Source organism: Frankia sp. RB5 (genome assembly GCF_059816245.1).
In genome coordinates, this window is sequence record NZ_JCBATA010000014.1 from 55,493 (window position 1) to 113,163 (window position 57,671).

General features: G+C 73.1%; 43 protein-coding genes, 1 tRNA gene and 2 riboswitches (1 of these 46 cut by a window edge). Of the genes, 21 read left to right on the forward strand and 23 right to left on the reverse strand.

Features of this window, described 5'->3' with window-relative positions; translation table 11 throughout:
• Positions 1-417 carry the 3' portion of an ATP-binding protein gene (locus AC6EXY_RS09605; protein ID WP_101833580.1) on the forward strand. It extends 462 nt beyond the left edge of the window, so only the last 417 of its 879 coding nucleotides appear in the window; its start codon lies beyond the left edge, outside the window; the stop codon is at positions 415-417.
• Here the strand turns inward: AC6EXY_RS09605 and AC6EXY_RS09610 are convergent.
• Positions 398-1,840: an alanine racemase gene (locus AC6EXY_RS09610; RefSeq protein ID WP_101833579.1), complete on the reverse strand. Its 1,443-nt coding sequence runs from the start codon at positions 1,838-1,840 to the stop codon at positions 398-400. The genes AC6EXY_RS09605 and AC6EXY_RS09610 overlap by 20 nt on opposite strands.
• A gap of 227 nt (positions 1,841-2,067) precedes the next feature.
• Here AC6EXY_RS09610 and AC6EXY_RS09615 point away from each other — a divergent pair, with 227 nt between their 5' ends.
• Genes AC6EXY_RS09615 through AC6EXY_RS09640 form a run of 6 tightly spaced genes read left to right on the forward strand, consistent with a single transcriptional unit; the run spans position 2,068 to position 12,201 of the window.
• Positions 2,068-3,510: a diaminobutyrate--2-oxoglutarate transaminase family protein gene (locus AC6EXY_RS09615; RefSeq protein WP_101833578.1), complete on the forward strand. Its 1,443-nt coding sequence runs from the start codon at positions 2,068-2,070 to the stop codon at positions 3,508-3,510.
• Positions 3,507-5,084 (forward strand): pyridoxal phosphate-dependent decarboxylase family protein, encoded by a 1,578-nt coding sequence (locus tag AC6EXY_RS09620; protein ID WP_101833577.1) that lies wholly within the window; start codon positions 3,507-3,509, stop codon positions 5,082-5,084. Before AC6EXY_RS09615 ends, AC6EXY_RS09620 begins: the two co-directional genes overlap by 4 nt.
• Positions 5,081-6,982: an IucA/IucC family protein gene (locus AC6EXY_RS09625; RefSeq protein ID WP_101833576.1), complete on the forward strand. Its 1,902-nt coding sequence runs from the start codon at positions 5,081-5,083 to the stop codon at positions 6,980-6,982. The genes AC6EXY_RS09620 and AC6EXY_RS09625 overlap by 4 nt, the downstream gene beginning before the upstream one ends.
• A complete protein-coding gene (locus AC6EXY_RS09630; protein WP_101833575.1) occupies positions 6,979-8,535 on the forward strand; it encodes a lysine N(6)-hydroxylase/L-ornithine N(5)-oxygenase family protein in 1,557 nt (518 codons plus the stop codon). Before AC6EXY_RS09625 ends, AC6EXY_RS09630 begins: the two co-directional genes overlap by 4 nt.
• Positions 8,532-10,661 carry an IucA/IucC family protein gene (locus AC6EXY_RS09635; protein WP_499817003.1) on the forward strand — a complete coding sequence of 710 codons (2,130 nt, stop codon included), beginning with the start codon at positions 8,532-8,534 and terminating at the stop codon, positions 10,659-10,661. Before AC6EXY_RS09630 ends, AC6EXY_RS09635 begins: the two co-directional genes overlap by 4 nt.
• A 25-nt stretch (positions 10,662-10,686) precedes the next feature.
• Positions 10,687-12,201: a glutamine synthetase family protein gene (locus AC6EXY_RS09640; RefSeq protein WP_499817029.1), complete on the forward strand. Its 1,515-nt coding sequence runs from the start codon at positions 10,687-10,689 to the stop codon at positions 12,199-12,201.
• A 28-nt stretch (positions 12,202-12,229) separates the two neighbouring features.
• On the opposite strand, the gene AC6EXY_RS09645 is transcribed toward AC6EXY_RS09640, so the two are convergent.
• Positions 12,230-14,641 (reverse strand): MMPL family transporter, encoded by a 2,412-nt coding sequence (locus tag AC6EXY_RS09645; RefSeq protein ID WP_101833573.1) that lies wholly within the window; start codon positions 14,639-14,641, stop codon positions 12,230-12,232.
• 117 nt (positions 14,642-14,758) lie between these two features.
• Between AC6EXY_RS09645 and AC6EXY_RS09650 the strand changes: the two genes are divergently transcribed.
• Positions 14,759-15,499 carry a TetR/AcrR family transcriptional regulator gene (locus AC6EXY_RS09650; RefSeq protein WP_101833572.1) on the forward strand — a complete coding sequence of 247 codons (741 nt, stop codon included), beginning with the start codon at positions 14,759-14,761 and terminating at the stop codon, positions 15,497-15,499.
• Between the two features lie 30 nt (positions 15,500-15,529).
• Here the strand turns inward: AC6EXY_RS09650 and AC6EXY_RS09655 are convergent, their stop codons facing one another.
• The 6 genes from AC6EXY_RS09655 to AC6EXY_RS09680 form a co-directional block, all read right to left on the reverse strand.
• Positions 15,530-16,600, reverse strand: a complete 1,071-nt coding sequence (locus AC6EXY_RS09655) for a glycosyltransferase family protein (protein WP_101833571.1) — start codon at positions 16,598-16,600, stop codon at positions 15,530-15,532.
• 570 nt (positions 16,601-17,170) lie between these two features.
• Complete coding sequence (locus AC6EXY_RS09660; RefSeq protein ID WP_499817004.1) at positions 17,171-19,621, reverse strand: bifunctional diguanylate cyclase/phosphohydrolase; 2,451 nt, start codon at positions 19,619-19,621, stop codon at positions 17,171-17,173.
• A gap of 598 nt (positions 19,622-20,219) precedes the next feature.
• The gene (locus AC6EXY_RS09665; protein ID WP_243407886.1) at positions 20,220-20,960 is read right to left on the reverse strand and encodes an FkbM family methyltransferase; all 741 of its coding nucleotides are present in this window, start codon (positions 20,958-20,960) and stop codon (positions 20,220-20,222) included.
• Positions 20,961-21,627: 667 nt separating this feature from the next.
• On the reverse strand, positions 21,628-24,624 hold the full coding sequence (gene gcvP, locus AC6EXY_RS09670) for an aminomethyl-transferring glycine dehydrogenase (RefSeq protein ID WP_101833584.1): 2,997 nt from the start codon (positions 24,622-24,624) through the stop codon (positions 21,628-21,630).
• Positions 24,625-24,681: 57 nt separating this feature from the next.
• Positions 24,682-24,806: riboswitch (glycine riboswitch) on the reverse strand.
• Positions 24,807-24,903, reverse strand: a riboswitch (glycine riboswitch).
• A 135-nt stretch (positions 24,904-25,038) separates the two neighbouring features.
• Positions 25,039-25,806, reverse strand: a complete 768-nt coding sequence (locus tag AC6EXY_RS09675) for a PIG-L deacetylase family protein (RefSeq protein WP_101833568.1) — start codon at positions 25,804-25,806, stop codon at positions 25,039-25,041.
• 132 nt (positions 25,807-25,938) lie between these two features.
• Entirely contained in the window at positions 25,939-26,121 is a 183-nt protein-coding gene (locus AC6EXY_RS09680; protein ID WP_101833567.1) for a hypothetical protein, read from the reverse strand.
• Positions 26,122-26,377: 256 nt separating this feature from the next.
• Between AC6EXY_RS09680 and AC6EXY_RS09685 the strand changes: the two genes are divergently transcribed.
• Complete coding sequence (locus tag AC6EXY_RS09685; protein ID WP_499817005.1) at positions 26,378-28,321, forward strand: serine/threonine-protein kinase; 1,944 nt, start codon at positions 26,378-26,380, stop codon at positions 28,319-28,321.
• Here AC6EXY_RS09685 and AC6EXY_RS09690 read toward each other — a convergent pair.
• Genes AC6EXY_RS09690 through AC6EXY_RS09700 form a run of 3 tightly spaced genes read right to left on the reverse strand, consistent with a single transcriptional unit; the run spans position 28,318 to position 33,420 of the window.
• Complete coding sequence (locus AC6EXY_RS09690) at positions 28,318-30,963, reverse strand: transglutaminase TgpA family protein (RefSeq protein ID WP_243407621.1); 2,646 nt, start codon at positions 30,961-30,963, stop codon at positions 28,318-28,320. The two genes, AC6EXY_RS09685 and AC6EXY_RS09690, sit on opposite strands and share 4 nt — an antisense overlap.
• Positions 30,960-32,414 carry a DUF58 domain-containing protein gene (locus AC6EXY_RS09695; RefSeq protein WP_499817006.1) on the reverse strand — a complete coding sequence of 485 codons (1,455 nt, stop codon included), beginning with the start codon at positions 32,412-32,414 and terminating at the stop codon, positions 30,960-30,962. The genes AC6EXY_RS09690 and AC6EXY_RS09695 overlap by 4 nt, the downstream gene beginning before the upstream one ends.
• Position 32,415: 1 nt before the next feature.
• Positions 32,416-33,420 carry an AAA family ATPase gene (locus tag AC6EXY_RS09700; RefSeq protein ID WP_499817007.1) on the reverse strand — a complete coding sequence of 335 codons (1,005 nt, stop codon included), beginning with the start codon at positions 33,418-33,420 and terminating at the stop codon, positions 32,416-32,418.
• Positions 33,421-34,345: 925 nt separating this feature from the next.
• Here AC6EXY_RS09700 and AC6EXY_RS09705 point away from each other — a divergent pair.
• Positions 34,346-35,998 (forward strand): NHL repeat-containing protein, encoded by a 1,653-nt coding sequence (locus tag AC6EXY_RS09705; RefSeq protein WP_499817008.1) that lies wholly within the window; start codon positions 34,346-34,348, stop codon positions 35,996-35,998.
• Between the two features lie 70 nt (positions 35,999-36,068).
• Here the strand turns inward: AC6EXY_RS09705 and AC6EXY_RS09710 are convergent, their stop codons facing one another.
• The gene (locus tag AC6EXY_RS09710; protein WP_499817009.1) at positions 36,069-36,560 is read right to left on the reverse strand and encodes an AMIN-like domain-containing (lipo)protein; all 492 of its coding nucleotides are present in this window, start codon (positions 36,558-36,560) and stop codon (positions 36,069-36,071) included.
• A 414-nt stretch (positions 36,561-36,974) separates the two neighbouring features.
• On the reverse strand, positions 36,975-37,838 hold the full coding sequence (locus AC6EXY_RS09715; protein ID WP_499817010.1) for an epoxide hydrolase family protein: 864 nt from the start codon (positions 37,836-37,838) through the stop codon (positions 36,975-36,977).
• Positions 37,839-37,921: 83 nt separating this feature from the next.
• Between AC6EXY_RS09715 and AC6EXY_RS09720 the strand changes: the two genes are divergently transcribed.
• The 4 genes from AC6EXY_RS09720 (at position 37,922) to AC6EXY_RS09735 (ending at position 40,108) form a co-directional block, all read left to right on the forward strand.
• Entirely contained in the window at positions 37,922-38,107 is a 186-nt protein-coding gene (locus AC6EXY_RS09720) for a hypothetical protein (protein ID WP_101832080.1), read from the forward strand.
• A 396-nt stretch (positions 38,108-38,503) separates the two neighbouring features.
• Complete coding sequence (locus AC6EXY_RS09725; RefSeq protein ID WP_499817011.1) at positions 38,504-38,935, forward strand: 5'/3'-nucleotidase SurE; 432 nt, start codon at positions 38,504-38,506, stop codon at positions 38,933-38,935.
• Positions 38,922-39,470 (forward strand): 5'/3'-nucleotidase SurE, encoded by a 549-nt coding sequence (locus AC6EXY_RS09730; RefSeq protein WP_499817030.1) that lies wholly within the window; start codon positions 38,922-38,924, stop codon positions 39,468-39,470. The genes AC6EXY_RS09725 and AC6EXY_RS09730 overlap by 14 nt, the downstream gene beginning before the upstream one ends.
• Positions 39,471-40,035: 565 nt before the next feature.
• Positions 40,036-40,108 (forward strand) — tRNA-Thr (locus AC6EXY_RS09735).
• Positions 40,109-40,420: 312 nt separating this feature from the next.
• On the opposite strand, the gene AC6EXY_RS09740 is transcribed toward AC6EXY_RS09735, so the two are convergent.
• Positions 40,421-40,705, reverse strand: coding sequence for a hypothetical protein (locus AC6EXY_RS09740; protein WP_499817012.1), 285 nt, complete (start codon positions 40,703-40,705; stop codon positions 40,421-40,423).
• A 260-nt stretch (positions 40,706-40,965) separates the two neighbouring features.
• Positions 40,966-42,558 carry a Na+/H+ antiporter gene (locus tag AC6EXY_RS09745; RefSeq protein ID WP_101832894.1) on the reverse strand — a complete coding sequence of 531 codons (1,593 nt, stop codon included), beginning with the start codon at positions 42,556-42,558 and terminating at the stop codon, positions 40,966-40,968.
• 512 nt (positions 42,559-43,070) lie between these two features.
• Between AC6EXY_RS09745 and AC6EXY_RS09750 the strand changes: the two genes are divergently transcribed.
• Together AC6EXY_RS09750 and AC6EXY_RS09755 are read left to right on the forward strand one after the other, a co-directional pair.
• Positions 43,071-44,108, forward strand: a complete 1,038-nt coding sequence (locus AC6EXY_RS09750) for a ferredoxin reductase (protein WP_499842327.1) — start codon at positions 43,071-43,073, stop codon at positions 44,106-44,108.
• 11 nt (positions 44,109-44,119) lie between these two features.
• Complete coding sequence (locus AC6EXY_RS09755; RefSeq protein ID WP_101834126.1) at positions 44,120-45,310, forward strand: fatty acid desaturase family protein; 1,191 nt, start codon at positions 44,120-44,122, stop codon at positions 45,308-45,310.
• Here AC6EXY_RS09755 and AC6EXY_RS09760 read toward each other — a convergent pair.
• The 3 genes from AC6EXY_RS09760 to AC6EXY_RS09770 form a co-directional block, all read right to left on the reverse strand.
• The gene (locus tag AC6EXY_RS09760; protein ID WP_499817014.1) at positions 45,262-45,552 is read right to left on the reverse strand and encodes a hypothetical protein; all 291 of its coding nucleotides are present in this window, start codon (positions 45,550-45,552) and stop codon (positions 45,262-45,264) included. The genes AC6EXY_RS09755 and AC6EXY_RS09760 overlap by 49 nt on opposite strands.
• Positions 45,553-45,672: 120 nt before the next feature.
• Positions 45,673-46,560: a transglutaminase-like domain-containing protein gene (locus AC6EXY_RS09765; protein WP_101834122.1), complete on the reverse strand. Its 888-nt coding sequence runs from the start codon at positions 46,558-46,560 to the stop codon at positions 45,673-45,675.
• Positions 46,557-47,117: a DUF5994 family protein gene (locus tag AC6EXY_RS09770; RefSeq protein ID WP_101834121.1), complete on the reverse strand. Its 561-nt coding sequence runs from the start codon at positions 47,115-47,117 to the stop codon at positions 46,557-46,559. The genes AC6EXY_RS09765 and AC6EXY_RS09770 overlap by 4 nt, the downstream gene beginning before the upstream one ends.
• 609 nt (positions 47,118-47,726) lie before the next feature.
• On the opposite strand from AC6EXY_RS09770, the gene AC6EXY_RS09775 reads away from it, so the two are divergent.
• Positions 47,727-48,125, forward strand: coding sequence for a hypothetical protein (locus AC6EXY_RS09775; RefSeq protein ID WP_499817015.1), 399 nt, complete (start codon positions 47,727-47,729; stop codon positions 48,123-48,125).
• A gap of 3 nt (positions 48,126-48,128) precedes the next feature.
• Here AC6EXY_RS09775 and AC6EXY_RS09780 read toward each other — a convergent pair whose 3' ends face one another.
• The gene (locus AC6EXY_RS09780; protein WP_423748149.1) at positions 48,129-48,977 is read right to left on the reverse strand and encodes an SAM-dependent methyltransferase; all 849 of its coding nucleotides are present in this window, start codon (positions 48,975-48,977) and stop codon (positions 48,129-48,131) included.
• A gap of 27 nt (positions 48,978-49,004) precedes the next feature.
• Positions 49,005-49,442 carry a mannosyltransferase YkcB-related protein gene (locus AC6EXY_RS09785; RefSeq protein WP_499817016.1) on the reverse strand — a complete coding sequence of 146 codons (438 nt, stop codon included), beginning with the start codon at positions 49,440-49,442 and terminating at the stop codon, positions 49,005-49,007.
• Positions 49,443-49,721: 279 nt separating this feature from the next.
• Between AC6EXY_RS09785 and AC6EXY_RS09790 the strand changes: the two genes are divergently transcribed.
• The 3 genes from AC6EXY_RS09790 (at position 49,722) to AC6EXY_RS09800 (ending at position 52,943) form a co-directional block, all read left to right on the forward strand.
• Positions 49,722-50,909, forward strand: a complete 1,188-nt coding sequence (locus AC6EXY_RS09790; RefSeq protein ID WP_101834118.1) for a type III polyketide synthase — start codon at positions 49,722-49,724, stop codon at positions 50,907-50,909.
• Positions 50,910-51,005: 96 nt separating this feature from the next.
• Complete coding sequence (locus tag AC6EXY_RS09795; protein WP_499817017.1) at positions 51,006-52,208, forward strand: cytochrome P450; 1,203 nt, start codon at positions 51,006-51,008, stop codon at positions 52,206-52,208.
• A gap of 183 nt (positions 52,209-52,391) precedes the next feature.
• Complete coding sequence (locus tag AC6EXY_RS09800; RefSeq protein ID WP_243407950.1) at positions 52,392-52,943, forward strand: hypothetical protein; 552 nt, start codon at positions 52,392-52,394, stop codon at positions 52,941-52,943.
• 16 nt (positions 52,944-52,959) lie between these two features.
• On the opposite strand, the gene AC6EXY_RS09805 is transcribed toward AC6EXY_RS09800, so the two are convergent.
• Positions 52,960-54,717: a protein kinase domain-containing protein gene (locus AC6EXY_RS09805; RefSeq protein WP_207770505.1), complete on the reverse strand. Its 1,758-nt coding sequence runs from the start codon at positions 54,715-54,717 to the stop codon at positions 52,960-52,962.
• A gap of 5 nt (positions 54,718-54,722) precedes the next feature.
• Positions 54,723-55,475, reverse strand: a complete 753-nt coding sequence (locus AC6EXY_RS09810) for a serine/threonine protein kinase (RefSeq protein ID WP_101834112.1) — start codon at positions 55,473-55,475, stop codon at positions 54,723-54,725.
• A 353-nt stretch (positions 55,476-55,828) separates the two neighbouring features.
• Between AC6EXY_RS09810 and AC6EXY_RS09815 the strand changes: the two genes are divergently transcribed.
• A complete protein-coding gene (locus AC6EXY_RS09815) occupies positions 55,829-56,542 on the forward strand; it encodes a M23 family metallopeptidase (protein ID WP_165818594.1) in 714 nt (237 codons plus the stop codon).
• Between the two features lie 132 nt (positions 56,543-56,674).
• Here the strand turns inward: AC6EXY_RS09815 and AC6EXY_RS09820 are convergent, their stop codons facing one another.
• Positions 56,675-57,496, reverse strand: a complete 822-nt coding sequence (locus AC6EXY_RS09820; RefSeq protein ID WP_243407949.1) for a PP2C family protein-serine/threonine phosphatase — start codon at positions 57,494-57,496, stop codon at positions 56,675-56,677.
• Positions 57,497-57,671: the final 175 nt, after the last annotated feature.

Consider the following 57,671-nt stretch of genomic DNA (forward strand, 5'->3'; position numbering starts at 1 on the left):
GACGGCGCGGTGGTGCCACGTCCGACGGATCCGCACGGTGGTCCGGATCCCCGTGGCAGGGGCGCCGAGATCGTGCCGGACCCGGCCGCGTCACCCGATGCCGGTGACGCCCAGCCCGGGGCGAGTCGAGGATCCCCCGGCCGCGGTCCCACCGGTCACGGACCCTCCGGCCGGGGTCCCAATGGCCGCGGTTCCGCCGGTCACGGCGCCGCCGGTCACGGATCGGCGAGGCCCGGGTCCGCCCGATCAGCGGGCTCCCCGGCGGACTCGTCGCCGGATGGGGAGTCCGCGCCGCCGCGGGCCGCCCTGCTGTCGTCCGCTCCCGCGCGTGACCGCCTGCCCGGCGTGGGGTCGCCGGCCGGGCGCCGAGCGGGCATGCGGGGCACGTCCAACACGATCACGACCCGGCTGTTGTGAGGCCGCCGCGCGCCGTCGGCACCGTCCGCACGGCGAGGCGGTGGGGCCGCGGATGGCCGAGGAACTCGGCGAGGGCGAACTCATAGCCGTACGCCCCGGCCATGGGAAAGACGACGACGTCCCCAGGACGCACCGGGCCTACCAAAATGTCGCGGGCGAGGGTGTCCTCCGGGGTGCACAGCTCCCCGACGACCGTGACCGGGCGGTCATCGCGCGCCACCGCGCCCTCAGGCCGGTGCTGGCCCGCGGGCGCCGGGCAAGGGACGACCGCGAAGTTGTGCACGATCTCCCAGGAGGTCGGCAGGGCGAAGTGGTGGATGCCGCCGCGCAGGACGAGGAAGTCCGTCCCGTACGAGTGCTTGACGTCGACCACCTCGGCGGCGTACCAGCCGCAGTCGGCGACGAGCAGCCGTCCGGGTTCGAAGAGCACGCGGGCCCCGGCGGGCACCGGGAGCCGGGCCAGGCCGGCACCGAAGCGTTCCAGGTCGAAGGGGCGCTCGCCGCGCCGGTCCGGCTCGAACGGCACTCCGAAGCCACCGCCCACGTCGATCACGCGCAGGTCGATCCCGGCGGCCGCGGCGGCCCGCCCGGCGAAGTCGAGGCACCATCGCACATAGTCCAGATGGGCGTCCGCGTCGAGGTTGCCGGACACGGCGTGCACATGGAATCCCACCACCCGCAGCTGGGGCAGGGCCGCGGCCACCGCGAGGACCGCCGGCACCTCCGGCTCGGGCACGCCGAACGCGCTGGGTCGCCCACCCATCTGGAGGGCACCGGCAAGCCGCACCCGGGCCGGGTTCACCCGCACCGTGACGGTGGCCGGCCGGCCCAGCCGGGCCGCCACCGCCGCCAGTCGCCGCAGCTCGCCCACGCTCTCCACGTTGACCACCGCCTCGGCCTCGACCAGCGCGGCCAGCAGCGCCGCGGACTTCGCCGGCCCGGACGCCACCAGCCGGGGCGAGCGGGCGGGGTCCACCCGGCGAAAGGCGGCCAACGCCGCCCGCACCTCCCGCTCGGACGAGACCTCGAACCCCTCCACCCCACCGGGCCCGCCCGCCCTGGCAGCGCCGCCCGCCGCGACAGCGCTGTCCGCCCCGGCAGCGCTGTCCGCCCCGGCAGCCGCAGCGGCGTCGCTCGGACCGTCCGCCGCCGCGGGGCTGTCCGGACCGCGCAGCAGCGCGTCGAGCACCGAAGGGTAACCGTTCGCCTTCACCGCGTAGTAGACCTCGGCCCACCCCGGCAGGCAGGAACGCAGGGCGGCGGCGTTGCGCGCCGCGACGGCCGGATCATAGAGGTAGACGCTCGTCTCCTCGTCCTCGTCCTCGTCCTCGCCGTCGCGGGCGCGCACCGCCGCCAGCACCTCGGCCGGCAGCCGCTCCGCCCGCAACGCGCGCAGTCCCCCCGCGGACGGTGGCAGATCCATCTGGCGGCCTCCTCACCTTGCGCACTCCCGGGCGGGAGAGCCGGCGAGGCGCCGAGCTCGTCCCAGGAGCTGCGATTTCGCGACGACGCGGGGCGTCGGGGCGGACTATGAGAGGCATCCCCCGCCGGTGCTCCGCGCTACCCCGACTTCGCTGGTAGCGACGATCATCCCGCTTCTTAGGTTAGGCTCCCCTCCACCTGACCCGCGTCGAAAGGAAGTCGCCCGATATGACGATTTCCACCCGAAACGGCGCGAACGTCGGCCGGATCGCCCCCGCCGTGGACCCGGTCGGCATCCTCGAGCGGCAGCAGGCGCGGGAGTCCGCCGCCCGTACCTACGCGCGCACCCTCCCGATCGTGCCGGTCCGCGCGCAGGGCTCCGTGATCCACGGCGCGGACGGCCGCACCTACCTGGACTGCCTGTCCGGCGCCGGCACGCTCGCGTTGGGGCACAACCATCCCGACGTCGTCCGGGCCATCACGGACACCCTCGCGAGCGGCGCGCCACTGCACACTCTCGACCTCGCGACCCCGGAGAAGGACGCGTTCACCGAGGAACTGCGCGGCTGCCTGCCGTCGGGGCTCGGCGACGACGTCAAGCTGCACTTCTGCGGCCCGAGCGGCGCCGACGCGGTGGAGGCGGCGATCAAGCTCGCCCAGACGGCGACCGGCAACCACACCATCCTCGCGTTCACCGGTGGCTACCACGGCATGACGGCGGGTGCGCTGGCGGTGACCGGCAACGTCGCCGTCAAGAGCCCGCTGCCGCCGGGTGGCTCGGTGGTACGGCTGCCGTTCCCCCACCCGTACCGGTGCCCGTTCGGGGTGGGTTCCGGCCCCACCCGCACGGCCGGGCCGGACGGCGTCGAGCTCTCCCTGCGCTACATCGAGCGGCTGCTGGATGATCCACTCGGCGGCGTGACCAGCCCGGCCGGGCTCATCGTCGAGGCCGTCCAGGGCGAGGGCGGGGTGGTGCCGGCGCCCGACCACTGGCTGCGCGCCATCCGCGAGATCACCCGGCGGCGGGGCATCCCGCTCATCCTGGACGAGGTGCAGACCGGGGTCGGCCGCACCGGGCGCCTCTGGGCCACCCAGCACAGCGGCATCGCGCCCGACATCCTCGTGATGTCCAAGGCGATCGGCGGCGGGCTGCCGATGGCGGTCATCGCCTACCGGGCCGAGCTGGACGGCTGGGCGCCGGGCGCGCACACCGGCACCTTCCGCGGCAACCAGCTCGCGATGGTGGCGGGCACGGCGACGCTGCGCCGGGTGCGCGCCGACCGGCTCGACGAGCAGGCCGGCCGGCTCGGCGCGCGTCTGCTCGCGGGCCTGGTGGACATCGCGCGGGAGTACTCGCAGGTGGGCGACGTCCGCGGCCGTGGCCTGATGCTCGGCGCGGAGATCGTGGATCCGTCCGGGCCGGCGGACACCGTCGGCGCGCGTCCCGCCGACCCGCGGCTCGCCGCGGCCGTACGCTCGGAGTGCCTGCGCCGCGGCCTGATCGTCGAGCTCGGCGGGCGGCACAGCGCGGTCGTGCGGCTCCTACCGCCGCTGACCATCACCCCGGACCAGGTCGAGCGGGCGCTGTCGATCCTCGCCGACGCGATCGGCGCGGCCGTCCGGTCCCACCCCGACCTCCATGTCGACGAGTCCGGACGCGGGATCCGGTGACCGGACCGCCCGGCTCCGACCCGGATCTCACCGAGCTCGTCGACGTGGTCCTGGCCGCGCTGGCGGACGGTCGCCGCCGCCGGGGCGGCCCTCTGCCCGCCGGCGGCCCCGGGCGGGTGCGCGCGGACGTCCGGGACGCGCTGGGCGCCTCCCTCGACCGGGCCATGGTGATCCCCGCTATCGGCGACGGGCCCGCGGTGGCCCTGGCCCGGTTGACGGGTGCGCTCGCCGCCGGCTCGGCCGATCCGGCGGACCCCCGGTGCGCCGCCCATCTGCACTGCCCCCCGCTCGCCGTGGCGGTCGCCGCCGACCTCGCGGTCAGCGCGCTGAACCCGTCGCTGGACTCGTGGGACCAGGCGCCGGCGGCGACCACCATCGAGACTGAGGTAATCGCCGCGCTCGCGCGCCTCGTCGGCTTCGATCCCGCGCTCGCCGCCGGCACGATCACCACCGGCGGGACCGAGTCCAACCTCATGGGCCTGCTGCTCGCCCGGGACGCCGCGCGGAGGCCGACGATCCGGGTGTTCCGCTCGGCCGCCGCGCACCTGTCGGTCGACCGCGCCGCCGCCGTGCTCGGCCTGGACGACCCGCCGGTGCTGGCCGTGCCCACCGACGAGCGGGACCGGATGCGGGTCGACCTGCTACGCCGGGCGCTGGCCGAGCACGCGGGGCCCGCCGTCGTCGTCGCCACGGCGGGTACGACCGACGCCGGCGCCGTCGACCCGCTGCCGGAGATCGCCGCGGCCGTCGAGGAACATCGTCTCCGGCTGTGCGGGCAGGCGCGCGCGCATCTCCCGAACGGCGCGGGCCCGGCCGGTCATCCGGCGGCCTTCGGCTGGCTGCACGTGGACGCCGCCTACGGCGGTGGCGTGCTGTTCTCCAAGCGGCTGGACGGCCTGCTCGCGGGCATCGCCCAGGCGGACTCGGTGGCGCTCGACCTGCACAAGCTGGGCTGGCAGCCGATTCCGGCCGGCGTCTTCCTCACCCCCCGCCCGGACGGCTGGCCGAGCCTGCGGGCCCCGGACGCGGAGTACCTGCGCTCCGACGACGACGAGGCGGCCGGCTTCACCAGCCTGCTGGACCGCTCGCTGCGCACCACTCGGCGGGCCGACTCCTTCCCGATCGCGGTGACGCTGCGGGCGCTCGGCCGCGACGGACTCGGCGCCCGCGTCGACGCCTGCCACGAGCTCGCCCGGCACGCCGAGCGGACCATCCGCGCCGAACCCCGGCTCGAGCTCGCGCACCCGGTCACCCTGACCACGGTCGTCTTCCGCTACCGTCCGCCCGCTCCGACCGGGCCAGGCGGCGGCCGCGAGAGCGAGCGCCACCGCGAGAGCGCGAGCCCGGCGGCACTGGACACACTCAACGCCGGCATCCGGCGCGCGCTGCTCGTCGACGGCCGGGCGGTGGTGGGCCGGACGCGGGTGGGGCCCGACCGGGCGATCCACCTGAAGCTGACCCTGCTCAATCCGGAGGCCACCCCCGCCGATGTCGACGCGCTGATCGGACTCGTCCTCGCGACCGGCGACCGGCTGAGCGCGGGGGACGCCCCCGCCGGTCGGGCCAGCCGATGACCGGCGGCGAGCCGCCCGCCGCCACGGACGTCGCCGACGACGTCGCTCTGGAGACCCTGCTGCGCTGCTGGCTGCGCGAGGCCGGAATCGACCTTCCCCCGGGCGCTCGGACGGCCCGCTTCGAGCTGCCTGCCTCGGGCCTGTCGGTCCGCGCCGCCATCAGCCACCGGTCGGTCTGCGGGTGGCACCGGTTCGGCCCGGTCGAGCTGGTGTCCCCCGGCGGCGAGCCGTCGACGCTCGACGCGGGCCTGCTCGCGGCCCTGCTCGTGCGGGAGGTCACCGCGGCACGGGGCCTGCCGGCCGCCGCCGGCACCGAGGCGCTCGGCCGGATGATCGACTCTGCTCGGCGCATCGCCGGCCACCTCGAGGCCCGCCGGGCGGCGGGGACCCGAACGGGCCAGCGGCCACCGCCGTTCCTGGCCGCCGAGCAGGCGTCGGTCAGCGGCCATCCGTTCCACCCGGCGGCGCAGAGCCGGCAGGGCGCGTCGGATCGGGCGATGGCGGTGTACTCCCCCGAACGGGCCGGGTCCTTCGCGTTGCACTGGTTCGCCGCCCATCCCGACGCCGTCGCCACCTCCGGGACGGCACCGCGACTGGGCACGGCTGTCCGGCGGTCCGGCGACACCGCCGCGACCGCGCGCCGCCCCGCTGTCGGCTCCATGCCCGAGTGGGAGGGGGGACACCGCCAGGCCGGGCTCGCCGAGCTGCTCGCGGACCTGTCCGGTGGCGTCGACGTCCCGCCCGGCTACCTGATACTGCCCGCACACCCGTGGCAGGCGGCGGAGCTGACGGGACGCGGCGAGGGAGCGGCCGCCGAGCTGCTCGCCGACGGGCGTCTGGTCGACCTCGGCGTGTCCGGGCCGCGCTGGTACCCCACGACGTCCCTGCGGACGGTCTGGCGGCCGGACAGCCCGGTCATGCTCAAGCTCTCCCTCGGGCTGCGCATCACGAACTCGCGGCGGGTCCTCCAGCTCGGGGAGCTGCGCCTGGCGGAGATGGTCAGCCGCCTGTTCGACGCCGGCCTCGGCGACCCGCTCGCCGCCCGTCACCCGGCGTTCCACCTGATCGGGGAGCCCGCGTGGGTGGCGGTGACCCATCCGGACCGGCCGGCGGCGCGGGCCGCGATCGGGCTGGAGACCGCCGTCCGCGTCAACCCGTTCGGCGCCACCGACCGGGCGGTGTGCCTGTCGGCGCTCGTCGCCGCCCGGCCGGACCTCGCGGCGGACAGCCGGGGCCGGGCCCGCGCGGCGATGCTGCCGGTGCTCCTGCTCCGCCGGGCCGAGCGCGGCAACGAGCCGGTGGAGGACCTCGCGGTGAGCTGGTTCGAGCGGTACCTGGCCGTCCTGGTCGCCCCGGTGCTCGACCTCTACCTGCGCTGTGGGGTGGGGGTCGAGGCACACCTGCAGAACACCCTGCTGACGGTGGACGCCGACGGCTGGCCCGTCGCCGGCTGGTACCGCGACAGCCAGGGCTACTACGTGACGGCGTCGGCGGCCGCCAGCGCGCAGCACCTGATCCCCGGCTGTGCCGACGGCCTCGATCTCGTCTTCGACGACGACCTGGTGGCCGAGCGGGTCGCCTACTACCTGATCATCAACAACGTCCTCGCCGTCGTCGGGGCGCTGGGGGCCGCCGGTGTCGCCGACGAGCACCGTCTGCTCGGACGGGTACGGGCGCTGCTCACCCGGCTCGCCGACCCCGCCCGTCCGGACCAGGAGCCGGACCGCGTACCCGCCGGCCGGCTCCGGCTGGCGCACACCCTGCTCACCGCCGCGACGCTGCCCTGCAAGGCCAACCTGCGCACCTGCGTCGACGGCCGGGACGAGCTGACGGGGCCGGTGGCCACCCAGTCGGTCTACGTACGGATCACCAACCCCCTGCTGGAGGCCGCACCGTGACGTCGCGCATCCCCTTCCCGTCCGATGACCCGCCGCCGGGCGCGGTGGTCGTGCCGGCGTCGCGCGGCGACCGGGACGACCGGGACGACCCGGTCCACGACCTCGTGGGCATCGGGCTGGGTCCGTTCAACCTGTCGCTCGCCGCGCTCGCCGACGGGGTGCCGGGCCTGCGCGCCGCGTTCTTCGACCAGGCGCCGGTGTTCAGCTGGCATCCGGGGCTGCTGCTGGACGGCGCCACCCTGCAGGTGCCGTTCCTGGCCGATCTGGTCACCCTCATCGACCCGACCAGCCCGTGGTCGTTCCTGGCCTACCTGCGGGCCCACGACCGCCTGTTCCGCTTCTACTTCTACGAGCGGTTCCACATCCCCCGCCGCGAGTACGACGCCTACTGCCGATGGGTCGCCGACAGTCTCGCCAGCACCCATTTCGGGGTGCGGGTGGACGCGGTCCGCTGGGACGCGCAGGCGGGGCTGTTCCGCATCGCGCTGAGCCGCTGCGCACCCCCGGCCGGGGCCTCACCCGACGAGACGGCCCGCGACGAGATGGGGCGCGACGAGACGGGGCGCGGGGCCGCCTGGTCGACGCGGGTGGTGTCGGCGCGGCATGTGGTCCTCGGGATCGGCACCGAGCCGAGCGTGCCCGCCGCCTTCGCCGCGGTCAGCCCGCTCCGGGCGTTCCACGCGGCGCGGTATCTGGAACGACGCGCGGACCTGGCCCCGCTCGGGCGGGTCGCCGTGGTCGGTTCGGGCCAGTCGGGCGCCGAGGTGTTCGCCGACCTGCTCCGCGCCCAGCGGCCCGAGCGCCAGCACCTCACCTGGATCAGCCGCACGCCCGCGTTCGCCCCGATGGAGTACTCCAAGCTGGGCCTCGAGCAGTTCACCCCCGACCACGTCCGCTACTTCCACGGCCTGCCACCGCGGCGCCGGGACGCCCTCGTGCCCGCCCAGTGGCAGCTGCACCGGGCCATCGACGTGGACACGATCGGGCAGATCTACGACGTGCTCTACGAGCGGACGATCGACGGCGCCGACGCCGCCGCCACCCTGCTGCCCGGCGTCGAGGTACGCGCCGCCGCCCAGGCCGCGCCGGACGGGCCGATCACACTGACCTGCCACCACCGCGACCAGGACCGCCACTTCACCCTGACCGCGGACGCGATGGTGCTGGCGACCGGGTACGCCCCCCGCCGGCCGGCACCGCTCGACCCGGTGGCCGACCGGTTCGACCTCGACGGCCAGGGCCGCTTGCGCATCGACCGCCGCTACCGGGTGGCGACGGACCCGGAGCTGACCGGCCGCGTCTACGTGCAGAACGCCGAGCTGCACACCCACGGGGTCGGCGCGCCGGACCTCGGGCTGGGCGCCTGGCGCGCCGCGGTGATCCTCGACGACCTGACCGGTGGGCGCGCCCACCGGCTCCCGCCGCCGTCCGCGTTCACGACGTTCGGCGCCCCCACCGAACCGGACCAGGCCCACCCCGATCCGGGCGGCCCCCGATCGGGCCAGGCCGGCGCCGCCGGGCATGACGCCGTCCTGCACGAGGCCAACCGTTGACCCACGCCACGGAGGGCCGGACCCGGCCGGGGGCGGCCGGCTGGCAGCGGGCCGGCCGCGCGCTGCTGACCCGCCTGCTCGCCGAGCTGGCCTATGAGGAGCTGCTCTCGCCCGAACCGGACGAGCCGGAGGACCATGCCGCGATCTCCCAGGATCCTCCCCCGATCGGGCGGGGCCCCAGCCGCGGCTACCGGGTCTCGGCCGCCACGGCCGTCTATCGGTTCCGCGCCCGGCGGGGCACCTTCGGCTCCTGGTGGATCGACCCGGCCAGCCTGCGCCGCACGGCCGCCGGCACCCGCGCGGCCGGGGCGGTTGACGCCGCCGGGACGCACGGCACCGTTGACCCGCATCACGCCACCCCGACGGTCGACGGGGCGGACGTCGACGCGGCGGACACGGTCGCGGCGGAGGACACGGTCGCGGCGGAGGACACGGAGAGCGCGGACGACCCGGTCCGCTTCCTGCTCGACGTCCGGGAGCTGCTCGGCTGGAGCGACGACGTCCTCGCCGACGTGGTGCGCGACCTCGTCGCGACCCAGACGGCCGACGAGCGCCTGCTGGCCACCGCACGGTCGGCCGCGGAGCTCGCCGACCTGCCCTTCGCCGCGCTGGAGGGCCATCAGTCGGGCCACCCCTGCCTCGTCGCGAACAAGGGTCGGCTCGGCCTCGGCGCCGCGGTCGACCGATATACCCCCGAGGCTCGCGCGCCGTTCCGGCTGCGCTGGGTGGCCGCACATCCGCGCCTCGGGATCTTCCACGCGATCGGAACCGGCGAGTCCGATCCGGACCCCGGTGACCCGCGGCGAAGCGGCGACGGTGCTCCCCGCCCGCCGGTGGCCGGTCCCGGGCCGACGCACGCCGACGGCACCGCCCGATCGGACCAGGCGGCGTTGCTGCGCGAGGAGCTCGACGAGCCGACCCGCGCCCGGTTCACCGACGCCCTGGCCCGCGCGCTGGCGGACACCACCCTCGCGGGGCTGGCCGCGGACTACGTGTGGCTGCCCGTGCATCCGTGGCAGTGGGAGAACGTGATCGTGCCGATGTTCGCCGCCGAGCTCGCCGCCGGCGGGCTGGTCCCGCTGGGCGAGGCGCCGGACCGCTACCTCCCCCTGCAGGCGGTGCGCACCCTCGCCAACGTGGACCACCCGGAGCGCCGCAACGTCAAGCTGGCGCTGATGATCCGCAACACTCTGGTGTGGCGCGGGATGTCGGCGGCGGACGCCGCGGCCGGCCCGGCCGTGTCCCGCTGGCTGCTCGACCTGCGGGAGTCCGACCCGTTCCTGCGGGACGTCACCGCGGTGCTGCCGCTGCCCGAGGTGGCCGGCGCGGCGGTGACCCATCCGGTCTACGGCACCCTGCCCGGGGCGCCCTACCGGCTGCACGAGCTGCTCGGGGTGCTCTGGCGCGATCCGGTGGAGGGGCTGCTGGCCCCGGGCGAGCGGGTCCGCAGCCTCGCGTCGCTGCTCATGGTCGGCTCGGACGGACGGGCGCTGGTCACCGAGCTGGTGGCCCGGTCGGGCCGGCCCGCACGGGCGTGGATCTCGGCGCTGCTCACCTCGCTGCTGCCACCGCTGCTGCACTACCTCTGTCGCTACGGCGTCGCGTTCACCCCGCACGGCGAGAACGTCCTGTGCGTGTTCGACGCGGACGGCCTGCCCTGCCGAATCGCGATCAAGGACTTCGGCGCCGACATCGAACTGGTCGAGGGCGTCCCTGCACAACCGTCGGGTCTGTCCGCGCCGGTCGAGCGGTACTGCCGTCGCTGGCCGGGCCGGGTGCTGGCGCACTCGGTGCTGTCCGCCGTGTTCGCGGGCCACTTCCGCTACTTCTCGGTGCTGGTGGCGGATCATCTCCGGGTCGAGGAGGAGGAGTTCTGGCGACTCGTCCGGCACGAGGTCGACGAGTACCACGGGCGCTTCCCGCAGCTGCGTGACCGCTTCGAGGACGTCGCCCTGCTCCGTCCGGCCTTCGAGCGGGTCTGCCTGAACCGCGAGCAGTTCGCGGGCGCCGGGTTCCACGACCGGGCGGATCGCGACGGCGGGTTCGACCTGATGGACGGGACGGTCGTGAACCCGGTGGCGATCGTCCCGGCGGGCGGGACACCGCCCGAACCGGCGGCACCGTGAAACGAACGGAGTAGACGTGACGTCGATGCCGGCATCGATCCCACCCGCCCGCTCGGAGCGGCCGCCCGTGCCCGCCGTGCCCAGCGCGCCCGCCTCACCCGCCCTGCCGGCCGTGGCGGATCTGCGGGAGCTGCTGACCGGCGCCGACCCGGTCGACGAGGTCATCGTCGCCACCGTCGATCTGCAGGGCAGGCTGGTCGGCAGCTGTGTGTCCCCCGAGCACCTGTCCGGGGAGGTGCTCGGCCAGGGACTGGGCGCCTGCACCTATCTGCACGCGGTCGACGTCGACATGCGGCCGGACAACGGCGGGTATCCACGCACCCCCTGGTACGACGGCTTCGGCGACCTGCGGCTGCGGCCGGACCTGACCAGCCTGCGCCGGGCCCCCTGGCGGCACGCCTCGGCCGTGGTCATGGCGGACGCCTTCTGGCCCGACGGTTCCCCGGTGGACGTGGCCCCCCGCTCGGTGCTGCGCCGCCAGCTCGACGCGCTCGCCGACGCCGGCCTGTCCGCCCACGCCGGCACGGAGCTGGAGTTCCTGGTCTTCCGCGAGTCCTACCGGCGGGCGGCGCGGCGCTCGTGGTCGGGCCTGACCCCGGCCAGCCGCTACAACATCGACTACGCGCTGTTCGGCACCGAGGACCTCGACGAGCTCACCCGCCGCATCCGGCAGGCGATGGCCGGCGCGGGCATCGCGGTCGAGTCGGCCCGGGGGGAGGTCCATCCGGGCCAGTACGAGATCGTCTTCCGGTACGCCGACGCGCTGCGCGCCTGCGACAACCATGCCCTGTACAAGACGACCGCGAAGAAGCTGGCCGCCGCCGCCGGCCAGGCGCTGACCTTCATGGCCAAGTACGACACGGGCGAGGGCAACTCGTGCCACGTCCACCTGTCGCTGCGGGCGGTGGACGACGGCACGCCGGTCTTCGCCGCGTCCCCCGCACGGGCCGGCGCCGGCGCGGCGGACCGGTCACCGTCCACCGTCCAGCCGACCGCGCCTGGGGGTGCCCCGCACGGCACGGACGGGATGTCGCCGATGATGCGGTCGTTCGTCGCAGGGCAGCTGGCGTGCATGGCGGACTTCACGTTGCTGTTCGCGCCGAACGTCAACTCCTACAAGCGGCTGGCGCCGGGTGCGTTCGCGCCGACGGGCGTCAGCTGGGGCCGGGACAACCGCACCTGCGCGGTGCGGGTCGTCGGTGCCGGCGGCGGGCTGCGCATCGAGCACCGGGTGCCCGGCGGCGACGCCAACCCCTACCTGGCCGTCGCCGGCATGATCGCGGCCGGCCGCCACGGGATCGAGCGGAATCTGACGCTCGAACCCGGCCGGGTCGGCAATGCCTTCACCATGCCGGACCTGCCGCCGCTGCCCTCGACGCTGCGCGAGGCCGTCGACCGGTGGCGGTCCAGCCCGCTCGCCGAGGCGGCCTTCGGCGAGCGGGTGGTCGCCCATCTGGCCCACGCGGGCGAGGTGGAGCTGGCCAGCTACGAGCGGACTGTCACCGACTGGGAGCTGCGGCGTGGCTTCGAGCGCTTCTGACCCGCGGCCAGCCGCGCTCGCCGGGGGCTCAGCCCGCGGACGGCCGTGCCTCGCTGACCACGCCGGGCGCCGGGGCGTCGCTCGCCGCGTCGCGCTGGGCCGGGGCGCTCGGCACGGCCGGCGGCTGGTACTCGTGCAGCCCGATCCGGTCATGCAGGTACCGCAGCGGGCGCGGCGCCCACCAGTTCGCGCCGCCCGCGACGCGCATCAGCGCCGGGACGAGCACCCCCCGGATGAGGGTGGCGTCCAGGATGATGGCGAGCGCGGTGCCGATCCCGAACATCTGTATGAACCGCACCGACGACGTCCCGAACGCGATGAAGGTGACCGCGAGCAGCGCGGCGGCGGTGCTCACGATCCGGCCCACCCGGGCCAGGCCCGCGGTGACCGCCTCGGCGTTGTCGGCCCCGGCGTCGTGCGCCTCCTTGATCCGGGAGAGCAGGAAGACCTCATAGTCCATCGACAGGCCGAAGGCGATGCAGAACAGCAGCACCGGCATGGAGGTGTCGAGCGGCCCCGGGGTGAAGTCGAGCAAGCCGGACAGGTGGCCGTCACTGAAGATCCACACCGAGGCGCCGAACACCGCGCACAGTGTGAGCCCGTTGAGCACGATCGCTTTGATCGGCAGCAGGACGCTGCCGGTGAACAGGAACAGCAGCACGCAGGTCGCCAGCGCGATCAGGCCCAGGGCGAGCGGCAGCCGGTCGGCGATGGTGTCCTTGCCGTCCACCAGGACGGCGGGCGCGCCACCGACGAGCGCGGTCGTGGCCGCCGGCGGCGGGACGTCCCGGGCGGCCCGGGCGAGCGCCTGCGCGCGGCCGGAGGCGTAGTCCACCGCGGGGACGACCTGCAGCATGTCGGCGCCGGGCGCGGTGAACCGGGCGCTGGTCGGATCGGGGGGCAGCGTCCGCTGGCCCCGGATGTAGGTGCCAAGCGCGCTGTCCACCCGGGCCACGTCGGGCAGCCGCGACAGGTCGGCGGCGTAGCCGGCGAGCACCGTGCGGTCGACCGAGCCGGTGTCCCGCGCCCGTACGACCACGTCGAGCGCGCCACTGAGGTCGGCGGGGAACTGCTCGCGCAGCGCGTCCCCGACGGTCCGGCTGGACGCGGAGCCCGGTTGCAGCACCCGGTCGTCCGGCGTGCCGAAGTTGACGTGCAGGAACGGAGCACCGAGCACGAGCAGCACCGCGATCACCGGCAGTCCGGTCAGGACCGGGCGGCGCATGACCGACGCGGCCACCCACCGCCAGAACCGCGACTCCGCGGCCTCGCGCACCTCGCCCCCACGGGCCACGCCCTCCGCCGCGCAAGCGCCCTCCCCCACGGCACCGCCCGCCGTCACGGAACCGCCCGCCGTCACGGAACCGCCCGCCGTCACGGATCCGGCCCGCCGAGCGCGGCGGCGGCGCGCCAGCCCGATCAGGCCACCGACGCGCAGCGCGTTCACCCGCTCACCGAGGAGCATCAGCAGGGCGGGCAGCGCGACGACCGCCGCGGCGACCGCCACCAGCGTCACGGAGATGCCCGCGTACGCCATCGACTTCAGGAAGAACGGCGGGAACAGCAGCATGACGGCCAGCGCCACGATCACCGTCGCGCCGCTGAACAGGATCGTCCGCCCGGCGGAGCGGACCGTCACCGCGATCGCGTCCGCCCGGTCGCGACCGGCGGCGAGCTCCTCACGGAACCTGCTGACCATCAGCAGGGAGTAGTCGATGCCCAGGCCGAGGCCGAACGCGGTCGCCAGGTTCACCGCGAAAATCGAGACGTCGGTCAGGCTGCCGATCACCGACAGCGCGGCGAAGCCACCGACGACGCCCAGCAGCCCGATGCCCAGCGGCAGCAGCGCGGCGACCACGCCGGCGAAGGCCAGCACCAGCAGCACCAGGGTGACGGGGATCGCGATCGACTCGGCGACGGCGAGGTCGCTCGCGACCTGCGCGCCGATGTCCTCGCCGACGGCCGCCGCACCCCCCGCCCGAACGGTCACCGCCGGTGACTCATTCCTCGCGGACTGGTAGCGGTCGACGATGTCGGCCGCCTGGTCGTCGTCCTTCACGCTGGCCACGACCAGGCCGGACAGCCCGTCACGGGAACGCATCGCGGTCCCGCCGCCGGTCCAGTACGAGACCACGTCCCGGGCGCCCGGCTGGGACCGCAGGTCGGCCGTGACCGCGCGGCCGGCGGCGGCGACCGCGGCGTCGTCGGCGTCGCCCGTGCGGGCGGTGACGAGCAGCAGCACGTTCGGGTGACCGCCGAAGTGGGCGTCCATCTCGTCCGCGGCCCGGGTCGACTCCGATGCCGGATCGTCGAAGCCCCCGTTCTGCAGCTTCCCGAAGGCAGTGGACGCGAGCACGCCCCCGCCGAGGAGCAGGACGACGGTGACGACGAGTACCAGGCGTGGTCGGCGCGTGACAAGCGCCACCAAGGGAGAGAACACGGAATCCTCCACAGATGGGGCGACCTTAGAGAGAACAGTGTTCGCGACTGGCGTTCATGTCAAGGGCGCCCTGACGCATAATTGACAGCGTTCACACTCTGAGCGGAGCATGACGCCGTGAGTAGTCCGATCCCTCGCCGCGAGCGCCTGCGGCAAGCCACCCTCGACGAGATCAAGCGGACGGCCCACGCCCAGCTGGCCGAGCTCGGTGCCGGCGGACTGTCCCTGCGGGGGGTGGCGCGCGCGATGGGCATGGCCCCCTCGGCCCTCTACCGCTACGTCGAGAGCCGCGAGGTGCTGCTGACAGAGCTGGCCGCGGACGCCTTCGGCTCGCTGGCCGACGCGCTGACCGACGCGTTCGACGCCGCCCCCGCGGACCGGCACATGGACCGCTGGCTGGCCGTGGCCCGGGCGCATCGGCGCTGGGCCCTGGACCACGCGATCGAGTACGCCCTGATCTTCGGCCCGCAGGTCCCCGCCAGCAGCTACTGCGAGGGGCGGGTGGCCCAGGAGCTGCGGCGGTCGGTGACGGTGCTGTTCCGGTGCATGAGCGAGGCGATCGAGGCGGATCTCGTCGACGCCAGCCACGTCGACGCCGAACTCACCCCCACGATGCGGGCCAGCCTGCGGGCCTGGTCCCACGACCACGGGATGGCGGTCATCGGCGAGGCCGAGATGGCCGTGTGCCTCGCGGTGTGGACCCAGCTGCACGGGTTCCTGGCGCTCGAGGTGTTCGGGCACCTCCCGATGGCGCTCAACGACCCCGAGGAGCTCTTCGACCGGCAGATGGCCGACGCCTTCGCGCAGGCGTACCGGCAGGAGAAGGCGGCGGGGCCGCGTGCCCCCGTCGGTGGATGACGGGGAACACGCGGCCCGGGCGGCGCCGCGTCAGGCCGAGGTGCGCATCCGCCGGCCGAGGGCGTCCAGGGCCACCCGCCGGGAGCTCTTGATCTCCGGCAGCCGAGCCTGGTAGGCGGGAACCGTGGCGAGTGGCTGATAGAAACCGAGCCGCGGCACGAAGTCCGTGTCGTCGTAGCCCGACGGCCGGTGCAACGCGTAGGTGCGACCCGGGAAAAGCAGATCGTAGTTGTCCGCGATCTGCCAGATAGCGACGTGGGGATCGACCCGCCGGCGCTGGAAGTACGCCTCGAGCACATCGATTGTGAAACTGATCTCATGGAACTGCTTCACCAGCGCGTGGTAATGCTGGCCGACCTGGTACTTGATCGGCAGCTCGATCTGCAGGCTGTCCGAGTAGTCCAGGAGATCGAGCGCCAGAACCTTGAGGGACGTCTCCACCCCGTAGCCGCGGGAGAAGGCCAGCGCCGCGAAGACGTCCGCGTCGATCACGAACTCCCCGATGAGCGGCTGAATCGTCCGCGTGATCGACGGGACGTACCGGGCAAGTTGTTTCGACAACAACGAGCGGAGCATCTCGGTGGTTCGGCCACCGGGCCGACCGTCACCCGTCACCCGCCGTGAGCTGCCATTCACGAACAGCGGCGCGCTGCCGGCGGTCGTCGCGGCGGCCAGAACACCAACAGTATACGGATCGTAGCTTTCCAGATCCGCGTCGTGAAAGATCAGCCGATTGCCGAAGGCGAGGTACGCGAGACTCCGCATCGCGCCGGCCTTGCCTCCGGTCGACGGCAGTTCCCGACCCGCGTGCCGCTCCAGGACGGACTGCCCGCGGGCGACCCAGGTCGCTCCCGCGTCCGTCGCGATCCGCACCAGGTCGTGCTCGTCCCCGTCCGAGGTCGGATCGACGATCACGCCGATCTCGTCCAGCACACCGCGTTCCTGCATCCACCGTTGACGGTTCTGCGCGATGATCTCGCCGAGGTTCCGAGCCGCGTCCGGACCACGCGCCGGGATCAGCAGACTCAGGGTGATGCCCTTGGCGAGCTTGTCCGCCTCGATCGCGTCGAGGTCGAGGCTGGTGGGTTCGAGCGTTTGCACGGACGCCCCTCTCTCATGACCTTTCTTGGGTACGGACAGCCCGTACCGGTGACGACGCCCTCGGGTCAGCCGCGGGAGTTGTGGGCGATATCACGCGGAGCGGGCGATGATTCGCCTCGTCTCCCGGACCGCATGATTACCGCCTCCGCCCACAGCGTCTTGCCTGCCCCGCCGTTTCCGGTACCTCCCAGACGCTCGGGCTCACCGTCCACTGCGGGCGGCCCCGGGCATGGCCGATCGGGCTCATGCCAGGTGCTGGAGCGTCAAAGTATGGGTCTTGCGGCCGAATCCGTCACTCCCCCTCTTCACGGCCGGCATCAATCCGCGTTAATGGACATGGGCACGATCACACCGCGCCGCCTGAATCAGGGTCGTCCGCACACCCGGCTACGACGAGTGCCCGATCGGGCGCGCGGTGCGCCTGGTCAGGGCCCGTCTGGAGAGAACTACCCGCATGCCGGCCAGGCGATGCCAGGACGCCCTCCCCCCGCCCGGGCCGGACGCGGATGACATCAACCCCACCACGGACGTGTCGGGAAACACACGGTCTTTCCGCACCGCACCCGCGGATCAGGGGCTGGCGCCGGCTCCGGACCTGATCGGGCCGTCGACGCCCGACCGGCGGTGCCACCTGGCCGGGGCGGGGGTCGGCGGATCATCCGGCTGGGACCGGCCCACCCGCCGCTGGGCCTCCAGGGCGAGGAAGACATCCACGACATCGGGGTCGAACTGGGTGGCGCGTGCCGCCCGCAGCTGCTCACGGGCGGCCGCGGCACTCATCGGGCCCCGCTCGCCACGGCCACCCCGCATCGCCGCCCAGGCGGTGCAGACGGCCAGCACCCTCGCCTCCGTCCGGATCCGCGGTCCGGAGACGCCGGTGGGGTAGCCGCCGCCGGCGAACCACTCGCGCTGCTGCGCGACGATCTCCGCCTCGGCGCGCAGGTCGGGGAGCCGGGCGAGCAGACTGGCCCCCATCACGGGATGCATCCTGATCAGCCGCCATTCCTCAGCGTCAAGGGGGCCGAGCCGGCCCAGGGCCTCCGGCGGCAGGAGGATCTTGCCCACGTTGTGCAACCGCGCCGCCCGCCGCGCCCGACGCTGAGGTCCGGCGGCGTAGCCGAGCGCGGTCAGCACCTCGCCCAGCCAGCAGGCCACCGCGGACCCGTCCACCCGAGGCGTGTGCCACTCGTCCACCTGCGCGGCGACCTGGCAGAGGCTCTCGACGGCATCGAGAGATCGCCGCGGTGCGCCGCGCAGCAGCGGCGTCAGCGCCGCGGTGACGGCGTAGGTGGCCGCCTCCACGGCCGCGGACTCGGGCAGGACCATGGCGATCCCGCCCGGCCGCGGGACGCGCGGGAGATGCGGCTCCGGCGCCCGCGTCCGGGCCGACGCTGGCATCTGGGTCGACGCCGGCAGTCGGGCCGGTACCCGCGTCCGGGTCGGCGCCGGTCCAGGCGCCGCCGGCGCGCGGGCCGTCGTCGGGCCCACCGCCACCGAGCCGATCGCGATCCGGTTCCGCCCGGCGTCCTTCGCCGCGTACAGCGCGCGGTCCGCCACGGCGACCAGGGCGAACACGTCGGCGGCGTGGTCCGGCAGCAGCGCGCCGCCCACGGAGACCGTCACCGGCACCGGCCGGGGCGGCGCGGCGTCCCGATCGCCGCTGGGCGGGGGGATCCGCATTGGCTCACGGGCGATGCCGAGCCGCAGCCGCTCGGCGATGTCCGCCAGCGCCTCGGCCCGGACGTCCATGGCCAGCAGCGCGAATTCCTCACCTCCGTAGCGGGCCACGACATCCCCCGGTCGGGTCACCGCGAGCAGGCGGCGGGCCACCTCGGTGAGCACGCGGTCGCCCGCCGGGTGGCCGAAGCGGTCGTTGACCGACTTGAAGTGGTCGACATCGACCAGCAGCAGTCCCATCGCCGTTCCGGAATCGCGGGCCCGCCGGGCGGCCACCCGCATCTCGGCCTCCAGGTACCGCCGGGTGTGCAGACCGGTCAGGCCATCCGTGATCGCCAACCGGCGCTGGTCGGCTTCCATCTGCGCCATCCGAGCGATGATCAGCAGCACGATCGCCGCCACCGCCACCGCGATCACCAGCGTGTCCGGGCCACCGCCGCGGGCGGCCTCGATCCCGAGCGTGACCGGCCCGACCAGACCGACGGCGCAGACGAGGACCAGCCCGCGCCCGGCCCGCACGGGTGGCGCCGACGGCGCGCCTCGATGGCCGCCCGGGACCGCGAGCCCGCCGCGGACGGGATGCAGAGCGGCGATGATCAACAGCAGCGCGCTCACCGACCAGCCGAGATCTCGACCGGCGAGCAGGCCGGCTGCGGCGGGCAGGTGCCGGCCGGGGTCATCCGCGCGATGGGCGTACATGCCGACGGTGTCCGCGAGCAGGGCGGCGAGCAGGCCACCGGCGAGCGCCGACACCGCCGGGGACGGCTCGCGGTCGGAGGCGAGCAGCAGGATGGCCGCCGCGGCCACCACGAGACCGACGCCGGTACACAGCGCCGGCACGAGACCGGCACCCGACACTCCGTGCGCGCGCAGGACCGGTCCGACCAGGCAGGTCCAGGCAAGCAGGACTCCGCCCGCGAGCAGCAGGGCGGTATCCAGCAGCGCCACCCGGTCACGCAGGGCGCCCCGCGCGCGCAGCAGGGCCACCAGACCCGCCGCCGTGAGCGGGTAGTGCGCGGCGACCAGCACGTCCCTGGTCGTCGCGGACACTATGACGGAGTCCACCTGGGACAGGCCCAGGAGGACGGCGGCCGTCCCGGCGTATACCAGTTGGCCGGCCACGAGCAGGAGCCATCCACGCGCGTCGCCGGGAGTGCCGCGCGAGCGCAGGACGAGCAGCGCGCCGGTGGCCGACAGCCCGAGCACGAGCTTCACCACGAGCCGGAGGCAGAGACCGGCCCCGCACGCGGGCAGCAGGACGGACATGGCGGCCGCGAGCGCGGCGACGACCGGGACGGCGAACCAGGCACGGGCGAGCCAGGTCCGTCCGGGGGGATTCGGCATCACCCGACGGGTGGGAGCGCGGGATCCGTTCGGGACGGCGACGGCACCGGTGCCGTCGCGATGGGGCCGCCCGGCCGGGAGCCGGTGCGCTCCCCGGATGGAGGGATGCGCGGGCGCCACAGCCGGGTGGCGGACGCGCTGGCGGCCGGGCAGGGGACCGGTCGCGGGCTAGACGACGATGGCGGGCCGGTGGGCGGTGAACAGCCGCCCCGGGGGGACCGGGCCATGTGCAGCCTTTCGGTTGACCAGACGGGTGCTACGCGTTCCGGCCGCGCGTGCCCGCCATCCCCCGGCACTCCATCACCGGTCCCGAATCAGAACCGGTACCGGTACCGGTTCTGTCCGATCTGTTCAGGTGGGTCGATCGCCGCGACCTGTCTGAACCGTACCGAATCGTCGCTCTTCGTACATGGCAGTCCGCGTACTCGTATCGACTCTTGTCCGATCCTTGTGCTCGGCCCCCCGCTGTCCGTGACACACCAGGCAGCCCATCGACGAGCCGAGCACGGACTTCTCGCCGGACGACCAGGTTCACACCGCGTCCCCGATCGTGCCCATAGCCCGGACGACCGCCCTGGGGCGGCGCCGGCGATGCCCCTCAGGGATGGGCGACGAAGTTGAAGTGCCGGCCGGTCTCAAACGTGTCCCGAAACTTCGGCAGTGTGTACGGACCTTCTCCGTCGAGATCGAAGATGCGCAGCCCGAGATCACCATCGACGAGGGTGTACATCTCGTCCGCGGTCGTGCCGTAGTCCCGGGCACCGGCACCGAACTCGAACACCACGTAGGGGCGGCTGGCCGAGATCATCTTGCGGGCGCCCCGGAAGACCCCGTATTCGGCACCCTCCACGTCCACCTTGATCAGAGTCGGGTGGTAGTCCGCGGGCAGCGCCTCGTCGAGCACCTCGACGGTGACCTCGATCTGCTCGACCTCCTCGGTGTCCGGCACCCGGTCCCGCAGGCCGCTGTAGGCCGGCCGGCTGCGCACGTAGGCGAACGGCAGGACACCGGGCTGGTCGGACAGCGCCGCCTGGCGCACCTCGACGGTCGGGAAGTCGGTGCGAAGGGCCGCGGCCATGTGCGGCAGCGGCTCGTAGGCGACGTGCCGACCCAGCGGCGCGTGCCGCAGAACAGTGCGGAGCACGTCACCACGATGCGCGCCCACGTCGATGCAGTTCGAGCTCTCGTGCAGCACGAAGGACAGCAGAAGCGCGAGATGGCGATCATCGTTTCGATTACGTCGAGCCGTTGGCGCTACGTTGTCCCGGACAAGCTTGAGCGTCGGGCCGAGCCCCAGATCAACGGCCTTCCGACGCAGCTGTGCGAGCTGCTTTTCCATCCTGGGATCCATCCGCCGCAACCTCCCGTTGTCCCATCGGTGATCCGCCGGAGCGTCCTGACCCCGCATTCCACCACGGCAGTTGCCCACCCACTATTGGGGGCGTGCGATCAACGGTCAATAGGCGCCCGTCGCCGAACCCGCTGGCGGGGTACCACGGCCGGGAATCTTCCGTGACGTGAGATCTCCCGGGCGGGATACACCACACGACATGGGCCCGCCAGGGCCGCGAGGTCGCGCCCCGGCAATGACCGATGACGCCAATGACCGATGACGCCACGGTATGCGCGGGGAAGGACCGCGAAGAGGGGTCGAAATCACCGAAGGAATACAGGCCGACACGTGGTTGACGCACCGCGGTGCGGGCCGTGTCGTACCCGCGACGCACCGCGCGGCACGGACACCGCGGCGGCACCCTCCCGCGCGGTGATCGCCAGCCCCCCGGCCACCGGGCACCGGCGACCGCGCCGGCCCGCGCACGGCCCTACCGGAGCGGGACACACCACTGGCCGGCCCGCGAACAGCCCCGTCGGGCCAGGACACCGTTGGCCGGCCCGTCACCCGACGGCCACCCGCGCGACACGCCGCCGCCGCTCGGCGGCGTCCGAACGAAACCGCCTGGCTCACCGCCGTCCGGCGCCGGCTGGACGACCGCGCCCCAGGCCGCTCAGCCGGCGGAGACGAGCTCCGTGACCTCCGCCGCGGGCTCCGCGAAGGACTCGACCGGCGGGCAGGTGCAGACCAGGTTTCGATCACCGTACGCGCCGTCGATACGCCGCACCGGCGGCCAGTACTTCGCCGCGCGAAGGGCGGCCACCGGATAGGCCGCGATCGACCGCGGATAGGGGTGCGGCCATTCGTCCGCCGTCACCATCTGCGCGGTGTGCGGCGCGTTGCGAAGCGGATTGTCCGTCCGCGGCCATACTCCGTCGCCGACCTTGTCCGCCTCCGCGCGAATGGCAATCATCGCGTCGCAGAAGCGGTTGATCTCAGCGAGGTCCTCGCTTTCGGTCGGTTCCACCATGAGAGTGCCGGGAACCGGGAAGGACATCGTCGGGGCGTGGAAACCGTAGTCGATGAGCCGCTTCGCCACGTCGTCCACCGTCACACCGGTGCTCCGCGTCAGCCCTCGCAGGTCGAGAATGCACTCGTGCGCCACCAGGCCGCCGCTGCCCGCGTAGAGAACCGGGTAGTGCGGACGCAGCCGCGCCGCGATGTAGTTCGCGTTCAGCACGGCGACCGAGGTGGCCCGCCGCAGCCCGTCCGCCCCCATCATCCGGATGTACGCCCACGGAATCATGAGGATTCCGGCGGACCCCCACGGCGCGCCGGAGATGGGGCCGACGCCGGTGGCGGGACCTGCCTCCGGCCGCAGCGGATGGTTCGGCAGATACGGCAGCAGCTTCTCGCCGACCGCGACCGGGCCGACACCGGGCCCGCCGCCGCCGTGCGGGATGCAGAACGTCTTGTGCAGGTTGAGGTGGCTGACGTCGGCGCCGAACTGGCCCGGCTTCGCGAGCCCCACGAGGGCGTTGAGGTTGGCGCCGTCGACGTAGACCAGGCCGCCCGCCTCGTGCACGATCGCGCACGCCTGCCCGATGCCCTCCTCGTACACTCCGTGCGTGGACGGATAGGTCACCATCAGCGCGGCGAGCACATCCGCGTGCGCCCGGGCCGCGCGGGCCAGATCGTCCAGGTCCACGTTTCCGTCGCCGTCACAGGCGACCACGACGACGCGCATTCCCGCCATGGCCGCGCTCGCCGCGTTGGTTCCGTGCGCGGACGAGGGTATGAGGCAGACGTCGCGGGCCGGCGCGCCCGGCGCCGCGTTGTCCCGGTGATACGCCCGGATCGCCAGCAGGCCGGCCAGTTCGCCCTGGCTACCCGCGTTCGGCTGCACCGAGACGCCGGCATATCCGGTGACCGCCGCCAGCCACTCCTCCAGATCACGGATCATCCCGAGATAGCCCGCGGCCTGGTCGAGCGGAGCGAACGGATGGATGTCGGCGAATTCCGGCCAGGTGACGGCGGCCATCTCCGTCGTCGCGTTCAGTTTCATCGTGCAGGAGCCCAGCGGGATCATTCCCCGGTCCAGTGCCAGGTCGAGATCGGCCAGCCGACGCAGGTACCGCAACATCGCCGTCTCGGAGCGGTGTGTGTGGAACACCGGATGCTCCAGGTAGGCGCTGGTGCGCACCAGCTCGGCGGGCAGGGCGTCGACGCCCGTGGGAGCGGGATCGGAGTCGGGCGGGACGACATCGAAGGCCGTCCACACCGCCCGCAGGTCGGCCTCCCCGGTCGTCTCGTTGCAGGCGGCACCGACCCGGTCGCCGTCGATGAGACGCAGGTTGACTCCCTGCTCCAGCGCCCGCGCGACCACCTGGGCGGCGCGCCCCGGCACCGTGGCGACCACGGTGTCGAAGATCGGCTCCTCACCCAGCGCGATGCCACCGGCGCGCAGCCCCGCGGCGAGGCGCACCGCGTGGCCGTGCACCCGCCGCGCGATCGCCGCCAGCCCGTCCGGCCCGTGGTAGACCGCGTACATCGAGGCGAGCACCGCGGGCAGCACCTGGGCGGTACAGATGTTGCTGGTCGCCTTCTCCCGGCGGATGTGCTGCTCACGGGTCTGCAGCGTGAGCCGGTAGGCGGGCGAGCCGTCCGCGTCGATCGACACGCCGACGAGACGGCCGGGCAGGGAACGCTCCAGGCCCGCGCGGACGGCGAGGTAGCCCGCGTGCGGACCGCCGAACGACAGCGGCAGGCCGAAGCGCTGGGTGCTGCCGACGGCGATGTCCGCGCCGAGCTCGCCGGGCGAGCGCAGCAGGGTCAGCGCGAGCGGGTCCGCGGCGACCGTGACGAGGATCTTCCGCGCCCGAGCCGCGGCGATCAGCCCGCTCGGGTCCCGCAGCGCCCCGCTCGGCCCGGGGTAGGACACCAGCAGCCCGAACGCCGAGTCGAGGAGGTCCGCGTCGAGTCCGGACAGGTCGGCGGCGCCGGCGAGGTCGACCACCCGCACCGCGACGCCCAGCGCCTCGGCGCGCGTCGCCACGACCGCCGTCGTCTGCGGGAGGGTGTCGGCGTCGACGAGGAACGTCCGCCGACCGCCGCGCTCCCCGCGCAGCGCGATCTGCATCGCCTCGGCCGCCGCGGTCGGCTCGTCCAGCAGGGACGCGCCGGCCACCGCCAGACCGGTCAGATCGGTGATCATCGTCTGGAAGTTGAGCAGCGCCTCCAGCCGGCCCTGGGAGATCTCCGGCTGATAGGGGGTGTACGCCGTGTACCAGGCGGGGCTCTCCAGCACGTTGCGCTGGATGACACCCGGCATGACCGCCGCGTGGAAGCCGAGACCGATCATGGACGTCACCGGGCGGTTCGCCCGGCCGCGCGCGCGCAGCTCCGCCAGCACTGCCGACTCGTCGAGCGGCGCCGGCAGGTCCAGCCCCGCGTCCTGGATCACGGCCGGCACGGCGGCGGTGGTCAGCGCCGCCAGCGAGTCGAGGCCGAGCGCGGCCAGCATCACGCGCTGGTCATCCTCGTCCGGTCCGATGTGCCGCTGCGCGAACCCGGCGGCGGCAGGAACGGATGCGGCGAAACCGGCGGCGGGCGCGGGCGGCGCGGCGGGCGTCGGCACGGTGCTCGGGTCGAGACGGCTGTCGTCGGGCATGATGAGCTGCTCCGGAGGTCGGGCGACGACAGGCCGGAGCCGGCGCCGCAGCGGGCCTCCCCCTCTGTCCTGGGGCCTGAGAGCTTCACCGCGCGCCGTCGCGGGGGACCGATCGGGCCCCCGGCCACGGCCGCAGCTTTCACCGTCGGCGGGACATCGCCGATGTCCGCTTTCCAGAGTTGCCTGACCCGGCGGTTGGGGGCCTGAGAGTTTATGGGGAGAGCTTGCTCCTTCGGCGTCCCGGCGGGCTACGAGCCGGGACTCTCCCGCACGGGTGTGAGCGGCAGCGGTATGCAGTTCGTTGTCCGCACACTAGCCGCGCGGCCGGGCCGAGGCCATCCGGATGACCGGGCGGCCCTGTGACTCGCGACACCAGGGAGCCCACGGTTTCCCGGCCGGCGCGTTCCGGCGCCGTCAGACGAACAGCGTCTCGGTGGGGCGCAGCAGGCGGGCGAGGATCTCCGGGCCCAGGACGGCCGCGTCGGCCGGATCGTCCGACAGCGGGGCGATCTGCGACCGATAGTGCTCGACGGCCCGCCGCTTGGCCTGCCGCACGGAATCGGGCAGCGCGACACTCCGGGCTCTCGACCACGGCACCCGCGGGTCCCGCGGCCTCGCCCAGTGCCAGGTCCAGACGGGGTACTCGATCATTCGAGCGCCGACCCGCCCGGCGGCGAGAGCCACCGCCCGCCCCGTCGCCTCATGATCCGGATGGCGGTCCTCCCGCCAGGTGGTGAGCACCCAGCACGCGGGCGTAAGCAGCGGCGCGACCAGGTCGGCCAGCACGTCCTCGTGCCCCGCGACCCGCCCGTCGCCCAGACCCGCGCGGTGCACCGGGACATCGCCGAGCCCCAGCTCCGCCAGCGCCGCCGCCTGCTCGGCGATCCGCCGCCGGGCGAGCCGCTCGGGCGACAGCGTGGGGGATCCGGGATGCGACGCGTCGCCATCGGTGACGGCGACCACCGCGAGTTCGGTGCCCAGCCCGTGCAACCGGAGCAGCAGGCCGCCCACGCCCAGCACCTCGTCGTCCGGATGGGGGGCGACGACCACCGCGCGCGGCGGCGGGCTGGTCAGCTCGAACTCCGCCCACCCGGGCCGCCAGGCCTGCCAGACCGATTCGGGGGTACCGGCGTCCGTGAACGGGCGGCCCGGCCCCGCGGACTGCTCCTGCTCCTGCTGCATCGCTCATGCATACGACACCCGCCGCCGCCTCGCACGGGCATCGGACCCGGGCCCGTCGATCGCGGGCCCGGCCGCGCGGCCGCGAACGGGAGCCGCGGCGCCCCAGCACGACGCCAGGGCCACGGCACGACGCTAGGGCCGCAGCGACTCGCTCTTGGCCGCTTCCCTGTCCGTCAACGCCCCGTTCCGCTCCCGCCGGAAAATCTGCTCGGCGACCAGGTCGGACGACGTCTGGCTCGCCACCTGGCGCGCCATCTCGTCGTTGGACGTGTCCGCCCCCGCCGGCCGGGTGCGTCCCTTCATCACCTGTGCCATGACCCTGTCCCTCCCCTGAACCGGTCCCGATGGACCAGGGCCGCCTGTTCGGGGGATACCCGGCGTACGCGCAGGGGAACCGCGCGCATACCGAACCGGGCCAGGACGGTCCCATCGGACGCCGGGAGCGTGGCCGCGGGCGGCGTGTAGCGTGCTGTGCGGACTGGCCGACGGGGGTCGTCACGCGCATGCCGCGGCGGCGGGCAGCTCCTGCAGGACGTGACACCAGCCGACGCCGACGGGATGCGGGTACCGCGTGGAACCGGTGCTGATCGAGGGCTACCACTCGTTCACGACAATTGGATACGGCGGATTCAGCACGGTCTATCTGGCCGAACAGGAAATCTTCGACCGCCGGGTCGCCGTCAAGGTGCTGCACTCCGATCTGCGGGATCCGGCGGCGGAACGACGATTCGTCCGCGAGTGCAGGGCGACCGGGCGGCTCACCGGGCATCCGCACATCATCACGGTGTTCGACGCCGGCACCACCCGCGACCACCGCCCGTACCTCACCATGGAGTACTTCGCCGGCGGCTCCCTCGCGGACGCCCTGAAGAACCGCGGCCGCCTGCCCGTCAGCGAGGCCACCGCCCTGTGCCTGCCGATCGCCGACGCGCTGGCCACCGCGCACGAGCACGGCATCCTGCATCGGGACCTGAAACCCGCCAACATCCTTCTCCGCCGTACCGCGGACCCGGTGCTCAGCGACTTCGGAATCGCCAGCGTCACCGAGGGCATGGAGGCCGGCACGATGTCGGCGGCCTTCACTCCCGGCTATGCCGCACCGGAGGTCCTGCTCGGGGAGGATCCGGGAACCGCCGCGGACATCTTCGCGCTCGGCGCCACCCTGTTCACCCTCGTGCAGGGCACGACGCCATTCCCGGGCCGCGTGCCGAACCAGATTCTGCAGCGCATTCTGGCCGGTGACGTCGCGCCCCTCGACCGCGCCGACGTACCCGACGCGCTGCGCGACCTGCTGGCCTGGAGCCTCGCGGCCCGGCCCGAGCAGCGACCGGGTTCGGCCCGCGAGTTCGCGGCGGCCCTCGCCGAGCTCGACCCCACCGCGACCCGCGCCGCGGCCTGGGCGAGCCAGCCCCCACCGCCGGCCGTCCCCGTTCCCAACCTCGGGCCCAGAACCGGACCTGATGGACCAGGCGGGCCTGGCGGGCCTGGAACAGGCGCGCCGCCCGACGAACACGCCGGGACCGACGACGAGCGCACGGCCGTCGCCGCCGTGGGCGTCGCCCATCCGCCGGCGGCCCCGTCCCCGCCGGCGGCCTCGCCCCCGGGGTCTCCCGCGGCGCCGCGGCGGCCCGAGGTCGGCGCGGTCCCCGTCCCGGCGGCGCGGGCGGACGCGCCCCGTCCGGCGGAGCCGGCGGTCACGCGTGCCTCCGGCTCGCGGTGGCGGGCGCCGTTCCTCGCGACGGCGGGGGTACTGGCGGCGGTCGTCGCCGTGCTGGCCTACCTGGTGATCCGGGACCCGGCGGGAGCCGGCGGGGCGGACCGCGGCGGGGCGGCGGACGGGCCCGCGGCCGCGTCGAAGGTGGCTCTCGACGGCCCACAGGCCCTGTCCGCCAGCCCGGCGGCGACCTCCCCGCCCCCGTTCCTCCCGCCGGCGACCGGTGGGCCCGGCGTGCTGGCACCGCAGGGCGGTGGCGCCCCGCGGCCCCCCGGACAGGCCGCCCAGCCTGCCCCGGTCGGGGGAACCGGCAACCCGGCCGCGCCGGCACCCGCACCCGCCATGGCGGCTCCCGGCCCCACGGCGGGGCCGCCGGCGACAGCGGCGCCGCCCGGCACGGGCATGGGTGGGGGTGCCGCCCCGGCACCAGGCTGCGCCGCCCGCGCGGCCTCGATCACCGACTATCGGGGACGGGTGTGGAACACCCGTTACGACTGCGCCACCTATGTGGGTTCCGCGCTCTACGCCAACGTCGCCGCCGGCACGACGGCGGCCCTCGACGACTCCGGCTACATGAACAAGGCGTCCACCGTCTGGGCGATCTGCCAGGTGAACGGCCGCGCCAACCCGGTTGTCCAGGGCAACACGAACACCTGGTGGCTCTACACCGAGGGCGACGGGGCCCGGGCGAACGCGCCCGGGTACTCCGGCGCCTGGGGATACCTCCCGGCCACCGTCGTGAAGGGCGGCGGGCAGAACGAGCCCATCCCGGGCGTCCCGACCTGTTCGGGCTATCTCTAGCCGGTGCCGGATGGTGCCCGGGGCCGCGTCTTCGGGCGTGATCCAGGGGCGTTCGGGGAGGTTCCGCCTCGGACTTCCCGTGGGTGGGCGGCGCGTACGGGGGACAGCGGCACCGTGTCGCGGACTCCGCGTGTCGTGCCCGTTCTTTCCGTTCTGTCGGCCTCTCCGCGACACGGACCGCCGCGAGGTTGCCACGACGCTGCCAGGACGGGCGAGCCCGACCGCAGCTCTCGGAGGCGGTGGATCTCCACGGCCACGGTCCGCGGGGCGATCCGGTGGGCGAGCCGACGGCGCCGCGGGGTCGCCCGCCGCAGCGCGTGCTCGAGCGCGTCCACCTGGCGCCAGGCCTCGTCCGCGGCGTGCCGTCCCGCCACGGCGTCCCAGCGGCCGCCGGCATCGTCGTCGAACAGAGCCAGGGTGGCGAGCTCGGCCAGCCCCCGCAGGGCGGTGAGGCCGGTCTCGTCGAGCACGCCCGCCGCCGCGAGGGCCACCTCGTTCGGGGTCGCGGCGGTCGGCATCGGCCGGCCCGCGTCCGCGAACAGCTCGATCGCCCGCTGCCAGGCCGTCGTGATCCGCCGGCGAGCGCCGTCGACGCGTGCCGACCGCCGCCGGCGCAGCACCGGCAGCACCGAGGCGAAGGCCAGGTAGCCGAGCACGGCGAGCCCGGTGCCCGCGGACGCCACCCGCACGCCGTGCGGCCAGTCCGACGTCGCCGACCGCCCCCGGCCGGCGGGCCCGCCGTGCCCCGCAGGGGCACCATCCACTGGACCGGGACGGACCGTCGTCGCCCGCAGCACGGCGTTGACGAGCGAGGTCTGCGCCGGGGACTCGCCCCGCGCCGAGCCGGCCACCGCCGCGCCGCGGGCCTCACCCGCGCGCGGGGTGGGGAAGAACGGCAGCCAGCCGGCACCATCGAAGTCGATCTCCGCCCAGGCCAGCGCGTCGGCGCCGCGGACCAACCGGGCGCCACCGCCGGGATCGTCGGCGACGAACCCGACGACGAGCCGGGCGGGCAGGCCGATCAACCGGGCCGCGAGCACGAAGGCGGTCGCGAACTGCTCGGACGTGCCGCGCCGCGTCTGCGCCAGGAAGTGATCCACATGGGCGAGGGTGTGCCCGGCGGGCGCCGTCGGATCGAAGGTGAAGGTCGCCATCAGGTACTGCCGCAACAGGGCGGCCCGCTGGTACGGCGACACGCCGCCCCTGGTCGCGAGCCCGGCCAGCGAGCGCAGCACGGCCGGGACGCCGTCCGGCACGGCGAGGTGGGGGGTGTTCTGCCGGATCCGGGAGACGGTCAGGGCCAGCAACTGGTCGGCGGTGAGCTCGGCGGGCGGCGTGGAGACCAGGCGCAGCCGCGTTCCCGCGGGCAGCGGCGCGGTCCGCGCGAGCGTCCCGTCGGCGGGCGCCACGGCGAAGTGCCCGGGTGCGTCCCGCCGGTCCCCCGCCGGCGCCGTCGTCCGGGTGGCCGGGGGGGTGACGGTGGCCGGGGGCGTGACGGTGAACCGACGAAGCCCGGCCACGGCCGGGACGAGATCGCCACCCAGCGCGGCGATGGTCAGGTCCTGGGTCACCGTCGCGGGTCGCCCCCCGGTCGGCCCGGGTGCCGGGGTCCGGCGGTCGTCCGGCCGTGCGGCGATCGCCTGGCCGGCCGGGAGGTAGCGGGCGGTCGTCGACCAGTCGGCGCCGTCGTAGCGGTCGAGCACGGCGAGGCGCAGGACCGCGGGCCCGGCCGGGGCCGGGGTCAGCCCGGCCCGGAACAGGACCTGGTCCGGATGGGCGGTCCACCCCGCGAGCCGGCTGAGTGGATCGAGATCCGCGAGCGCGGCGGCGCCCGGGTGGCGCAGGGCCCGCGGATCGGCGGGCGCCCTTCCCGTCGGCACGCGCAGCGGACCTCCGGCGAGCCCCACGCCCACGGCCACCACGGCGATCAGCGCGCAGCATGTCCGCGCCACCGTGGCCGGGCCCCGGGCGGACGGCGCGGCACGCCGCATCCGGAGCAGCACGACCGCGAGCGCCGCGAAGCCACCCGCGAGCGGGAGGCGCGGGCCGGCGGTGGGCGCGGCGAAGGCGGCGGCGACCGTCAGCAGCACGGCGCCGGGCAGAGCGGGCAGCAGCCTGGTCCTGGTCCGCAGCGCCAGCTCGGCGCCGATCGCGGCGGCGAGCCAGGTCAGCACCGCGGGGACGAGCAGCAGATCCGCCCGCGGGGGCGCGGGCAGGGCGGTGTCGAGCAGCCGCGCCCAGCCGGTGAGGGCCCCGGTGCGGACCAGGCCCAACCGCCGGCCGATCCCGCCCGCGGGGGAGGCGACGGTGGCCGCGGCCCACACCACGAATCCCGCGCTCCAGGCGGCGACCGTGACGACGACCGGTGGCGGCCGGTGGCGCCGGCCCGTCAGCGCCGCTGCCAGGACCACGGGGAGCACGGCCGACACCGGCAGGATCACACGCAGGTCATGGCCGCTGAAGACGGGACGGAACGCCGCGCCGCCGACGAGCGCGAGGGCCGCCACCAGGCCCAGGTCGGCCAGTCGCGAGCGGCCCCGGCGGGCCGGTTCGGCGGGGTCGGGGACGACCGCGGCCCGACGCCCGCCCGGGGGACGCGCGGGATGGTCCGCCGCGTCGGGGACGGCGCACTCGGCGGTCACCGGCGGCCGTCCCAGGCGGCGTCGCGCCCTGACCCGGTGGGCGCGGGCCACCGGTGGGCGAGGGCCGCGGCGTCGGGAATGTCGATCAGCGTCAACCGGCCGGCGGTCCGCAGCCCGACGTCCTCGACGGGCCAGGTGCCGATCGGGCGGGCGCCGGCGGGCGCGGACCGCCCCCAGCCGGTCACGCCCGCCGCCTGGTCAGGCGCCGGTGACGTCGATCGCAGCCTGGGCCGATCGGAGGAGTCGCGCCGGTCGAGGGCGCGTGCCGTCGCCACTGACCGGGGCCCGACGCGCACCAGCACGACCCGGCCGTAGGCGTGGGCGACCGGCGCCAGCGCGGCCGGGCCCTGCCGGTCGAACCCGCCGGTGACGAGGACGAGCGTGCCCAGCCCGCCCCGTCGCAGGGTCCCGACGACGTCGAGGGTGGCAGCGTCGTCGAGGCTGACGCCGGCGAGTTCGTCGAGCAGCACCTCGGCGTCCTGCCGGCGCCGCCGTCCGCTGGCACGCAGCCCCGCCGTCGTGACGAGCCGCACGCCGAGCGACTCCCGGGCGCAGGTCATCACCGCCGCGGCCGCGACGTCCACGGCCTGTTCGAAGGCCGTCTCCCCCACCCGACCGGGCGGATAGGCCGCCGGGCGAACGTCGAGCACGACCGTGGCGGCCGGCTCGGTGGGATCGACGTGGGTCCGGACCATGAGCTCACCGACACGTGCGCTGGACAGCCAGTGCACCAGGCGCAGATCCTCCCCGGCCGTGTACGGCCGCAGTGTGTGGATCTCCAGTCCCCCGGCCGTGCCATGCCCGGTCTGGCCGTCGGGCTCCCGCGACGGCGCCGAGGCCAGCGCGGCCAGCGGCTGGGCGTCCGGCCGGACGAAGAGCGTCACGGGGGCGGCGACGGCCTGCCGGCGGATCACGAGCCCGAACGGATCGGATCTGATCACTTCGGCGGGGCCCAGGGTGACCACGCCCCGAGTGCTGGTGCGCAGCGCCACCTCGACGGAGCGGTCGCCGGTGCCCGCGAGCCGGGAGATGGTCCGGACGATGTCCGGCGCGTCGCGGCCGCACGGCAGCCGCAGCTCGAAGGGCGGAGCGGACCATCGCGAGAGGTTCGCGAGCGCCAGCACGAGCGCCGCCGGCTCGCCGCGCGCCACGCGCCGGGGCACGACCGACACGGCGACCGTCACCCGGGGACGACGGGCCACGACGGCGAGGGCGAGCCCCATCGCCGCGGCGCCCGTGCCGCCGAGTGCGACCCACTCGACATATCGCAGCAGCCGGCCGCCGATCAGCAGGGCGATGGCCATGGCCAGCACCGCCCATCCGAGCGGTGTCAGCCGCAGCCGGGACCGGGGCAGCGGCGGGGCCGCCTGGTCGGGCCGGGGCCGGTGCCGCTCGCCGAGCCCGCGCGACCGCGGGCCGGCCCGGTGCGGCGATCGTTGGGTGGGCGGCACGTCAGATACCGACGAGCCGGCGAGGTGAGGGCACCACCTGCAGGATCTCGTCGATCACGTCCTCCGCGATGACGCGTCGCAACTCCGCCTCGGGACTGAGCACGAGGCGGTGGGCGAGGACAGGTCCGGCCACCGCCTTGGCGTCGTCCGGCGTCGCGAACGTGCGCCCCTGCGCGGCGGCCCGGACCTGGACGGCGCGCAGCAGCGCGAGGCTGCCGCGGGGGCTGGCGCCCAACCGGACGATGTCCGGGATGGCCCGGGTGGCAGCGACCAGGTCGACCAGGTAGCGGCGCAGGGTGGGTGCGACGTGGACGGCGAGTGTCTGGGCCGCCCGGGCCACGACGTCCTCCGCCCGCATCACCGGGGTGAGGTCCTCGACCCGCCGGCCCACCTGTCGGCCCTCGAGGATCTCGAGTTCGGCCTCGACCGAGGGGTACCCCATCCGCAGCCGCATGAGGAACCGGTCGAGCTGGGCCTCGGGCAGGCTGTAAGTGCCGTCCATGTCGATCGGGTTCTGCGTGGCCACGACCATGAACGGCCGGGGCACCGGATAGCCCGTGCCGTCGGCCGTGACCCGACCCTCCTCCATCACCTCCAGCAGCGCGGACTGGGTCTTGGGGGAGGCTCGGTTGATCTCGTCGCCGATGACGAGGTTGGTGAACACCGGTCCGGCCCGGAAGCCGAACTCGTTCGCGCGCTGGTCGTAGACCATCGTCCCGGTGATGTCGGCGGGCAGCAGGTCCGGGGTGAACTGGATGCGGTGGCAGCCGGCGTTCACCGAAGCCGCGAGGCTGCGGGCCAGCGAGGTCTTCCCCAGCCCCGGGACGTCCTCGATGAGCAGGTGTCCCTGGGCGAACAGGCAGATGGCCGCGCTCTCCACGACCTCGCGCTTGCCGCGGATGACCTTCTCCACGTTGGCGACGACGTCGTGGAAGGCGGCGGAGAAGGCGGCGACGCCGGCCTGGTCGCCACGCAGCCCGCCACGGTCGTCCCCGCGGCCCGTCACGCCGACGCCCTCGTCCGGTCGGGGCAGGCGGTTCGACTACGCATGACCGTGGCTCCTCGGGTCGAGACCGGATCAGGTCGGGGACCGGATCGGGCTAGTCACTTCGAGCGGGTGGGGCCGGTTCGGGTGGTGCGGGGTGGCGGACCGTGCCGGGCGAGGGGGCGACCGGCCCGGTCCGCCGAGCGGGCGGTGGGGAGAGCCGCCCGGGAACGGGGCTCGTGGCGACCGTCGCCGCCACGGAGGCGATCCGTTCCGCTGCGGTAGACGACTGACGCCGCCACTTCGTTGTGCCATAGGCCGGAAAAGTTGTGTATCTGATGATCGACATGGCGAGATGGCTGGCGGGATCGGCCAGTCAGCCGGACGGTCGGGCGACCTGCGGCGCGAAGGCGTCACGATTGGCAGCAGTCGGGTCGCAACCTGTCGGGGGTATGTCGCGTCTAACCCGGCAAGAGGGATGACAACCCCCCATCCGGGCCATCCCCTCCGACACGAATACACACGACAAGGACAACTACTTCCCGCACGCGTTGGGCAGGCCGTGCGGGACATGGCGAGCGCTGCGCCCCTCCCACGGCGCTCGCCTGGCGGTGTCTGTGCGGGCGAGCGGGGTGGCACGCCCGCACAGACACCGCCTGAGACCCGGCGCGCCAGGTCGCCTGCCGTCGTGCCGGCCATGGCGTGTGTGCGCACCGGGCTTCATGGGCGTCGACGCCCACCACGCCCATCTCCGGCGGGGAGGCCGGCCGATCCGGATGGATGGCCGGGCCGGCGGTGACGGAGACATCACCGAATCCGTTCGAGGCGGGCTCGCCGGAATTCCGGCGGTCCTCGTGGTCTGGCCATTTCCGGGGAGTCGACCATCTCTGTGTTCGCGCGACGGCTTCGCCGGGTTCTTCGCCGGGTTCTCAGCACGACGGCAGGTGTGCTGCTTCTCATGGGCACCGCCGTCGCTGTCCGCGCGCCCGGCGCCCACCCGCTGACGTTGGCCGTGACGAGCGGCGGCACCTGGCTGCCGTGGGACTCGACGGGCACCGTGACCCATCTGGAGAGCACGACCGGACGCGCGGACGCGGCGATCACCGTGCCCGGCGCGGCTGGCCACCGCCTGGTCGTCCTCGCCGACGGGCCGGACCTGCTGATCGCCGACGAGACCAGCGGCCTGCTGCACCTGATCGAGCCCCAGCGTCTGGCCCCCGCGCGATCCGCGGCGTTGCCCGCGGGCTCCGTCGTGACGGCCCGCCACGGGGCCCTCTATGCCGCGGCTGCCCCGACCGGACAGGTGCGCCGCCTGGACCGGCGGCGTCTTGCCCCGATCGGACCGATGATCGACCTCGGTGGCGCGCTTGGCGCCATCGCCCAGTCGGGTGACGGGACGCTGTGGGCACCCGTTCGCCGCAGCGGCATGGTCGTCGCCATCCGCGCCGGCAGTCCATCCGCCCCGGTGCGGGTGGCCCCGCCGGGTCATCACATCGACATGGCCCTGGCCGCCGGACAGCCGGTGGTCGTCGATGCCACCGCGGGCACCCTGACTCCTCTCACCGGCGGCCGCTCCCGCGTGATCACTCTGCCGAGGCCGGCGGAGGCAGCGGAGAGGCCGCTGATCGCCGCGCCGGAAGTGCCGGGGCGTCTCCTCCCGGTCGTCGACCCAGGCGCCGGACGTCTGCTGCTCGCCGACCTGTCGTCCGGCGCGGTGCGCACCGTCGCGCTGCCGGCCGGCGCGGGATGGGAGGCAGTCCCCACGGCCCGAACGGACAGTGATGAGCCGGCGGCCGGCGGCCGGTCTGGTCAGACCGGGCTACCCGACGTCGACCGTCCGGCCCAGTTGTCCGGGACGCCTTCGGCCGCGGCGTCCTCGACTCCCATGAGCGCCGCCCGGGCGGGGAACCCGGTGCCCGGCTCCGCACCCGCTTCGGATATCGAGCCGCCGCTCTGGCACAACGGGCAGCTTTACATCCCCGGGCCGCGCTCGGGCACAGCATTGGTGTTCGACACCCGCAGCCTCCGGTACAGCGCGCCGATCACGGTTCCCGTGCTGCTCCCGCCCGTCTCGCCTGGGGCCGTCTCGGCGGCGTCCGCGGCGACGGTGGGCGCGGCGACGGCGTCTGCGGCGACGATGCCGGGTGGCGTCGGTGGCGGTCCGACCGTGACGGCCAACGGCGCCCAGGTGTGGGTGAACGATCCGAGCGGGCCGAACCTGGTGCTGATCGACGGCGGCCGCCGCACGATCCTGTCGAAGCAGCCCGCCGGTCTGGCCGGTCAGTCCGGTTCCGCTCCGCCACGGCCCCTGCCACCCCCACCACCCCGGCCGTCGCCGACACCGCCGGGCCCCCGTCCGGCCACGCCTCCCGACCCGTCGTACCAGCAGCCGCCGACCCCCGTCGCCAGCACCACGCCCGCCCAGCCAGACCAGCCGGTTACTCCCCCGCCCTCGACCGCGACGCCGCCCCCGTCACCGCTGCCACAGCCGACTGCCACCACCGGGCCACCGACTCCCACCACCCGACCGGAGCCCCCGCTTGGTGGCCTGCCCGGGCCGGGCATCACCAGCGGCGCACAGTCGCCCGGTCAGCGCTGACCGCGCCCGGAGCCGCCGGCAATCGCCCGGAGCCGCCGGCAATGAGGCAGTGCCGCGCGGCGACGAGGGCTCAGGCCAGAAAGTCGACGGCCAACCGGTCGGGCCCGGTGAGCTCGATGATCCGGAACCCCGTGGCGCGGGTGGTGCCGATGCCGATGTGCACCGTGCCCTCGAAGTCGCCGGCCATCGCATAGCTCAGGGCTCCTGACGGGTCCCGCCCGTCCGGCAGCGTGCGCAGCGTGGAGGCGCCCTGCGCGTCGTGCGCCGTGGTGGACGTCAGTACCAGCTCGAAGGCGGCGCCTCCCGCCAGCGACAGCGGCGCGCCCGAACCGGGACGAATCACCTCGTGTACGTACTGGGCCCGGTAGCCGGGGACCCCGCCGGCGAACTCCAACACGACCCGTTCGTACCGGGTGCCGTTGTCGACGTTGGGCGCGCTGCGCACCGACACGAGCCGCACGGGCGCGACGAACTGGCGTGCGGCCGACGCCGGCTGACTCGACCAGCTGCGCGCGCTGACCCGCGGCCCCGCCGCCGCGCCCCCCGGGGCTGCGGTCGGCACGCCACCTCCCGTGGCACCCCCGCCCCCACCGGGCGCGCCGCCGCCTTCTCCCCGCTCGGACGGCGTCACCGACGGGACCGACGGGACCGACGGGACCGACGACGAGCCGACCGCCGACGGCGACAGTGATGGCGACCCGCCCGTGTCCTTTCCGCCCGAACCGCCGCAGGCCGCCAGGGACGCCGTCAGTACCAGCCCGCCGAGCGCCGCCACCACCCGCCACCGACGTGCCCGACGAGTCCGGAGCCATCGCCCGTCCGCAACCCCCGCGACCCCGCGCTCCGGGACGGCCGGACGGGCCGGCCGGGCCGGACGGCGGCCGCTGCTCCTCGCCATGCGCATGCCCCGCTCTCTACCACCAGGTGGCACAGGACCGACACACAGGACGTACCCGACCAACGCCCGCGACGAACATCACGCAGGACTCCTCCCGGGGGCCGGGGGCGTGGGCGGTGACGTGCGCTGTAAAGCCCCGCGGGTCGCGAGTGGGCTGTCGACACCGGCGTAGGCCTCGGTGTGCGGGGCGTGGAAGTTCGGGCCGGTCGGTGGCTGGTAGGTCTGGCCGTCCCGCAGCTTGTGGCGGTAGGTCGACTCGTACCAGTCGCGCTCCTCGGGCCCGAGGTCGGCGCGGGTGAAGGGATCGAAGCGGTTGCGCAGTGCGGGAGAGAAGTTCGGCAGCGTGACGTAGACGCCGTGCAGCGCGTCGGGATGCTCGTGGCCGAGCACGATCGATCCCCAGTCGCCGCCGGCGGCGCCGAACCGCTCGTACCCGAGCGTGTCGCGCATCAGGCGCACCCACAGCGCCGCCACCTGGCGGACGCTGAAGCCGCGGGGCCGCAGCGGTGCCGAGAAGCAGTATCCGGGCAGCGATGGTACGACGACGTGGAAAGCGTCCGCCGGGTCGCCGCCGTAGGCCGCCGGATCGGTCAGCGGGCCGATCACCTTCCGGTAGTCCCAGAAACTCCAGGGGTAGCCGTGTGTGAGCACGAGCGGCATCGGGCGGGGGCCGATCCCGCGCTGGTGGACGAAGTACACCGGCCGGCCGTCGAGGACGGCGGTGGAGTTCGGTAACGCGTTGATAGCGGCTTCCTCGGCGCGCCAGTCGTACTCGTCCAACCAGTACTCGAGGAACTCCCGCAGCGCGGACGCGGTCAGCCCGAAGCGGGGGTCCTCGACGGCGTCCCCGGTGGGCAGGCGCGCGCGCAGCAGGCGGTCCCGCAGATCTCGCAGCGCACGGTCCTCGACCGCCACCGTGAACGGCGTCGGATCCTCGATCATCGGTCGACCTCCGCCTGACAGGGGCACCATGCTGTGACAGCGAGGGCTAACCACAACGCTGGACTCGGCGCATCTGACCACAATTGGGCGCACTCGCGTCGGCCGATACCGGCACCGGCTTCCCCGGCGACTTCTACCTCGCCAGAGTTACCGCCTCGGTCTCCGCCCCAACGGCGCTGATCCCCGCCCTCGTGCCGACCGCCAGCCCTGTGCCCGAGCACCTCAACGCGGCGGACGCGCAGATGCACCGGCGTCTCCCAGAGATCTGATCGGAGCTGGCCGGTGATCCGGAGGCGCGGGCGGGGAAGCAGGCGAAACCGGATGGACCTGGTAGAGCTCACTCTCTCCACCACCGCGAGACACCGTGGGGACCACGTCGCACCCAGGTGATCGCCACGAGAAGGTAGGCGGCGGCCCGGCGCGACACACCGATGGAGAACAAGCGTTCGAGAGCGGGTATGACCTGGGATCTACGCAACGCTCCCGCTCCCCTACCCAGCGCGCCCTACCCAGCTGGCAACGGAAACATCGCTATCACCCCGAAACAGTCGATCGGACACAGAGGGTGAATCTGTCGGCGCATCCACCGAAAGTTGTGTCTATATTCCCCGAAAGTTCGTCGAAAGTCGAAAACTGCGCCATTCCGGCGACTCTACGTTCACGGAATGAAGAAACGCAGAATCCCGGTCGTCCTTGGTGTGGCCATCCTTTCTTCGCTGGTCGGCATCACGTCGAGCGCGTCGGCGGCGGGTCCTGGTACCCCCACACCCGCGCCCGCGCGCCCCCTGCACATTCTGCTCACCAACGACGACGGATGGCGGGGCGCCGGAGGCTCCGACACGCCACTGATCGTCGCTTTGCGTGATTCCCTCAAGGCTGCTGGTCATGACGTCGTGGTCGTGGCACCCGGTACCGACCAGAGCGGCCAGGGTGGTCGCTTCTCCATCCCTCCCCTGCAGCTGACGGTTGCCAGGCCCGAGCCGTCGGTGTGGACGGTCGCCTCGGGATCACCGTCGGACAGCGTGTTCTTCGCCTTCGACCAAGCTCTACCGGAACACCAAACCCGACCTGGTCATCTCCGGGATCAACCCGGGTAACAACCTCGGTCAGGCGGTCAACCACTCGGGCACCGTCAACGCGGCCCTGACCGCGCTCGAGTTCGGCGTGCCCGCGATCGCGGTCAGCATGCAGACCTCGAGTGCCTGGCGGGAGGGAACGGCCGTCGCCGCGAAGAGCTCGGCCGGATACGTGGTGGATCTCGTCCACCAGCTGGAGGGGAAGTCGCAGCACGGTGTGTTGATGCCCCCGGGCGTCGGTCTCAACGTCAACTATCCTGTTCTGGCTGGCCCCGTCGACCCCGCCACCGGCAAGCCCGGTTCGGCGCTGCCCCCCAAGGGGGTCCGGTCGACCGCCTTGGACACCAACGTGGCCCTCGATCTCACCTACACGCCGACCAGCGGGCAGGCGGGACAGCCGGGTACCTACACGATCGGGCTCACTCCGAACGACCAGCCCGCTCCCGCGGGTACCGACACCCGTGCCATCCAGGACGGATTCGTCAGTCTCACCCCGCTGGAAGCAGACCGTGACGTGGACGGCTCCACCGAGGGCTGGCTCCGCAGAATTCTTTGACGGCAGGAAGTATTTCCCTTTCTCGTACCAACCCGCTGGCCGGGAATGATCCTGCACGTTCAGAGCAGTTCTCGGCCAGCGGCCGGTTGCGCCACTTATCCATAGTCACCAGTTTCGCGCCCCACAGCGCCGTCCCGGCCGCGGCCACGATACCCCGATCGGGTCGCCCGGGGAATCACACCCTCGAGCTCCCACAGAACGGAGCGTGAGCCTCTCGGGTTCGCTCCCCGGGGCGCTGCGTGCCCTGGTCGCTCTCGCGGGTCCCCGCGAGTTCCTGCTGGTCGGGTGGCCCGACCGGCGGCAGGTCCACGACCTGCCGGCGCTCCACCCGCGTGACCGACGCGAGCAGCAGGCCGTCCCCGCAGCGCCGGCACCTTCGCATGTTTCTCAAGAGGATCACGCGGTGGCCGCCCCATGTCACGGACCGCCACTCCGGCGAGTCGCTAGATCGTTGCTCTTCGTACACCACTCGGCTGGACGCCACTCCCCGCACGCGCCGCCACCGCACGGCAACCGCGGCGCGTCGACCGCCAGCAGCATCTGATCAGGTATCGTCAAGATGCCAGCCGGTGTGGCGCAATTGGTAGCGCACTCGACTTGTAATCGAGCGGCTAGGGGTTCGAGTCCCCTCACCGGCTCCGATAATAACAATTTCAGGCCCGGATAATACTGGGTCTTCGAAGTTGAGCGGGGTTGAGGCATCCGCGGGCTCGGCGGGCGGTTGCGCAGCGTGTTCGTAGACGCTGGTTGGTGGGGTTGCGGTAGCCGTAGGCGTTGCGGGCGTCGAGTTCGACGACCCGGTTGTGGCCTCGCTGGCGGCGTTGGTGATCCCGGTGTGCAGAATGCCTCGATGCGGGGCCACCAGGTGCTGATCGTGGTGGCGAGGCGGTCGAGTTCGGGGATGGCGGCGTCGGCGCACCAGGTGTAGAACCTGGTGAGCCGGTGGGCGATCACGGTGCGGTCTGGGTGGTGCCGGTGAGCGCGAGCACGGCGCCACAGCTTCGTGAGGGCACGCCGTAGCTCAGCCCGACCAGCACGTTGCCATGTATCAGACCCACGGTGTCGTTGCCTCGACGGCCGGTGAAGATCTGTTGGTGCCCGGCGTCATGCCAGATGAACGCGACCCGCGTGAACATCACCGCCAGAAACGCCGCGGTGGCTAGCTGCCACCACGAGTTTCCCACCGCGACGCATTCCACCCACCCCCCGGCGAGCAGACCAATGTTCACCGCCATCGCGCGTAATACCAGATACGCCGACGTTTCATCAGTTCCGCGCCCGTGACCCGACGGCGCAGGTCGGAGTAGTCGCTGCCCCGGACACCCGCCTTTGGTCCTGCCGCCGCGGTAGGCGCCCGTTCCGTCGTGTGAATCCGCGCCGCAGCTTCGCATACCCGGCGCACAGGCCGTTCGGACCGCCAGGCGGCCGATGCCCCTGGCCGCCGGCAGCAGTCGGAGGGCCCGCTGGATCTGGTCGAGGCTCTCTGAGGATCGGTTCAGGGAGGGGGAAGCGCTCCTTCTTCGTGGTCGAGTTCGTTTTCGAGGAGGCGGAGGGAGACGTCGGTGAGCTGTCCGGTGTCTCGCCAGAGTTGTAGCTCGTCTCGCTCGGCCTCGATCATGGTGCGTCGTACGCGGCCGAACGTGTCTGTCGGACTCTCGGGAGGGATCTGTTCATCGGTAGGGGTGTTCAGCGATGTCAGGCTGTCCACGCTGCGTTGTTTGCGGTCCTCCGCGGCTCGGCGGAGCCGTTCGGCGAGGACGACGGGGATCGGTTCGTGCCCTTGGAGGGATCGCAGCGTTCGTAGGCCGGCTTCGGCCGCGGCTACGCGGGCCCGGGCGCGCTGGCGTCGCCCCTCGTCGGCGTCGGGCCGTACTCCCAGCCGTCGGAGCAGTGGTCCAAACGTCAGGCCCTGTCCGATGAGGGTGAGCAGGACGGTGCTGTAGGCGCAGAACAGCAGCAGGTCGCGGTGGGGGAACCCGACGGCGTCGGTGGACAGCGGCAGCGCGAACACGGCGGCAAGTGAGATCACCCCGCGCATCCCGGACCAGGACAACGCCACGAGCTCACGGCCAGACAGGTGAGGATGTGGGGACAGGAACCGCAGCCGCGTCGGGAGCAGGGCGGGGACCAGCAGCCACAGCGCTCGGGTCAGCAGCACGCCGCCGATCGTCACCGCCGTCGCGGCCAGCACCGTGCCCAGGGGATAGTCCTCGATGGCGGGCACGATGGCGACGAATTGCTGGCCGATGAGGAGGAATACGAATCCTTCGAGCAGCAGGTCCACCAGGCGCCACACGGCGAGGGCGTGCAGCCGGGCCGCCCCGGACAGCAGCTGCCGGGACTGGTGACCCAGGACGAGCCCGGCGGTGACGACCGCGAGGACGCCGGAGGCGTGCAGCGCCTCGGCCGGCAGGTAGGCGGCGAAGGGCGTGGCCAGGGAGATGGCCGTCTCGGCGACCGGCTCCTCGATCCGGTGCCGTAGTTGCCCGATGAGCCAGGCGACGGCGATCCCGACGGCGATCCCGCCGAGGGCGGCGGCCAGGAACTTCCCGGTGACGAACGGGACGTCGAACGGGCCGCCGACGACCGCGGCCACCGCCACCGTGTAGAGGGTCAGCGCCGTCGCGTCATTGAGCAGGCTTTCGCCCTCGATGACGGTGCGTAGCCGGTCCGGCAGGCCTACACGCCGTCCGATGGACAGGGCCGACACGGCGTCCGGTGGCGCCAGGGCCGCGCCGAGAGCGCAGGCGGCGGCGAACGACAGACCCGGTACCACTGTGACCAACAGGCCGCCGATGACCAGTGCGGTGGCGGCGACGAGCAGGACGGACAGGGAGATCACCGCTCGCAGGTTCGCCCGGATCTCCAGCAGGCTCGAGCTCAGCGCGGCGGAGAACAGCAACGGCGGGATGACCAACGCCAGAACGATGTCGGGCTCCAGCCGCAGGTCCGGGCCGGGCAGCAACGTGTAGACGGCGCTCGCGCCGACGAGAAGCACCGGGGCCGGGAGACCGAACCGGCGCGCTGCCAAGGCCGCCCCTACTACGAGGGCGATCGCGACGAGGCCGAACGCTACTCCACCCAGCATGCGTCGAGCCTGACCGGCCACGGGTGCCCACGTCGACGAGGGGCGGCTGCGCGGTCAGTAGCCAGGCCGACCCTCCAGTAGCCAGGCTTCGACATCGCTCGCCCGCCACAGATCGAAATGCGGTACAGACCGGACAGGGCTGGGAAAATCCGCCCGGGCGCACAGCCGCCTGGCTCGTTCCACCGAAATGGCCAACCGGTGGGCGATGCCCGCGGTCGTCCACAGATCATCGCCCGCCATACCGCCATGCTACGTGAAGCCGTCGCCCCGGATCTGCCATTTGACCACAGTGAGCTCGGGCCACCGCCGGCCCTCAATGTCTTTCCGGAGGTCTTCCCGTCGGGATGGTCGACGGGGCGGGGGCGGGGCGGCGGTGTACCGTGCCGGCTGACGGACCGAATATGCCGCTGGCCGAGGCCGGTGACCGTCTGGCGAAATCCCCCTCGCCCGCCCGCGCTACAAGGAGATCGATGCTGGCCATCAGGGCGCTTCTCGGTGCCGTGGCGGGCTCCATGACAAGTCCGCTGAGACCGGACGACTTCCGGGCGATCATCAATCCGCTGTGGTCGCGGCACCAGTTGTCCGGGCGTGTCGAGGAAATTTCTCCGGAGACGTCCGATACCTCGACGATCGTTGTCCGGCCCGGTCGGGGCTGGCGAGGAGGCCTGGCGGGTCAGCATGTCGGGGTCGGTGTGAGCATCGAGGGCGTGTGGCATCGGCGGACCTTCTCGCTGTCGTCCCCGCCCGGACGCCCGGACGGCCTCATCGCCATCACGGTGAAAGTGAGGCCAGACGGTGTGGTGTCCCGGCACATCGTGCATGCGCTGCGCCCGGGCCAGATCGTCCGGCTCGGGCATCCATCGGGACGGTTCGTGCTGCCGGACGAACTGCCGGACCGCCTGCTCTTCGTGACCGCCGGCAGCGGGATCACCCCGGTGATGTCGATGCTGCGACACCTGGCCGAGGGCCGGCGGATGCCCGACGTCTTCCTCGCGCACTCCGCGCGGAACGCCTCGGAGGTCATCTTCGGTGAGGAGCTTCGCCGGATCGCCGCCCGGTTCCCGACTGTGCGCCTGTACGAGCATCACACCCGCCCTGCGAGCGGCCGGCCCGCGGCACGGCTGACGATGGCCGCGCTGTCCGCGATCTGTACCGACCTCCCGGAGCGGATGGCCTGGGTCTGCGGGCCGCTCGGCATGGTCGACTGCGCCGAATCGTACTGGCGGGAGTCCGGTATCAGCGACCGTCTGCTCACGGAACGATTCCAGCCGGCGGTGCGCCCCGTTGGCGGGCAGGGCGGGCGGGTGCGCTTCGTCCGGAGCGGGCGGGAGACCACCGGGAACGCGGATACCCCGCTACTGGTCGCCGGCGAGGAAGCGGGCGTCCTCATGCCGAGCGGCTGCCGGATGGGTGTCTGCCACAGCTGCCTGGCCCCCCTCGCCGGCGGGCGGGTCCGCGACCTGCGCACCGGCGAGGAACACGGCACTCCGGGCGATCTCATCCAGACCTGCGTGTCCGCCGCCACCGGCGACGTCGACGTCGATCTGTAAGGAGCAAGGCAGTGGCAGCACCGACCCACCTCAGCGTCCGCGATATCGAGGTACTCGGTCAGGAGTTCGACCGCCTCCGCGCGGAGGTACTCGCGAGCAGAGGACCGGACGACGCCCGGTACATCCGACGGGTGATCGCGGCTCAACGGGGACTCGAGGCCGGCGGCCGGATGGTGATGTTCGCTTCCCTGCTGCCGCCGGCCTGGCTGACCGGTACGACGATGCTCGCCCTCGCCAAGATTCTCGAGAACATGGAGATCGGTCACAACGTCCTGCACGGACAGTGGGACTGGATGCGTGATCCCGACATCCACTCCACCACCTGGGAATGGGATTCTGCCTCCCCCGCAAGCCACTGGAAGTACGCACACAACTATGTTCACCACACCTACACGAACGTTCTCGGCCGGGACCGGGACCTTGGGTACAGTCTGCTCCGGGTGACTCCCGAGCAGCCATGGCGCCCTGTCTATCTTGCTCAGCCGCTGTACAACCTCGCCCTCGCGGTCGTCTTCGAATGGGGAATCGCGCTCTACGATACGGAGATAGAGAAGTCCTGGCGCCGGGAAAAAGACCTGGACGAGACCCTGAACCACCTCGGCAGCGCCCTCAGGAAGGCAGCCCGTCAGGGACTGAAAGACTACGTCGTATTTCCACTGCTCGCCGGCCCGGCGTTCCTCCCCGTGTTTCTGGGCAATCTCACCGCGAACATATCCAGGAACGTCTGGGCGCACACCATCATCTTCTGCGGCCATTTCCCCGACGGCACCAGGACCTTCACCGAGGAGGAGATCGAAGGCGAGAGCCGAGGAGAATGGTACCTGAGGCAGTTGCTCGGTTCCGCAAACATCAGCGGCCCGGCGGCGCTTCACCTTCTCAGCGGCAACCTCAGTCATCAGATCGAGCACCATCTCTTTCCCGACCTGCCCAGCAATCGGTATGCGCAGATCGCCCCACAGGTCCGCGCCCTGTGCGAACGGTTCGGCCTCCCCTACACGACCGGCTCCCTGCCCCGGCAGACCGCGAACGTCTGGAGACGCATCCTGCGCCTGGCGCTGCCCGGCCCCACGCAGCCCGCGACAGGCAGGACCTCACCCGAGCCGGTCATCCCCGCCGCGCCGCGAGAGTCGCGTGCGCGGGGCCTCGTCGAGCCTCAGACGCCGGTGCCGCTGGCGGCGGGGTCCAGGCGTGCCGCCAGGTAGAGGATGTCGTGTGGATCACCACCGGTGAGTACGCGATGGACCTCGCGGTACGCCTGGCGGTACTCGTCGAGGATGATCGCCACGCTGGTGGTCTCGACCGGTTCCCCGAGTTCGACCGCCGCGTTGGCGAGGTGGCGGGCGCCGCGGTTGGCTCGCTGAGCGGTGAGCATTCGTGAAGCGATTGCGTCGAGTTGATTTGGGTCATTCATCGCGATCCCTTGCTTCCTGGTGTTGGAAGGCATGCTTGTCGTCAGCGGTCTGCCCCTGACGGCGCTCGCTGACCATTGCGGTCCGGCCGGTACCCCCGATCGCCGATGGCGGTCATCGGGTGCGCGGCTCCCCGGGCAGTTCCTGGCCGGCGCTCAGCAGAGCGGGTGGGCCGTGAGGTGGTCGTCGATGGGAAGCATGCCGATGACCGTGGCGGTCACCTCGATCGACCGGAGGGCGATGATGCCTCGTAGGACGTGGAGGAAGGCCGTGTCAGCCGCGTCGCGACCGGTCGCGACGCGGACCATACCCTCCCGGGGGGCTCGGCGGGTGGCGTCGTAGCTCCACCACGCGCCGTCGAACCACGCCTCGAAGACGGCGTGAAAGTCCATCGGAGTCAGGCCGGGCGCGTACACCGCGGCGAAGCGTGCCGGTATCCGCAGCGCCCTGCACAGCAGGATCCCGAGATGGGCGAAATCGCGGCATACGCCCTGCCCCGTGAGCAGGGCGTCGTCGGCCGAGCTGTGGACGTTGCTGGAGCCCGGGACATAGCCGACCCGCTGGTGAATCCACTGTGTGATCGCCTCCACCTGGGGCCGTCCGGGTGGCAGGTCACCGAACTCGGCGACCGCGAACCCGACGACCCGATCCGACGGGCAGTAGCGGCTCGCCCGCAGGTAGGTCAACTGCTCCAGACCAGGCAGGTCCCCGTGGGTGGCCACGATCGGCTGGCCGGCGGGGGCAGACGGGGCGGTGAGTTCCGCCCGGTAGAACACCGACAGGATTCCCCGGGGTGCGCGCAGTAGATGTAGCCGACCGCGGTGCGGCGCGGCCAGTTCGACCGGCATCGGGAGCGGCTTCCCATCGGTCGTCACGTCCAGCCGCTCGGCACGGACTACCCAACCGTCGGCGGCGGCAACGTGCAGGGCGATGTCCCCGGGCTCCTCGACCTCCAACGTGAGGTCGCAACTGACCACCCGCTCGACTGCCTCCCCTCCGGGATACGCGGACAGTCGGCACTCGGCCGACGATGCATCGGTCATATGGCGGACGTCACCCCGGCGGTGCGCAGGATCACGTCCGTCGAACCGGTCAGCGCACCGGCGCCTGCCAGCCGAAGCAGTCCACATGCACGCGCGGGTGCGGTGTCGGGCGGAATGACCAGCAGGTAGATCCCGGGCTGGTTACCGGCACCCAGTGTGACGACCCGGGGGTCGAGGGTCCGGAACCCGCTCACCTTCAGCGTGGGCAGGCCGGGTCGCGTGAGCCAAACCGGTATGTCGGTCCATGCGTCCATGTTCACCGACATCCGAGCGACCGTCCTGCCGGCCCGGGTCAGGGCGGTGACGAGGCCGGGAAGCTCGGCGGCCAGGTTCAGTGATCGCGGCCACCAGCTTCCGTCAAGTGGCAGGGAGTCCGTGCCCGAAGCCAGGGACAGGCGCGCTTCGTCACCCGTCGCCGAGAACACCGGATCCATCGCCACCGGCTGGGTGTCCGGCACGGACGAGGTGACAGACGGCCGGTCGGGAGCACCGCCGTCGTCGTCGAACCGGTCGAGGTCACCGCGGTCGAGAGAGGAAAAGACAGAATGTGCCGTCACGACGGCCGCCTCACTCCGGCGTGCCCCACCGGATGGCAACGACCGACAACCAGATCGACATCTTATCGACATTTGTAAATCGTCGGCCTAGACGAATTTTACCACGGCAGAGGCACCTCAGGGGAGATCGTATTCAGCGCGACAATTCCCAGGAATCAACAGGATTTTGGTGAGACCGTCCGCTCGGTATGGTCGGCGCGCCCGGCGCGCAGCGCGGCCACGGCCCATCTGAACCCGCATCGCGCGGAATCACTCTCCGTCCACCACGCCGGCGGACGTGCCCCCCGACCCGGCCGCGCACCCCAGGACCGGCGGGCGGCGCGAACGCCGAACCGAGCTGGCCCTGCTCCTCGGGCTGGGCGGCCAGTCCCGCTCCAGCTCGACGTGGCCCTGACGGCATGGTCTCACCGCCCCGGCAGTGAGGCAGCAGGTCAAGACGGGTATGTCTGGAGCCGCCGGCGGCGAGCCCCTGACGACCTCCCGAGACCGCACCAGTCCGGCATGAGCGCAGCGCAGACCGCCTTCTTCTCGCAATAGCCGTCGACAGCACGAACCGTGCATACCCCGGCGACAACTCGATACGCCGCATCTGCCCGGAACCGCCGCGGGTTGGATCAGCGCGGCGGGCAGTGCCAGCGTGGCCACGGAACGCAGGCACTGGCGGCCACCGCCTTCGCTCTGGCGGCCGCCACCTCGGGTTCGCTCGCCGGGCCGGCTTCCGCGGCGACCACGGCGTCATGGCGTCGGCGTGAGCAACCTGACCACTACGCGTCCAAGGCGCTGCCGCCGACCGACGGCATGGCCCTGACGGTGGAGTTCTCCAAGGATGGGCAACGGGCCCACGTCACCGAGGGTGGTCCGGGCACCGTCAACGACGACGGCGTCGCCGCGGCAGAGAAGGCGGTCAGCGGCACCTGGCACACGGTCTTCCCCGACGTGCTCGCACCCCGTCGCCGGCTTCGGGCCCCTGATGCCAGCGAACCTCGCGGACGTGAGCGAGCCGCGTAACGGCTATGGTTTCAGAGCCACTCCGCCGTAGATGCCGACTTCCATGTCGGTCAGCTTCCCGACCGCACCGTCCGGCCGCCAGTAGTGCACGAGGACGACGCCCGGATCGACGAGTTCCAGGCCGTCAAAGAAACGCTCGACCTCGGCTTTGTTGCGATTCCGGAACGGGATTCCACGGCCACGGTAGATGTCCGCCATCTGCTCCATTCCAGGATCGTGATCCGCGGTTCCGTGGCTCAGCACGAGATAGCTCCCCGACGGCAGAGCCGCCAGGAAACGCCGCACAATCCCGTACGGATCCCCCACATCGGGAATGAAATGCCCGATGGCGACCATGGAAAGTGCGACGGGCCGGGAAAGGTCCAGGGTGGCACTCAGCTGCGGCGCCTCGAGAATGCGCTCGACGTCGCGCAGATCGGCTTCCACGTAGGTGGTACGGCCCTGCGGCGTGCTGACCAGCAGCGCGCGGGCGTGAGCCAGCACGATCGGATCGTTGTCGGTGTAGACGATCCGCGCCTCGGGGACGATCTCCTGGGCGACCTCGTGCAGGTTCGGACTGGTGGGAATCCCGGTGCCGATGTCGAGGAACTGACGGATACCGGCCTCACCGGCCAGATAACGCACTGTCCGATTCATGAAGGCCCGATTCTGCCGGGCCGTGGTCCGCGCGTTCGGAAATGCGGCGATGGCAGCCTCGGCGGCTTCCCGGTCGGCCGGAAAATGGTCCTTGCCGCCAAGGTAATAGTCGTACATGCGCGCCGTGTGCGGCTGGTCCGTCTTCAGATCAAGTGCGCCCCGACCGGCCGGACCGCGCTCCTCGCGTCGCTCGGGTCCCGAGGCGCGCCGATCCACATCCGTCACCGCAAATCAGCTCCCTGATCATCTGCCCGACGAGCCTCGCAAGTCACCATAGCTTAAGGAATTTATCGCTTCGGCACGCCCCTTCCAGGAGGATGGCCCGCCCCCTGCCACCGTGGAGGCTCCTGACCTTGACCCAGCACCGTCGGATTCCCGGCGGTCGGGTTCAGGCGACCGTCCTGGCCAGCGACTTTGTGAGGTCGTAGATGTGCCGGCCACCGGTCGTGATCGGCGTGGAAGGCTGCCGGACCCCGGCGGCGATCCCGCTCGCCGGACCGCCGGATCCCCTCGCCCTGTGCCCGCGCCGCCGTCGAGGGAGTAGCCCACCTGGCCAACTTGCACATATCGCTCGAACTGGTCGAGAGTCGGCGGCGGATCACGGCCGGCGAGGCCGCCCACGGCCATCGCCGAGGTGTCCGAGGAGAGCTCGAGGGCGGCGGCAGCGGAGGAGTCGGCCACCGATCATGCAGCCGCCGCACCTGTGCCGTAGCTGTGGGCGCCAATCAGCCAAAACGCCGCGCGACGGAAAGAACGGACGAACGCCCGGTCGCCACCGCTCACCCCGGACAGAAAGCGTGAGAAGCAGCGCCCGGGGGTAAACAGCTCCCGTGATCGGGGACCGGCGGCGCCGAGCGGGAAATGGAGGCCAGCCGCCGGCGAGCACGCGCCCGGACCCTGGAACAAGTCCAGGTTCTGCATCCCCACAGGCTGGCGCACCTTCCAGGAAGGCACCCCGAAATGCCGGTTCTCTGCCGTCCGGCCGTCGCCGTGCCGGAACACGTGATCTCCATGGAGGAGACGCTGGAGTTGGCGCGTCGTCTGCACCCGGATCACCCTCGGCTGGATCTCGTACTGCGGCTCATCGCGCACACCGACGTGCGTAAACGCCACCTCGTACAGCCGATCACGCAGACGCTGACACACCCGGGTCTCGACGTGCGCAACGCGATCTACGCGCGGGAGGCCCGCCGCCGGGTCCCTTCGGTGGCACGCAGCGCGCTGGCCAGCGCCGGAATAGAGGCGCCGCAGGTGGACGCCGTCATCTTCGTCTCGTGCACCGGATTCCTCATGCCGTCGATGATCGCCTGGATGATCAACAACATGGGTTTCCGGAACGACATCCGCCAGATTCCGATCGCCCAGCTCGGCTGTGCCGCGGGCGGTGCGGCGATCAATCGCGCGAGCGATTTCTGTGTGGCGTACCCGGACGCGAACGTCCTCATCGTCGCGTGCGAGTTCTGTTCGCTGTGCTACCAGCCGACCGATGACGGCATCGGCTCCCTGCTGGCCAACGGCCTGTTCGGCGACGCGGTCGCCGCCGCCGTCGTGCGCGGGCACGGGGGGCACGGGGTCCGGCTGGAACGCAACAGCTCCTATCTCGTGCCGGACACCGAGGAATGGATCTCCTACGCGGTCCGGCCGACCGGATTCCATTTCCAGCTCGACAAACGGGTGCCCACCACGATGGCGATGCTGGCCCCGGCCCTGCGCGTACTCGCCCGGCAGCACGGCTGGGACGCCTCGGACCTCGACTTCTACATCATCCATGCCGGTGGTCCGCGGATTCTCGACGACCTGCGCGACATTCTCGGGGTGGATCCGTCCTTTTTCCGGCATAGCCGGGCGACCCTTGCCGACCACGGGAACATCGCCAGCGCCGTCGTCCTCGACTCGCTGCGCCGGATGTTCGACGACGACTCGCTGGAGCACGGCGCCCGCGGGATGATCGCCGGATTCGGCCCCGGCATCACCGCCGAGACCTGCGTCGGCAGCTGGGTCCGCGACCGCGCACCCGCCGAGGTCGTGACGACCCACCCGCTCTCACCGGTCCCGGCCCGCCTGGCACCCGCCCCGTCCCGGCCGTCGCCGGTCCGGTCGCGGCCGTCCCCAGTCACCCGCTCCCGGCCACCAGCCGCCCAGACCTGACCGTCCGAGGGCCGACCGACCGGACCCGCCCGCCGGACCGGACCGCCCGCCGGACCGCTCTGACCAGGACCGCACTGTTCGAAGGGACGGCATCGCATGACGACCGACACCGGCGCACGCCGCTGCCCTTTCAACCACACGACGGCGCTCGAGTTCGACCCGCTGCTGCGGGCGCTGCGCGATGAGGCACCGATCACCCGCATCACCATGGCCCACGGTAAGGGCTGGGCCTGGCTGGTGACCCGCTATGAGGACGTGCGCACCGTGGTCAGCGACCGCAGGTTCAGCCGGGCCGCGGGCCTCGGCCGCGACCTCCCGCGGATGACCCCCGAACCCATCGCGCAGAGCGACGCGATCAACCTGATGGATCCCCCTGAGCACACCCGCCTGCGCCGGCTGGTCGCGCAGGGCTTCACCGCCGGCCAGGTTCGGCGGATGGAGCCGAGGATCCGCCGAATCGTCGATGGTCTCCTCGACGAGATGGCCGGCCGCGGTGCTCCGGCCGAGTACACCGCGGACGTCGCCGCCCGGCTGCCGCTCGCCGCCATCTGCGAGGTTCTGGCGATCCCCACCGCGGACCAGGCCCGCATCCGAGGATGGGCGCTCGCCCTGATGTCCACCGCCGCCGGGGCCCGCTGCGGCCGCGAGACCCAGGCCGCCATGCGCGCCTACTTCGTCGACCTGGCCGCGGACCGCCGACGCCACCCCGGCGACGACCTGATCAGCGCGCTGGCCCTGGCCCGCGACGGCGACGACCGCCTGGACGACACCGAGCTCGGCGTCATGGCGATGGTGCTCGCCCTGGCCGGCCACGACACCAGCACCTACCAGCTCAGCAACATCCTCTACACGCTGCTCACCCGCCCCGGCGACCTGGCATTGCTGCGCTCCCGGCCCGACCTGCTCGCGCCGGCGCTGGAGGAGCTGCTCCGGTTCATCCCGTTCCGCCAGGGCGTCGGCATCGCCCGCGTCGCCCTCGACGACGTGGAGCTCGGTGGGGTCACCATCCGGGCGGGAGACGCCGTGCACGTGTCGTATCTGACGGCCAACCGCGACCCGGAGGTGTTCGACCGGCCAGACGAACTCGACCTCACCCGCCCGCCCGCCACCCACATGACCTTCGGTCACGGCGCCCACTACTGCCCCGGCGCGAACCTCGCCCGCGCCGAGCTGCGCATCGCCCTCGACCGGCTGCTCACCCGCTTCCCCGACCTGCGGCTGGCGATCCCCGCCGACCAGGTGCCCTGGCACACCGGCTCGATCTGGCGCTACCCCGAACGCCTGCCCATCACCTGGTAGGCGCGGCACGGTCGCGGCACGCCCGGAAGGTCCAGGCCACCGATGGCACGACAGAGCCACATGACCGACCATGTCGCCCCAATCCACCACATGACTTCCCAACGTCTCGCTAACCGATATGCTCGGCGCCGCTGACAAGGCCGTCCCGGTCTACGTCGTCAGGGTCTGAGGAGGGGCACCAGCGTGCGCAAAGCGCGGTATCTCGCGGTGGTCACGATCGCGGTTCTGAGCCTCGTGCTGGTGGCCGGCTGCGGCGGTAAGACGCATTCGTCGTCCTCCTCGGGCACCACCACCGCCAGCGACACCGAGTACACCGGGGCGTGCCCGACGGGCGGGAACAGCCGGGCCTTCGCCAAGACGCGTTTCGCGCTGCACGCCGGGCTCGGCCTCGGCGCCTTCCACCGGTACATCTACAAGCCGCTGCGCGGCGGCGGCTTCAAGGCGGGCGCGGACAAGCGCAAGCGCACGTTCGCCAAGGCCGCGGTCGCCGGCGTCTTCGTCGTGCACGAGCTGCGGGTCGCCAACGGATTCGCCCTCGCCAATCCCGGGCTGTGCAACGCGACCCAGTCCATCCGGAACACCTTCTCGACGGTCACCTCCAAACTGAGGAACGGCACCGCGACGGACGCCGACATCACCTCCGCCGACCAGGCGTTCAGCACCTTCCGGCAGACGGCGGGGCAGGACGGCTTCAGCTTCAACGAACGGTCGGCGACCGTTCCGGGGGCGAGCTGACCGGCCCGTCCAGGCGTCAGTTCGCGGCGGGCGTGCGCGGGTCGTAGCGGTCGCGGAACCGGCGGACGTCCCCGACGTAGCCGAGCGTGTCGGCCGGCGGGCCGCCGGAGCGCACGACCGCGGTGGCGGACGTCCGGTACGCGGCGGCGAGCAGCAGGCCCGCGTCGCCGGGGACGCCGACGAGCCTCGGTCCGAGGAAGCACAGGAACCGCCCCACCGCGGGTATCGAGATCTCCGGAGGGAACGGCGGGTGCGGTTCGGCGTCACGCTGCCCGTCCGGCAGGTAGTACCGCAGGACGGACGGCGTCCACCGGGCGATGCCGTACTCACCGCGGGCCGGATCGGCCAGGTCCGGGTCGAAGTTGCTCTCGACCCGCAGCATCGCCGCGACCAGCGCCGGGCTCAGGCCCGGTTCCCGGCAGGCGCGCCCGGCGTCGACGATGAGCTGCCGGTAGCGGGCGGGTATGCCCGCGTCGCCGCGCAGAAGCTGGTCCGACGCTGGCCCGCTCGCCGCGGGCGAGGCTCCGCCCGCCGCGGACGTCTGCCGTCCCGGTGACTCCTGCCGGTCACCGCTGTCACCCAGGGTGAAGACCCCCAGTGTGGCGGCGGTGGCCGTGACCAGCGTCGCCGCCAGGAACGCCAGCCTGCGCCGGGCGCCTGGCCGCGGACCGCCGCCCCGCGCCGCGGACCCGCCGGCAGAGAGCGCCGCGGCGGCGTCCCCATCGGGCACCGGCCCGTCGGGCGAAATCGGCTCGAGCGAAATCGGCTCGAGCGGAGGGTGATCGGGAGGAGGCTGGCTGGCTGGGATCTGATCGGCGGGCTCCTCGCCGGCCAGGGCGTTCATCCGGGTCAGCAGGAGGTCGGCGGGGTGCGCGCGGCGGCGGTCGTGCGTGGGCGCGAGACAGTCCCGGATGACGCCGTCCCAGCCGGCGGGCAGCTCGGCGGACAGCGTCAGCGGCGCGGCACCGGCGGCGTAGCGGGCGGCGGCCAGCGCCCGGGCGTGCGGGGTGGCCCCGTCGAACGGGTGCGCGCCGCTGAGCAGCAGATGCGCGGTGACGCCGAGGGCCCAGACGTCCGCGCTCGGACGGGTGGCGAAGCCGCGTTCCCCCATCCGCTCGTCCCAGCGCTCCGGCGGGGCGAAGTCGGGGGAGGCGACGGGCGGCGCGTAGGCGTGGGTGCCGTGCAGCTCGTCGGCGAGGCCCAGGTCGGAGAGCCGGACGGACCCGTCCGCCATCATCAGCACGTTGGCGGGCTTGATGTCGCCGTGCACCCACCCGGCGCCGTGCAGGTAGGCGAGGCCGGCGCAGATCTGCGCGGCGAGCCGCGGTGCCCCCGGCACCGGACCGTCCCCCGAGCGCAGGATCAGGTCCCGCAGCGAGCCGGTGGCCCGCTCCATGACGATCACGACGGCGCCGTCCAGCACCGGCCGCGCGGGATCGTCGACGACCAGCGTCTCGAACGCCCGGATCAGCCGCGGATGGGCGAGCAGCCGGTGGTTGCGCGTCTCCCGGGCCGCCATGTCGGCGAGCTGGCCCACCTGGCGCGGCGTCAGCGTGCCGGTCGGCAGGAACTTCAGCGCCGCCTCCCGCGGCGGTCCGGCCGCGGCCGCCGGGCCGGCGCCGTCCTCGCGGCGGGCGGCGTAGACGCTGCCCCAGCCACCGGTCGCGATCGGCTCCGTCACGGTCCACCGGCCGACGCGGTACCCGCACGGCACGCGCACCGCCCAGCCCACCGTCGCCGCGTCCGCCGCCGACGCGTCCGCCAGGCCGGTCATCAGTGCTACGCCGAAGTGCGGTCGGCGAGCCGCGGACGCGGCGGGAGAAGCGTGAGATGGGATTCTCGGACGAGGTTGAACCGAATCGCCCGGGAAACCAGGCTCTCCCGCCGGGCGCTACCGGTGTCGGCAGCTTCGCCGGGTTCCCGGAAACGCAGCTTGGTTCGGGTCAGATAGTCGATGTGGAAGGCGACCGCGTCCACGGTGAGATCCTGGCAGCGCGCCAGCGGCCGCAGGCGCCGCACCACGCCGGCGACGGTCGGAATGCGCACCTGGGACTCGTCCCGCAGCCTCGGCTCGCACAGCGCGAGCAGCACCAGAAAATACTTCGAGGTGACGTCGAGAGGGAGCGCCGGGACGGTCGGCTCGCCGTCCCCGGCCGCCGGTATCTCCAGATAGGAGTGGGCGGGGGCGAACACCTCGAAGGACGCGACGTCCCGCCGCCTGGGCACGAGCACCCGGGAGATCTCGAACGGCACCGGTGCGGCGACCCGGCCGGGCGGCACCTTCATGTGCTCGCCGGCGCCCTCGGGATTCTCGACGACGTAGGTGCTCTCCCGGCTGAGGTTGCTCAGGCACCAGTGGTCCGCGGTGGCGAGGATCTCGCCGGCCAGCCGGGACACAGCCGCGTCCGGAAACTCCAGCTCGACGTCCGACCCGTCACCGCCGCGTCCGAAGCGCAGCTGGTCCCCGGGCCGCAGCGGGGTCACCCGCCGCCGACCGTCCGCGTGCGGTAGAGCGACCAGCACAGTTTCCACCGGATGTCCTCTCCGGCTGGGAGACGAAACGCTCCCGCGCCTTACGGAATCCCCTCGCCGTCGCCCCTCCCGTCGCCATGATACGCGCCAGCACGACGACCGGCCGGCGACCCGAACTGTCGTGATCCCGCCACGCCACATCCGCCGCGGCACGCCCATACCGAATCTTCTCGCGATGCGCAACCCACCGCTCAGGAGGTACCCGGACCAGGCGGTCCGCGGAAATCATGGGCGCCGACGCCGGCCCGAATACCGAGGCGGATCCACCGGCCCGACACCGGGCCCGGACCATCCACTGGGTTTTCCGGGAATGCGTTTCGCCCATCCCCGCCAGATCCGAGAGAGGGAGAACCATGCAACCGACGGAAAACGTGTCCGAGGGTGCCGCCGAGCTGGCCGCGGCCGCCCCGCCGCAGGCCGCGGAGCCGCGGTCGCGACGATTCGGGCGCGGCGGCACCCGGCGATCCCGGCGCTGGCTGCGGCTCGCGATCGTGGGTCTGATCGCGTCGTTCATCCCCGCGCTCGTGGGTGCCGGCGCGGCCCAGGCCGCCACGGGCGGCGGGGTCGCGGGGAAGGCGTCGCGCCCGGCGTTCCAGCTCCCGTTCGCCTGCGGCACCCAGGTCCGGCTGGAGTCGTTCGGGCACGCCCCCGCGGTGGACATCTTCCGGGTGCCGACGAAGGCCACGGAGAACACGGTCGTCGTCGCGCCGGCGGCCGGCACGGTGACGCAGTCGTACAGCAATCCGCGCGGCGCCGGGAACATCATCCAGATCAACCACGGCGGCCGGTGGTTCACCACCTACATCCACCTGCGGTCCCGTGCGGTGCGCGTCGGCCAGCACGTGGCCGCCGGCACCGTCATCGGCCGCGTCGGGCACACCGGCGTCACCTCGAACGGCGTCTCCCACCTGCACTTCGAGATGGCGATCGACCGCAACGGCGACGGCCGCGCCGACTGGGGCGTGCCGAACAAGGAGCGCGTCACCCCCGTCTTCAACGGCGTGACCTACGCGACCCGCAACAGCCAGACCGCCCGCGCCGTCAGCCACAACTGCCCGCGCCGCTGACCTGAGCCGACCGGACCGACGAGGGCCGCTGGGCGGGCGTGGTGCCACCACACGCCCGCCCAGCGGCCCGTTCCCGGTGGTCGGGGCCTCGCCCGGGGTCCGGGGCGCACGAGGTCGGGCCGGCGGCGGAGATCAGCGCGGCAACGGGCTGCGGACGAGGAGCGCGAGAGTGCGATCGTCCGGCTGGGAGCCGGCGGCATGGGCGCCGACCCGGGCGACCATGTCCTCGAGGAACTCCGCCGGTGGGCGGCTGCGGCTGTCAGCGGCGGACAGCGCCTCAATGCCGAAGGCGCGCCCGGCGGCGTCCCGCGCCTCGCTCACCCCGTCGGTGTACAGGACGAGACGGTCACCCGGGGCCATCAGCAACGACCGCGCCGACCAGATCCGGCTACCGGCGAACAGGTCGGACAGGATCGGCCCGGTGGGGCCGAGCGCGCGCGGCGCCGCCGCCGCGGCCAGGTGAAGCGCCGGCGGATGCCCTGCGTTGACGTAGTCAACCGCCCCCGTCAGCGGATCCGCCACCGCGACGAGGACGGTCGCGAACATCTCCCCCAGATCACCGCCGCCGGCGACCTCGTCGACGGTGCCGCTCACCGCCGTCTCGGGCGCGTGGCCGGCGAGCAACGCCCGGCACAGGGCCGTGCGCACCCGCAGCGCGAACGCCGCCGCCCGCGGATCACTCCCGGCGGCGTCTCCGACGCAGATCGCCAGCCGGCCGTCGCTGATGTCGACCACGTCCACCCAGTCGCCGCCGGCGCCGGGCACCGCCGGGCGCGCCCGCCAGTACGCGGCGAGGCCGCTGTCCGTCCCGCGGGCCTCCCGGGCCGGGTCCCAGCCATGGGCGGCCGGCGGAACCGGACCCATCGCCGACGCCGGCGCGCCGGGCGCGGCGGGGTACGGCCCACAGGCCGGCGCCGCCGTCGTGGGCTCGACCAGCCGCGACCTCGGCGTCATGGCTTTACGCACATCCGGCCTCCCGGTCCCGGGTCGCCCCCCGGCGACATCTGCGTATCGCCCAAGCGTGCCGGTTCGAGACCGCGATCACCAGGGACCTTTGATGGGACCGGCCGGGTCCCGCGACCCGCCGACGCGCGTGGCGTCGCGGGCCGACTCAGGGGCGCACCCTCTC

Coding starts and splice junctions, on each gene's coding strand:
- AC6EXY_RS09610 (WP_101833579.1), bottom strand. CDS start 1,840: ATGGATCTGCCACCGTCCGCGGGGGGACTGCGCGCGTTGCGGGCGGAG.
- AC6EXY_RS09615 (WP_101833578.1), top strand. CDS start 2,068: ATGACGATTTCCACCCGAAACGGCGCGAACGTCGGCCGGATCGCCCCC.
- AC6EXY_RS09625 (WP_101833576.1), top strand. CDS start 5,081: ATGACCGGCGGCGAGCCGCCCGCCGCCACGGACGTCGCCGACGACGTC.
- AC6EXY_RS09640 (WP_499817029.1), top strand. CDS start 10,687: ATGCCGGCATCGATCCCACCCGCCCGCTCGGAGCGGCCGCCCGTGCCC.
- AC6EXY_RS09660 (WP_499817004.1), bottom strand. CDS start 19,621: ATGCCGAATCCCCCCGGACGGACCTGGCTCGCCCGTGCCTGGTTCGCC.
- AC6EXY_RS09665 (WP_243407886.1), bottom strand. CDS start 20,960: ATGGAAAAGCAGCTCGCACAGCTGCGTCGGAAGGCCGTTGATCTGGGG.
- gcvP (WP_101833584.1), bottom strand. CDS start 24,624: ATGCCCGACGACAGCCGTCTCGACCCGAGCACCGTGCCGACGCCCGCC.
- AC6EXY_RS09675 (WP_101833568.1), bottom strand. CDS start 25,806: ATGCAGCAGGAGCAGGAGCAGTCCGCGGGGCCGGGCCGCCCGTTCACG.
- AC6EXY_RS09680 (WP_101833567.1), bottom strand. CDS start 26,121: ATGGCACAGGTGATGAAGGGACGCACCCGGCCGGCGGGGGCGGACACG.
- AC6EXY_RS09715 (WP_499817010.1), bottom strand. CDS start 37,838: ATGATCGAGGATCCGACGCCGTTCACGGTGGCGGTCGAGGACCGTGCG.
- AC6EXY_RS09725 (WP_499817011.1), top strand. CDS start 38,504: ATGAAGAAACGCAGAATCCCGGTCGTCCTTGGTGTGGCCATCCTTTCT.
- AC6EXY_RS09740 (WP_499817012.1), bottom strand. CDS start 40,705: ATGGCGGTGAACATTGGTCTGCTCGCCGGGGGGTGGGTGGAATGCGTC.
- AC6EXY_RS09745 (WP_101832894.1), bottom strand. CDS start 42,558: ATGCTGGGTGGAGTAGCGTTCGGCCTCGTCGCGATCGCCCTCGTAGTA.
- AC6EXY_RS09750 (WP_499842327.1), top strand. CDS start 43,071: ATGACAAGTCCGCTGAGACCGGACGACTTCCGGGCGATCATCAATCCG.
- AC6EXY_RS09760 (WP_499817014.1), bottom strand. CDS start 45,552: ATGCCTTCCAACACCAGGAAGCAAGGGATCGCGATGAATGACCCAAAT.
- AC6EXY_RS09765 (WP_101834122.1), bottom strand. CDS start 46,560: ATGACCGATGCATCGTCGGCCGAGTGCCGACTGTCCGCGTATCCCGGA.
- AC6EXY_RS09790 (WP_101834118.1), top strand. CDS start 49,722: ATGCCGGTTCTCTGCCGTCCGGCCGTCGCCGTGCCGGAACACGTGATC.
- AC6EXY_RS09795 (WP_499817017.1), top strand. CDS start 51,006: ATGACGACCGACACCGGCGCACGCCGCTGCCCTTTCAACCACACGACG.
- AC6EXY_RS09805 (WP_207770505.1), bottom strand. CDS start 54,717: ATGACCGGCCTGGCGGACGCGTCGGCGGCGGACGCGGCGACGGTGGGC.
- AC6EXY_RS09815 (WP_165818594.1), top strand. CDS start 55,829: ATGCAACCGACGGAAAACGTGTCCGAGGGTGCCGCCGAGCTGGCCGCG.
- AC6EXY_RS09820 (WP_243407949.1), bottom strand. CDS start 57,496: ATGACGCCGAGGTCGCGGCTGGTCGAGCCCACGACGGCGGCGCCGGCC.